Source organism: Pseudoalteromonas luteoviolacea DSM 6061 (assembly GCF_001625655.1).
Taxonomy (GTDB): Bacteria; Pseudomonadota; Gammaproteobacteria; order Enterobacterales; family Alteromonadaceae; genus Pseudoalteromonas; species Pseudoalteromonas luteoviolacea.
In genome coordinates this window covers 1-55,734 of record NZ_AUYB01000068.1, presented here as the reverse complement: position 1 = coordinate 55,734, position 55,734 = coordinate 1, and the positions used below count along the sequence as shown (strand labels likewise).

General features: G+C 41.1%; 60 protein-coding genes. 42 read left to right on the top strand and 18 right to left on the bottom strand.

What is annotated here, in order from left to right; genetic code table 11:
* The 3 genes from N475_RS25925 to N475_RS03035 all read right to left on the bottom strand — a co-directional run.
* Positions 1-284: hypothetical protein (locus tag N475_RS25925; protein ID WP_211270597.1), on the bottom strand; the 284-nt coding region annotated here is incomplete at its 3' end.
* 384 nt (positions 285-668) lie between these two features.
* The gene (locus tag N475_RS03040) at positions 669-1,322 is read right to left on the bottom strand and encodes a hypothetical protein (protein WP_063364676.1); all 654 of its coding nucleotides are present in this window, start codon (positions 1,320-1,322) and stop codon (positions 669-671) included.
* A 47-nt stretch (positions 1,323-1,369) separates the two neighbouring features.
* Entirely contained in the window at positions 1,370-1,864 is a 495-nt protein-coding gene (locus tag N475_RS03035) for a hypothetical protein (protein WP_063359094.1), read from the bottom strand.
* 238 nt (positions 1,865-2,102) lie between these two features.
* Here N475_RS03035 and N475_RS03030 point away from each other — a divergent pair, with 238 nt between their 5' ends.
* Together N475_RS03030 and N475_RS03025 are read left to right on the top strand one after the other, a co-directional pair.
* Entirely contained in the window at positions 2,103-3,020 is a 918-nt protein-coding gene (locus tag N475_RS03030) for an ADP-ribosylglycohydrolase family protein (protein WP_063359093.1), read from the top strand.
* Positions 3,021-3,089: 69 nt separating this feature from the next.
* Entirely contained in the window at positions 3,090-3,470 is a 381-nt protein-coding gene (locus tag N475_RS03025; RefSeq protein WP_063359092.1) for a GFA family protein, read from the top strand.
* Between the two features lie 91 nt (positions 3,471-3,561).
* Here N475_RS03025 and N475_RS03020 read toward each other — a convergent pair whose 3' ends face one another.
* Positions 3,562-6,369: a TonB-dependent receptor plug domain-containing protein gene (locus N475_RS03020; RefSeq protein ID WP_063359091.1), complete on the bottom strand. Its 2,808-nt coding sequence runs from the start codon at positions 6,367-6,369 to the stop codon at positions 3,562-3,564.
* Positions 6,370-6,972: 603 nt separating this feature from the next.
* On the opposite strand from N475_RS03020, the gene N475_RS03015 reads away from it, so the two are divergent.
* On the top strand, positions 6,973-7,809 hold the full coding sequence (locus tag N475_RS03015; RefSeq protein WP_063359090.1) for a trypsin-like serine protease: 837 nt from the start codon (positions 6,973-6,975) through the stop codon (positions 7,807-7,809).
* 23 nt (positions 7,810-7,832) lie between these two features.
* Positions 7,833-8,207 carry a hypothetical protein gene (locus tag N475_RS03010; RefSeq protein WP_063364675.1) on the top strand — a complete coding sequence of 125 codons (375 nt, stop codon included), beginning with the start codon at positions 7,833-7,835 and terminating at the stop codon, positions 8,205-8,207.
* 56 nt (positions 8,208-8,263) lie between these two features.
* On the opposite strand, the gene N475_RS25330 is transcribed toward N475_RS03010, so the two are convergent.
* Positions 8,264-8,440, bottom strand: a complete 177-nt coding sequence (locus N475_RS25330; RefSeq protein WP_155730986.1) for a hypothetical protein — start codon at positions 8,438-8,440, stop codon at positions 8,264-8,266.
* 356 nt (positions 8,441-8,796) lie between these two features.
* On the opposite strand from N475_RS25330, the gene N475_RS03005 reads away from it, so the two are divergent.
* The 5 genes from N475_RS03005 (at position 8,797) to N475_RS02985 (ending at position 16,207) form a co-directional block, all read left to right on the top strand.
* Positions 8,797-9,867 carry an energy transducer TonB gene (locus tag N475_RS03005; protein WP_063364674.1) on the top strand — a complete coding sequence of 357 codons (1,071 nt, stop codon included), beginning with the start codon at positions 8,797-8,799 and terminating at the stop codon, positions 9,865-9,867.
* 172 nt (positions 9,868-10,039) lie between these two features.
* Entirely contained in the window at positions 10,040-10,927 is an 888-nt protein-coding gene (locus tag N475_RS03000; RefSeq protein ID WP_063364673.1) for an ABC transporter six-transmembrane domain-containing protein, read from the top strand.
* Positions 10,917-12,137: an efflux RND transporter periplasmic adaptor subunit gene (locus N475_RS02995; RefSeq protein ID WP_063359086.1), complete on the top strand. Its 1,221-nt coding sequence runs from the start codon at positions 10,917-10,919 to the stop codon at positions 12,135-12,137. Before N475_RS03000 ends, N475_RS02995 begins: the two co-directional genes overlap by 11 nt.
* Positions 12,134-15,226: an efflux RND transporter permease subunit gene (locus tag N475_RS02990; RefSeq protein WP_063364672.1), complete on the top strand. Its 3,093-nt coding sequence runs from the start codon at positions 12,134-12,136 to the stop codon at positions 15,224-15,226. The genes N475_RS02995 and N475_RS02990 overlap by 4 nt, the downstream gene beginning before the upstream one ends.
* A gap of 81 nt (positions 15,227-15,307) precedes the next feature.
* Positions 15,308-16,207, top strand: coding sequence for a helix-turn-helix transcriptional regulator (locus N475_RS02985; protein ID WP_063364677.1), 900 nt, complete (start codon positions 15,308-15,310; stop codon positions 16,205-16,207).
* Positions 16,208-16,211: 4 nt separating this feature from the next.
* Here the strand turns inward: N475_RS02985 and N475_RS02980 are convergent, their stop codons facing one another.
* Positions 16,212-17,093: a LysR family transcriptional regulator gene (locus N475_RS02980; protein WP_063364671.1), complete on the bottom strand. Its 882-nt coding sequence runs from the start codon at positions 17,091-17,093 to the stop codon at positions 16,212-16,214.
* A 152-nt stretch (positions 17,094-17,245) separates the two neighbouring features.
* Here N475_RS02980 and N475_RS02975 point away from each other — a divergent pair, with 152 nt between their 5' ends.
* The 6 genes from N475_RS02975 (at position 17,246) to N475_RS02950 (ending at position 21,792) form a co-directional block, all read left to right on the top strand.
* On the top strand, positions 17,246-17,860 hold the full coding sequence (locus tag N475_RS02975) for a glutathione S-transferase family protein (RefSeq protein ID WP_063359082.1): 615 nt from the start codon (positions 17,246-17,248) through the stop codon (positions 17,858-17,860).
* 15 nt (positions 17,861-17,875) lie between these two features.
* The gene (locus tag N475_RS02970; protein ID WP_063359081.1) at positions 17,876-18,241 is read left to right on the top strand and encodes a nuclear transport factor 2 family protein; all 366 of its coding nucleotides are present in this window, start codon (positions 17,876-17,878) and stop codon (positions 18,239-18,241) included.
* A gap of 12 nt (positions 18,242-18,253) precedes the next feature.
* Complete coding sequence (locus N475_RS02965; RefSeq protein ID WP_063359080.1) at positions 18,254-18,451, top strand: tautomerase family protein; 198 nt, start codon at positions 18,254-18,256, stop codon at positions 18,449-18,451.
* A 186-nt stretch (positions 18,452-18,637) separates the two neighbouring features.
* A complete protein-coding gene (locus tag N475_RS02960; protein ID WP_063359079.1) occupies positions 18,638-18,856 on the top strand; it encodes a DUF6500 family protein in 219 nt (72 codons plus the stop codon).
* A 48-nt stretch (positions 18,857-18,904) separates the two neighbouring features.
* Positions 18,905-19,423, top strand: coding sequence for a GNAT family N-acetyltransferase (locus N475_RS02955; protein WP_063359078.1), 519 nt, complete (start codon positions 18,905-18,907; stop codon positions 19,421-19,423).
* Positions 19,424-19,608: 185 nt separating this feature from the next.
* Positions 19,609-21,792, top strand: coding sequence for an OsmC domain/YcaO domain-containing protein (locus N475_RS02950; protein WP_063364670.1), 2,184 nt, complete (start codon positions 19,609-19,611; stop codon positions 21,790-21,792).
* Between the two features lie 109 nt (positions 21,793-21,901).
* Here N475_RS02950 and N475_RS02945 read toward each other — a convergent pair whose 3' ends face one another.
* Positions 21,902-22,207: a hypothetical protein gene (locus N475_RS02945; RefSeq protein WP_063364669.1), complete on the bottom strand. Its 306-nt coding sequence runs from the start codon at positions 22,205-22,207 to the stop codon at positions 21,902-21,904.
* Between the two features lie 351 nt (positions 22,208-22,558).
* On the opposite strand from N475_RS02945, the gene N475_RS02940 reads away from it, so the two are divergent.
* The 9 genes from N475_RS02940 to N475_RS02900 all read left to right on the top strand — a co-directional run bounded on the left by N475_RS02940 (position 22,559) and on the right by N475_RS02900 (position 31,405).
* Positions 22,559-23,611: a S66 family peptidase gene (locus tag N475_RS02940; protein WP_063359075.1), complete on the top strand. Its 1,053-nt coding sequence runs from the start codon at positions 22,559-22,561 to the stop codon at positions 23,609-23,611.
* A gap of 51 nt (positions 23,612-23,662) precedes the next feature.
* A complete protein-coding gene (locus tag N475_RS02935; protein ID WP_063359074.1) occupies positions 23,663-24,553 on the top strand; it encodes a helix-turn-helix domain-containing protein in 891 nt (296 codons plus the stop codon).
* Between the two features lie 87 nt (positions 24,554-24,640).
* Positions 24,641-24,931: a hypothetical protein gene (locus N475_RS02930; RefSeq protein ID WP_063359073.1), complete on the top strand. Its 291-nt coding sequence runs from the start codon at positions 24,641-24,643 to the stop codon at positions 24,929-24,931.
* 92 nt (positions 24,932-25,023) lie between these two features.
* Positions 25,024-25,560, top strand: coding sequence for an RNA 2'-phosphotransferase (locus N475_RS02925; protein ID WP_063364668.1), 537 nt, complete (start codon positions 25,024-25,026; stop codon positions 25,558-25,560).
* A gap of 15 nt (positions 25,561-25,575) precedes the next feature.
* Positions 25,576-26,214, top strand: a complete 639-nt coding sequence (locus N475_RS02920) for a Vat family streptogramin A O-acetyltransferase (RefSeq protein ID WP_063359071.1) — start codon at positions 25,576-25,578, stop codon at positions 26,212-26,214.
* Positions 26,207-26,644 (top strand): hypothetical protein, encoded by a 438-nt coding sequence (locus N475_RS02915; RefSeq protein ID WP_063364667.1) that lies wholly within the window; start codon positions 26,207-26,209, stop codon positions 26,642-26,644. Before N475_RS02920 ends, N475_RS02915 begins: the two co-directional genes overlap by 8 nt.
* 41 nt (positions 26,645-26,685) lie before the next feature.
* A complete protein-coding gene (locus tag N475_RS02910; RefSeq protein WP_063364666.1) occupies positions 26,686-27,135 on the top strand; it encodes a GNAT family N-acetyltransferase in 450 nt (149 codons plus the stop codon).
* Between the two features lie 286 nt (positions 27,136-27,421).
* Positions 27,422-30,691 carry a VPS10 domain-containing protein gene (locus N475_RS02905; protein WP_063364665.1) on the top strand — a complete coding sequence of 1,090 codons (3,270 nt, stop codon included), beginning with the start codon at positions 27,422-27,424 and terminating at the stop codon, positions 30,689-30,691.
* 192 nt (positions 30,692-30,883) lie between these two features.
* Positions 30,884-31,405 carry a PepSY-associated TM helix domain-containing protein gene (locus N475_RS02900; RefSeq protein WP_081232364.1) on the top strand — a complete coding sequence of 174 codons (522 nt, stop codon included), beginning with the start codon at positions 30,884-30,886 and terminating at the stop codon, positions 31,403-31,405.
* 4 nt (positions 31,406-31,409) lie between these two features.
* Here N475_RS02900 and N475_RS02895 read toward each other — a convergent pair whose 3' ends face one another.
* From N475_RS02895 to N475_RS02885, 3 genes are all read right to left on the bottom strand, one after another.
* Positions 31,410-32,048: a DUF6058 family natural product biosynthesis protein gene (locus N475_RS02895; RefSeq protein ID WP_063364663.1), complete on the bottom strand. Its 639-nt coding sequence runs from the start codon at positions 32,046-32,048 to the stop codon at positions 31,410-31,412.
* A 62-nt stretch (positions 32,049-32,110) separates the two neighbouring features.
* A complete protein-coding gene (locus N475_RS02890; RefSeq protein ID WP_063359065.1) occupies positions 32,111-32,410 on the bottom strand; it encodes an antibiotic biosynthesis monooxygenase family protein in 300 nt (99 codons plus the stop codon).
* Positions 32,407-32,745: an NIPSNAP family protein gene (locus N475_RS02885; RefSeq protein ID WP_063359064.1), complete on the bottom strand. Its 339-nt coding sequence runs from the start codon at positions 32,743-32,745 to the stop codon at positions 32,407-32,409. Before N475_RS02885 ends, N475_RS02890 begins: the two co-directional genes overlap by 4 nt.
* Here N475_RS02885 and N475_RS02880 point away from each other — a divergent pair.
* Entirely contained in the window at positions 32,738-33,508 is a 771-nt protein-coding gene (locus tag N475_RS02880) for an ArsR/SmtB family transcription factor (protein ID WP_231102541.1), read from the top strand. The two genes, N475_RS02885 and N475_RS02880, sit on opposite strands and share 8 nt — an antisense overlap.
* Here N475_RS02880 and N475_RS02875 read toward each other — a convergent pair.
* Positions 33,494-33,901 carry a type II secretion system protein GspG gene (locus tag N475_RS02875; RefSeq protein WP_063359062.1) on the bottom strand — a complete coding sequence of 136 codons (408 nt, stop codon included), beginning with the start codon at positions 33,899-33,901 and terminating at the stop codon, positions 33,494-33,496. The two genes, N475_RS02880 and N475_RS02875, sit on opposite strands and share 15 nt — an antisense overlap.
* 100 nt (positions 33,902-34,001) lie before the next feature.
* On the bottom strand, positions 34,002-34,727 hold the full coding sequence (locus N475_RS02870) for a helix-turn-helix domain-containing protein (RefSeq protein WP_162269582.1): 726 nt from the start codon (positions 34,725-34,727) through the stop codon (positions 34,002-34,004).
* Between the two features lie 549 nt (positions 34,728-35,276).
* Here N475_RS02870 and N475_RS02865 point away from each other — a divergent pair.
* Both N475_RS02865 and N475_RS02860 read left to right on the top strand, forming a co-directional pair.
* Positions 35,277-35,921 (top strand): hypothetical protein, encoded by a 645-nt coding sequence (locus N475_RS02865; protein WP_063359060.1) that lies wholly within the window; start codon positions 35,277-35,279, stop codon positions 35,919-35,921.
* A 128-nt stretch (positions 35,922-36,049) separates the two neighbouring features.
* Entirely contained in the window at positions 36,050-36,556 is a 507-nt protein-coding gene (locus tag N475_RS02860; protein WP_063359059.1) for a cytochrome b/b6 domain-containing protein, read from the top strand.
* Positions 36,557-36,610: 54 nt separating this feature from the next.
* Here the strand turns inward: N475_RS02860 and N475_RS02855 are convergent, their stop codons facing one another.
* Together N475_RS02855 and N475_RS02850 are read right to left on the bottom strand one after the other, a co-directional pair.
* Positions 36,611-37,726: a pyridoxal-phosphate-dependent aminotransferase family protein gene (locus N475_RS02855; protein WP_063359058.1), complete on the bottom strand. Its 1,116-nt coding sequence runs from the start codon at positions 37,724-37,726 to the stop codon at positions 36,611-36,613.
* A gap of 183 nt (positions 37,727-37,909) precedes the next feature.
* Positions 37,910-38,761, bottom strand: coding sequence for a LysR family transcriptional regulator (locus N475_RS02850; protein WP_063359057.1), 852 nt, complete (start codon positions 38,759-38,761; stop codon positions 37,910-37,912).
* 136 nt (positions 38,762-38,897) lie between these two features.
* Here N475_RS02850 and N475_RS02845 point away from each other — a divergent pair, with 136 nt between their 5' ends.
* The 8 genes from N475_RS02845 to N475_RS02810 all read left to right on the top strand — a co-directional run bounded on the left by N475_RS02845 (position 38,898) and on the right by N475_RS02810 (position 43,420).
* On the top strand, positions 38,898-39,557 hold the full coding sequence (locus N475_RS02845) for an FMN-dependent NADH-azoreductase (protein WP_063359056.1): 660 nt from the start codon (positions 38,898-38,900) through the stop codon (positions 39,555-39,557).
* A gap of 103 nt (positions 39,558-39,660) precedes the next feature.
* Positions 39,661-40,140, top strand: coding sequence for an ASCH domain-containing protein (locus N475_RS02840; protein WP_063359098.1), 480 nt, complete (start codon positions 39,661-39,663; stop codon positions 40,138-40,140).
* A complete protein-coding gene (gene hxpB, locus N475_RS02835) occupies positions 40,137-40,784 on the top strand; it encodes a hexitol phosphatase HxpB (RefSeq protein WP_063359055.1) in 648 nt (215 codons plus the stop codon). The genes N475_RS02840 and hxpB overlap by 4 nt, the downstream gene beginning before the upstream one ends.
* A gap of 151 nt (positions 40,785-40,935) precedes the next feature.
* Entirely contained in the window at positions 40,936-41,295 is a 360-nt protein-coding gene (locus N475_RS02830) for a response regulator (protein ID WP_063359054.1), read from the top strand.
* 110 nt (positions 41,296-41,405) lie between these two features.
* On the top strand, positions 41,406-41,795 hold the full coding sequence (locus N475_RS02825; protein WP_063359053.1) for a Rid family detoxifying hydrolase: 390 nt from the start codon (positions 41,406-41,408) through the stop codon (positions 41,793-41,795).
* A gap of 89 nt (positions 41,796-41,884) precedes the next feature.
* Entirely contained in the window at positions 41,885-42,238 is a 354-nt protein-coding gene (locus tag N475_RS02820) for a RidA family protein (RefSeq protein ID WP_063359097.1), read from the top strand.
* 14 nt (positions 42,239-42,252) lie between these two features.
* Positions 42,253-42,699 carry a GNAT family N-acetyltransferase gene (locus N475_RS02815; RefSeq protein ID WP_063364662.1) on the top strand — a complete coding sequence of 149 codons (447 nt, stop codon included), beginning with the start codon at positions 42,253-42,255 and terminating at the stop codon, positions 42,697-42,699.
* Between the two features lie 199 nt (positions 42,700-42,898).
* A complete protein-coding gene (locus N475_RS02810) occupies positions 42,899-43,420 on the top strand; it encodes a P-loop NTPase family protein (RefSeq protein ID WP_063359051.1) in 522 nt (173 codons plus the stop codon).
* A gap of 47 nt (positions 43,421-43,467) precedes the next feature.
* On the opposite strand, the gene N475_RS02805 is transcribed toward N475_RS02810, so the two are convergent.
* On the bottom strand, positions 43,468-43,950 hold the full coding sequence (locus tag N475_RS02805; RefSeq protein WP_063364661.1) for an acyl-CoA thioesterase: 483 nt from the start codon (positions 43,948-43,950) through the stop codon (positions 43,468-43,470).
* A gap of 95 nt (positions 43,951-44,045) precedes the next feature.
* Positions 44,046-45,695 (bottom strand): electron transfer flavoprotein-ubiquinone oxidoreductase, encoded by a 1,650-nt coding sequence (locus tag N475_RS02800; protein ID WP_063364660.1) that lies wholly within the window; start codon positions 45,693-45,695, stop codon positions 44,046-44,048.
* Between the two features lie 175 nt (positions 45,696-45,870).
* Between N475_RS02800 and N475_RS02795 the strand changes: the two genes are divergently transcribed.
* The 3 genes from N475_RS02795 to N475_RS02785 all read left to right on the top strand — a co-directional run bounded on the left by N475_RS02795 (position 45,871) and on the right by N475_RS02785 (position 48,655).
* Positions 45,871-46,623, top strand: coding sequence for an electron transfer flavoprotein subunit beta/FixA family protein (locus N475_RS02795; RefSeq protein ID WP_063364659.1), 753 nt, complete (start codon positions 45,871-45,873; stop codon positions 46,621-46,623).
* On the top strand, positions 46,620-47,546 hold the full coding sequence (locus N475_RS02790) for an electron transfer flavoprotein subunit alpha/FixB family protein (RefSeq protein WP_063364658.1): 927 nt from the start codon (positions 46,620-46,622) through the stop codon (positions 47,544-47,546). Before N475_RS02795 ends, N475_RS02790 begins: the two co-directional genes overlap by 4 nt.
* A gap of 548 nt (positions 47,547-48,094) precedes the next feature.
* Positions 48,095-48,655 (top strand): DUF4879 domain-containing protein, encoded by a 561-nt coding sequence (locus tag N475_RS02785; RefSeq protein ID WP_063364657.1) that lies wholly within the window; start codon positions 48,095-48,097, stop codon positions 48,653-48,655.
* Positions 48,656-48,681: 26 nt separating this feature from the next.
* On the opposite strand, the gene N475_RS02780 is transcribed toward N475_RS02785, so the two are convergent.
* Complete coding sequence (locus N475_RS02780; RefSeq protein ID WP_063359045.1) at positions 48,682-49,137, bottom strand: hypothetical protein; 456 nt, start codon at positions 49,135-49,137, stop codon at positions 48,682-48,684.
* A 184-nt stretch (positions 49,138-49,321) separates the two neighbouring features.
* On the opposite strand from N475_RS02780, the gene N475_RS02775 reads away from it, so the two are divergent.
* From N475_RS02775 to N475_RS02765, 3 genes are all read left to right on the top strand, one after another.
* Complete coding sequence (locus tag N475_RS02775; protein ID WP_063364656.1) at positions 49,322-49,687, top strand: GFA family protein; 366 nt, start codon at positions 49,322-49,324, stop codon at positions 49,685-49,687.
* A gap of 297 nt (positions 49,688-49,984) precedes the next feature.
* Complete coding sequence (locus N475_RS02770) at positions 49,985-52,774, top strand: TonB-dependent receptor (RefSeq protein WP_063359043.1); 2,790 nt, start codon at positions 49,985-49,987, stop codon at positions 52,772-52,774.
* A gap of 55 nt (positions 52,775-52,829) precedes the next feature.
* A complete protein-coding gene (locus N475_RS02765) occupies positions 52,830-54,104 on the top strand; it encodes a metallophosphoesterase (RefSeq protein WP_063364655.1) in 1,275 nt (424 codons plus the stop codon).
* Between the two features lie 46 nt (positions 54,105-54,150).
* On the opposite strand, the gene N475_RS02760 is transcribed toward N475_RS02765, so the two are convergent.
* A complete protein-coding gene (locus N475_RS02760; RefSeq protein WP_063364654.1) occupies positions 54,151-54,489 on the bottom strand; it encodes a DUF3703 domain-containing protein in 339 nt (112 codons plus the stop codon).
* A 270-nt stretch (positions 54,490-54,759) separates the two neighbouring features.
* On the opposite strand from N475_RS02760, the gene N475_RS02755 reads away from it, so the two are divergent.
* Positions 54,760-55,713, top strand: coding sequence for a tyrosine-type recombinase/integrase (locus N475_RS02755; protein ID WP_063364653.1), 954 nt, complete (start codon positions 54,760-54,762; stop codon positions 55,711-55,713).
* The last annotated feature ends 21 nt before the right edge of the window (positions 55,714-55,734 follow it).

The window sequence follows — 55,734 nt, the reverse complement described above, 5'->3', positions numbered from 1 at the left end:
TATTTGATCAACAAGGCCATTATCCGTGAATTTGAAAATGATGATTTTTGACTGATTAATGAGCGTTTTTGAGTGTTTTCACTGGAAAAATTCGGTTTGGGAGAAAGCTTTCTTGTTGAATTATCTCCAAAGCACTGCTCGGGAGAACTGTTGATTTCTCTTAATTTATTTGAATCTGATCCGTTCTCTTTTAGAACATTCCTCGAAGGAGAACTTTCAGATTTATAACTTGGAGAATTTGAATTTTTATTATCTGATCCACTGATGTCAAAAATACTCGTCATATCGCTGCCGATGGTCAAAACGAAATCTGTGGTAAAAAATGTGGTAAAAACGAGAAGTAAAGGAAGTGAATGCGCTGCAGCCCAGTAAATACGGGCATGTTCTGGGTGCTAATCAGCCCCTGAAATCTTTCATTCAGTACATAATAACTCTACTACATAACTAAGCAAAGTTGTTATTTTCCGGCATTGTAGCCCTAATATATTGGCTTAGCAATAGTTTTTATGATCATTGCGCCATGAAGCTAGTCGTTTGCTGGTTTCCTGACCGCTTTGGCTTCAAAGTACGCGAATTATTTTAATCTTACTGTGCTAGCGATTAATTTAAGCTGCCTACTGGCTTATTCTGTCAGCGAGATGAGTTCCAGTGCTCAATTGTTAGCAAGCTTAAAGAGCATACTGTTTAAAGCGACTTACCCAGTCAACGTTATTCAGTTGCTTTAATTGCTCATCATTTAAAAACTGACTAAGACGAGTTGCCTTAATTTTATTAAGCTCTGATATTTTGTTAGTAAGGTCGTCAATAGTAGGGTAAGCATCTTGATCTGTAATCACATAAGCGACTTCAATAAAGTTGTCTCTGAGCACTGAGAATAACTCCTGCTTTTGCGCAATAGTAAGCGCGTTGAGCTCTGACAAGTGTTCTACCATCATTAGCGCTTTTTTGTCAGAATCCTCGTAAAGGGTAGCAAAATACTTTTCTTCCCAATCAATTCTACCTTGTTGAAATGCTCGTTGTTCTTGGCGTTGCTTTTGGTTATCTCTATCAGGAGTTATTTGAGTAACCTGAGCCTTAGGCACTGCAGCTTGTAAAGAATAAAGTTGTTGCTCAATACTGATAAGTCGGCTCTTTATATTGAGGACATCAATGTCAAGATTTGATTGTAAAGTGGACGAAGGGGTGAGGCCATTTTTCAACGTGCTTTCAAGCGTCTCAATTCGCGCTGTAAGAGTAGTAACCTGAATATGTGTCAAAACATTGGTGAGGATAAGCGCAAGGATCGAAAATATAAAAAGATAACGAATTTTATTGTTGAGCATAAATTGTCCTTAGCAGGGCACCGGTACACGTATCGGTGCCCTGTTTTTTATTTACCGTAGCCTTCTTCTTTTTGGTAGACGTAACCACCAGAAGCTGTTGCGTTGAGCATTTCTACAACATCCGTGGTGTAAAAATGGTTATCGAGTTCGCTATGATATCCTCTATAAATGGTTTTAGCGCGTGACTTGGTTGTGTAACCTTCAGACTTTTCATATACATAGCCTAGTGACTTTATGTTGAGCGCTTCAACGACATCTGTTGTATAAAAGTGGTTGCCAGCAGGACCTGCATCTTTGTTGTATAAACGGTAAAAGGCTTTATCCGCATCAGCGTCGCCATATTCGACTAATGTAACAGCAACTCCTTGGTACTCGTAACCACCAGACGCCTTAGCATTGAGCATTTCTACTACGTCGGTAGTGTAAAAATGATTACCGTGTTTATAGCCACGATATAGTGGTTTATCTGCTGCAATAGCTGTAAGGCTATTGGCGCCAATTAAAGCTGCTATTAATATCGTCATTCTTTTGGGGGTGTTCATGTTCGCTCCTTGTTTGCTTTAAATGTTTTGAATATGTTAACACATTGTTTTTGTGTGTTATCGTTAAACTTTCGTGTAATGGCAATGGAGCTATTTTTTTAGGTCACATTGCTTAACTGGGATCTTCGTTAAGCTACCACTTTGTGGTTTCTGAGCGTTCAAATCAGATTCAGCTAAAATTACTTCAATGCGGTAATTGCTCTTTGCGTACTTTGGTTTGCCATAAAGGAGTACAGGTGTGATTGAACAGGCTAAATTTGTTGGGTGTTTTAAGGCGCTGGCAATTGCTGATGCGTGTGGTGCATGTTTTGAAGGTGGAGCACTTGAGCGAGCGCTTTGGTACTTTGTTGGCAAAACCTCAGACGGTAAACTTCGATATACCGACGACACGCAAATGTCCATTGATGTAGCAAACTCATTTCTAGCAAACCACACCATTGATCAAAACCACTTGGCAAAGACATTTGGTAATAGTTACCACTGGTCAAGAGGGTACGGGCCTAGTGCAGCTAAGCTTCTTAAGGGCATACACTCTGGTAAAGACTTCAACACACTAAATAAAGCAAAGTTTAAGGATGGCTCAAAAGGCAATGGCGCAGCGATGAGAGCTCCCGTTGTAGCCATATGTAATTTTATCAGTCAAGCAGTGTTGAAAGAAGACATCACCAAAACTGCAGAGATCACGCATGCACACCCAGAGGCGATTGAGGGGGCATTTTTAATAGCTCGGGCAACTCAACTTGCATTAATTGGGGTAGATAAAGTCGGTGTTATGCAAACTCTATGTACAGAAAGTAAATTGTGGCCTTACAAACAAAAGTTGGTTGCCTGTTACAAAGCGCTGACAAGTAGCCAGCCCCTTGACTCATATGAAATTAAGCACCAATTTGGCAATGGGATGTTGAGCATAGACTCGGTGGTGACTGCGCTCTATTATGCCTTTAGTTATCGACATAAACCGCTCACGCAGATGATCGAAGATGCATGCAGTTTGGGTGGTGACACAGACACTATCTGCGCCATGGCAGGTGGTATTTGGGGAGCTTATAACGGTGATGCAACGCTTAATGGCTTTGATCAACAAATAGAAGGGCTTGAACAAATAAGTGAGATTGCCCGAAATCTACACGCACGTTACGTATCACTTTTTAGCTAAGTTTGCTTTTTAGTTATAGTGCTGTATAAATAAACAGTAACTAAACTTGTAAAAGAAAGGGGCAAAAATATGCAAGGTAGCTGTCACTGTGGCAACGTCACAATCGATTTATCAACAGAAATTGACTTAGCGACAAGTTGTAATTGCTCGTTGTGTCATCGTTATGGGGCTATTTGGGGTTATTTTGAAATTGCACAAGTCAAAGTTGCAGTTAGTCATTCTAGTGTACAAAGTTATAAACATGGAGATGAATACCTCGACTTCCATCACTGCAGAGACTGCGGCTGTGTAACACACTACACACCAACAGAAAAAGCAGGCTCAACGCGTATGGCTGTTAATTTACGTATGTTTGATAAAAGCATCTTACAAGATGCGTCAGTCAGGTATTTTGATGGCGCTGATTCGTGGGAGTTTAAAGAACAAAGTGTCGACCGATACTTTGTTTAAGCAATCATTCAAATGAGAGTGAATATAAATAGCCCCAATTCCTTGGGGCTATTGGACTAGCTATGCGTGCGTATGACACGCGCTCCTGGGGTTAAAAGTCGTAATCAATACCGATGTAACCTGAGCGTCCAAGGATCGACCAGCCGTTGTAAGCGCCACGGCTTGTGGTCCAATGATCACCACCGTTGTTGTCGGTCACATTGTTGATACCAATGTACACAGAGGCATTGTCAGTTAATTGGTAGTCTGCACGTAGATTATGGATGCGTGAGTGAGATGGTGTATCCGAGTCACGGTAACCAGGATCTGCGTCGTCATCAAAGCGACCTGACATCTTAAACTTAAATGTCCAACTTAGCGTGAGGTCATCTAATTGATATTTGGTTACTAGGCTTGAGGCCCATTTAGGTCTGCCAAGCTGACCTACTTCATTATTAGTTTCATCTAAACCTGTAGCAAAGTTGCGTGTGGTTTCTGAGTCTTCAAGCATACGAGAAGCTTTAAAGTCGAACGAAAGCGCATCCCAAGAGTAGTAAGCTTCAAGGTCAACACCTCTCACGCGGCCAGAGTCAAAGTTTAAGCTCAATGGTTTAACGTATTCTACATCGCCATTGTCTTTACGAAATGCCAAGTCGCAGAACATATTGTCGATTGAATTTTGAGACAAATCTACGCAGTTCTTTAGAATGTCGCTCCCGCCAAACTCAGAGATCTTGTCTTTCAATTTAATATCAAAGTAGTCGATTGAAATGGTTAAGTCTTCTACTAATTTTGACGGTGTTAAAACCAAGCCAACAGTTAGAGTATCGGCTTTTTCTTGTTTCAAATCAGGGTTACCTGAACTTCTAGATTGGCCTCGCTGGGTTTTAATATTCGATGTCCAACCCGGCTCTATACCCAATAGCGCACAGTTTGCCTTACGGCGACCATCAGATGGACCACCATCGATTTCATCTGCATCACATGGGTCGGTAATGGTCGAGTAACCAATCGACTCACTTCTAAATTGCTCGTATAGCTGAGGAGCTCTAACTGCTTGCGAGAAAATAGAGCGCAAGCGAACTTGGTCATTGATCATCCAGTTCACAGCGAGTTTACTACTTTCAAATAAGCTATCGTTAGTGGAGTAATCCGCGATACGGTAAGCCGCTTCAACATCTAATTGATCTACAAATGGTAAATCGCTTAATACCGGTATCAATACTTCAATATATGCTTCTTTGATATTGCGGCTTGCATCCAAAACTTGCATTGTAGATGACAGATTTCCAGAGGCCCAAAGTTCATGAGGGTCAAAATAAATGCTCTCATATCGTGCTTCGACGCCTGTACTCATTTGTAACGTACCCGCTGGAAGTTCATAGAGATCGCCTGACAGGTTAGCTGTAAATGAGTGATTTACGGTGTCAGTGGTTGAGGTAAACGAATCAATCACATAGTCCATAAATGCTTCAGATGAGCGTTCAAAAGGAGAAAATGTTGGGCAATTACCGGCCTCTACACACTCGCCAGCAACTTGCATTTTACTAGTGAAACGGTCCTGGCGCATTTCAGTATGCCTATCCAATGACGCCATTGATTTACCGGTAACAAAGTTCACATCCCAGAACCAGTCATCTGCATATACCCCAGAGAAGGTCAATGAAGATGAAAAGTAGTCTCTGGTATTTGTGTGCTTGCGCCCACCGCGCTCGTAGAATGTGTGATGGAATCCAATCCAATCTTCGTCGTCAAAATTATTGGTGATAGAAGCTGGTGTATCAAATAACTCCTTTACTTCTTTAACTTGCATCCAAGCGCGCTTAAATGGTGGATCGATCACGTTGTTCGATTTCGTGCGTGCGAGTGTTACATCAAAGCCCACATCAAAGCTGTCAAATTGATAGTTTAGTGACGTAAATAAATTAATGCGCTCGAATGGATCTTCGATGTGCCCCCAGGCTGTGCCTTCGTAGCCTTTATCAGCATCAACTAGCCAGCCGTCATACATGTCTTTATAACGTGCTCGAAGCGCAACCTCTTGGGTTGCTTCATCAAAGTCATACCAGTCGTAACCACCATCGTCACCATTGTATACTGAGAAAATAGTTTGCGGCACACCCCAAGGGATAGGCGAAACGTTGGTTTTCCAAATTTTGGCCGGTTGACCTTCACCTTTATTTGGGTTGGTTACTGAGCGCTGGTAGTTATATGACTTTTCACGGTTATTTTGTGTGAGAGCTGACTCTGACAAGTAGTCAAATGCAACGGTTACATTGCCGTCGTCGTTAAAAGAAAAGCCATGGGTAAAGTTAAAACTTCTGGTACTGTGTCCGCCTTCTTGAGTGCCAGAAAAGTGCGCGTTAGCTTGTGTGCCTTCGAAATCTTTTTTCAAGATGAAGTTCACAACACCGGCGATTGCATCAGAGCCATAAATTGCCGAGGCGCCGCCAGTCATTACTTCAACACGTTCAATTAAAGATGCTGGTATAGTACCTACATCGGCAAACATACCTTGATAGTCCGTTGCGACAAGGGCAGGGCGTTTACCATTAATAAGAACTAGAGTTCTTTCTTCACCCATGTTGCGCAAATCAAGAATGTTAAGTCCTGAATTACCAAAAGAGTAGTTGCCTGATGCTGAGTCGAACCCATCAGCAAATTGTGGCATACCTGTCAAAATGTCATTGACGTTGTTTGCACCTGTAATTTTGATATCTTCTGCTGAAATCACAACAGTGGGAGACGGTGCTTCAAAGCTTGCACGCATAATGCGAGAACCTGTCACCGTAATACGTTCTGGCGCTTCGGCCTGATCGTCATCATTTGCATATACAGCTGGTGCCATACTTGCTGACGCAATCGCCAGTGCCAATAGGCTCCTGTTTAGGTTGCGTTTCGGTCTTTTGTTGATGCTCATGGTATTCCCCTCTTTACCACTGGATTATTATTGTATTCCTGTATCACTCGGTGTGTATGCAAAATTGTAATTAGTAACTTTCTTAAGAATCAATTTGCATAAAGAGCTGATAAATATGCGCTCAAGTAACGATGTGATAATTGTATACAATATACATTAAAAATAATTAGGCAAGCGTTAATATTGCAAAGGTGATGTCTTTTTGTTGCGATAAAGCTAATAGTGTTTAAGGGGAAAAGGTGTATGTAAGGTTATTTAGCATGGTGACTGAGCGACTTAGGCGATGACCGAATTGTTTATTTTAAATATCTTATTTATTTTCCCTTCTTTAAGTGGTGGGAATTATTCCTTTATGGTGAGGCTGTTTTTAGGCATTAAAAATTAACACTGTCGTCAGGTTAATTGTTTATTGTTCAGTAAATAGTAATAATGTTTTTGTCTAAAAATTTGCAACAAACCGAATTTTGGATGAGTAACGCATAAATTTAAAAGTAGTTTGGTATGAGTGAAAGTAGATTAAATATGCGTTTTCATATTACGCTGAGTGTGGTACAAAATTTAAACTAGAATCAACCGCCTAGCTAAATCTAATGAGAAGTCTTTATGCTGAAATTGTACGTTATAGCAACATGTTTTTTGAGTACATCTGTACATGCGATTGTGACTCGTCATGATGTTGCTCCAGATCGCTATCTAGCAAATAGTAAGGACTTTGTGCCGCTGGCAACATTTTATGTTGATGGGGCTCATGGGACATTGATTGCACCAAACTGGATTGTGACCGCAGCACATGCCACATTTTGTACAACCCCGAATAGTTATGTAAGAGTGGCTGATAAACTACGAAAAGTGAAACATACCTATGTTCATAAAGACTATAAGCCAGGTAAAAGTCATGATATCGCCTTGCTAGAGTTGGCTGAGCCAGTTGAAGATGTGAGGCCAGCAATACGATATAAGCAGACTGACGAATTGAATAGAGTCCTATGGTTTATTGGTATTGGAGGCACTGGTAGCGGCCTAACGGGGGAAACGGTAAATAGCTATAACAACCAACAAGTACTTCGTAAAGCACACAATAAAGTCTCAGAGGTAGATGGCCCGCTTATAAAATTCAAATTTGATAAAGGAGAAAAAGCTTTGCCACTGGAAGGCGTGTCTGGAGGTGGTGACAGCGGTGGCCCTGCATATGTAACCGACGCAAATGGCGTGCATTTGTTGGGAATAAGCTCTAGGTTTGAAGGAGCCGGTGTCGGAAAATATGGCATTACCGAAGTATATACACGCATTTCTTACTTTAACCCATGGATTGAACAAATCATGGCCCGTGAACAAGTCACTAAGTACAGTTCAGTTAGTTTATCGCAAGCACAGTTGCCTGCTGGTTTAACTGAAAGTAATTTGCAAAGCATATGTGAGCAGATAAATTTGTCACTTTAGGATAAAACGCAAAAGGACTTTATATGAATACTTGGTTACTATGCTCAGGTTTATTGGCACTAGCTACAGCTGCTGTGCACATTGTTGCGGGTCAGCGAGACCCTGTTAAGCCTTTTTTAAAATCAAATTTGGAAGACGTACCCAAAGCCACATTATTAGCCTGCTGGCATATGGTGTCTGTGATGCTGTTATGTGGTGCATGTACGTTGATCTTTATTGGTTGGAAAGGGGACGCGCAATATTATACTTTGACTTATTTAATCGGTGTAATTTACGTGCTTTTTACCGTTGTTTTTATCGTCGTAGGTACTTACTTTTTTAAATTTACCGCTTTAGTAAAATTGCCACAGTGGGTTTTATTATTACCCATTGGGTTGTTGGCTTTGCTAGGTAGCTAAATAAAGGTCCCGTTTAGTTGGTTCTGCTATGGCAGTGAGTGCTGCCATAAATACGTTTAGCAGTAGCGAGAGCGGCAAGTGCCTTCAGAGCAACATGCGGCTGTCCCACCAAAACACTGACCTGGTGCTGAGTTGCATCCCCCTGCAACCTTGGGTGTCTGCCCATGCGCAAGCATGTGATTGTTGTTGGTTAGGTTTTTCATGCGTTTTTTGTCGAGGGATAATTTCATCATTTTTCCTTTCGTTGAGTTTATCTGATAAATCTCATTAAATTTTATTTAAATTAATGTAAATTGTTTGATTTTAAAATTAGAGGTTATAAGTGAGGTTGGTAAAAAGCCAATGAAATATTGTCAAGTTTACCTGTCATCTAACGCCTGATGGTCGGTTTTTGCTTAATTGGCTTAAACGAGGTTTATTTTGGCTAAGGTGTTGTGAGAAAATAACAAAAGAATCTGTTATTCTCCCTTTTGAATATAAATTGAATCAAATTTAATTGGTTTAAGTCTAAAGGGAATTCTAAATCGCGTATGGGCTAAGATTTAATGCTTAGCCTGATAAGTGGTTTTGAAAATAAAAAAGGAAGGTTATGAGTTTTATCTCCGCAATGCTGCTAAGTGCAGTTTCATCTCAAGTTACACCTGCAAATAATCCTCAGATAGGTGATATTCATAAAGAAACTATTGTTAATGCGGTAGCAGTCAAAAGAGTTGAGCCAGTTTACCCGGTACAAGCTGCCAGAAAAGGGCAAGAAGGTTGGGTAGAATTAAGCTACGTGGTCAATGAAAATGGTGAAGTTGAATCTGTTCTTGTAGAGAATTCATCCGGTATTCGCTCATTTGAAAAAGCCGCGCTCAATGCCGTGAAACAGTGGAAGTTTGATCCTGCGACGCAAAATAACAAACCCGTTAAGCAATGTCAGAATCAAATACAAATGAACTTTCTTCTCAATAATGCCGAGGTTGGCGTATCTCGTCGCTTTTTGGGGCGATACAAAAAGCTAATTACAAAGATAGAAAACAACGAGTTAGAAGGGGTGCCTGAAAAGCTAGAAGAGTTAAGGGCTATTAATCTAGGCAACTTTACGGAAAACAGTCATTTTTGGACTGCCGAAGCAAGGTATTACTATAAAACAGGTGAGAAAGAAAAAGAGCTAGAGGCGCTTAACAAAGTTGCTTACCGAGGCAAAGAGTACCTTAATAGAGATATGTATGTTGCTTCTGTGGCGCGCGCAACGATATTAAACTTAGAGAAAAACAAGTTAAAACATGCAATGCTAATGTTTGATAAGCTCTCACAAACCAAAGGTGGTGAATCGCACACAAAACAACTTTTTCCGTATATAGATAAAGTTGAAGCGTTTATTGCAGATGAAAGCAAACAGATCTGGGTACAAGGAGAAATCTCCGAGAGGTCGATTTGGCAACATGATTTAGCGAGAAGCGCTTTTACTATCGCTAATGTTCAAGGTAATTTAACCTCTCTAGAAGTCAGGTGCGCAAATCAATATTCTGTTTATGATGTTAAACAGGGCCTTCAGTGGAATATTCCACAAAGCTGGCAACGTTGCCGAGTCTATGTTCATGGTAGTAAAGGCGCCACATTTAATTTGGTAGAAACAAGTTCGACAGAGCAGACACCATCAACTGGAAAAGCCTGATTTCAATAGTTTGCCTGCCTAACGAGGGCAGGCACATGCATATTATGTCTTATCTTAAAATCAATGTTAGCCCACCATTTTTGCCTCACAAATTCTAAAACAGCAATCTAGGACACTTTTTGCATTTCATAATTGGAGATACTTCGGCTCTAGCAGTATTTAGGAGTCAAATATGTCCACTTTCAACGCGATTTCACAGTGGTCAATTGTGAAATTAAGCCCTTTCAAAATAGCCGTTACTTGGTCGATGGTGATGATTGAGAATATTCTTCTTATTCTTCTACCGCTTTTTATTGGATACGCGATTGATGGGGTACTAGCCAAAGACACAGCTCCGTTATTTTGGTTTGCTGTTAGTCTTTTCGGTTTGGTTGTTGTGAGTGTACTACGCAGATTTTACGACACGCGTGTATACGGTGATATTCGGGTCAGACTCGCTGAAAAGGTGGCGCATAATTTAAGAGCGGCTGATGTGTCAGCCAAAAGCGCGCGCTTGACTATGTCTAGGGAGTTAGTGGATTTTCTAGAAAACGATCTTCCGGCATTAATGACCGCGGCCATTCAACTCGTATCAATCATAATTATACTCGCCACGTTTCATTCGTATTTTGCACTGAGTGTACTGATCGCGAGCAGCGGTATGTTGGTCGTGTATGCTTGTTGCCACAACACTTTCAAACGCCTCAATAGCAAATTAAATGACCAAACGGAGCAACAAGTTAAAGTGCTCAGTGGTAAACCCTTTGCGGCTATCAGTGCGCACTTAGAAAAGCTGAAAAAGCATGAGATTGCGCTATCAGACACTGAAGCCTTGGTATACGGCTTTATTTTTTCACTGTTATTTTTATCTGTGTTGAGCAACTTATGGTTGGTAAATGTACTGCCAAATCCAAGCACTGGTGAAGTGTTTTCAATTTTAACTTACTCCCTAGAATTTGTGGACACCGCAATCATGTTGCCAGTTACTCTGCAAATTTTATCGCGATTGAGCGAAATCACGCAGCGCCTAAATCGTGATGAAGAAACACACCTAACTAAGGAAAGCAGCTATGAAGTATAAAAATATTTTGGCCATTGGATTAGGACTATTTGCGGTCTTTGTTGCTCTGGTTGTTGTTGATGAGCTTGCTGTTGCTGAGCCTGTGACACAATCTAAACTCGCTCCAAAACAGCCTGTATCTGTTGTTGTTGTGAGTCCACAGCCGCATACCCCTAGCTTGACTCTGCTGGGTAATACGCGTGCGAGGCACGTAACGCAGCTCAGAGTTTCGAGTAATGGACAACTTGCTTGGTTAGATACATCGTTAGAGCCAGGCACCTTGGTGTCAGAGGGGGCGCCTTTAGCCAAACTTGATATGACTCACCTTGCTTCTGAGTTAGCCCAAGCTCAAAGCCGTGTGCGTCATGCAGAATTAGCCCTTGAGCAGCAACTACATGAGCAAGCTGTGGCACTGCGAATGTTGTCTGAAAATAATCAAAGTAGCTATGCAAAGCGTGAGCCCCAAGTCGCGGCAGCAGAGTCTGATCTAACGCAAGCGAGATTAGCGTTGCAAAGTACCAATAAGCTTGTTCAAGAAGCGCACATTACAGCACCATTTAATGCCGTAGTTTTGTCTAGAACAGTTAGCCCTAGTGATTGGCTCAGTGCAGGAGAAGCATTATTTGAGGTTGCCAGCAGCGCCAGTATAGATGTGGAGATGCCTATATCGGACCCCATTTGGGGTAAGCTATTACCCCAGCTACAGGCGAACGCTGTGACAATAGATGTAATAGATAGATCGGGAAAACATTGGCCTGCGCAGGTGAGATTTATTGATCCAAAAGTCGATCTAACTACTCGTCAGCGACAAGTCGTTTTGAAGGTGGCCAACCCTTATCAAGAGCTTGTTTCGCTTATGCCAAACCAACCAGTTCAAGTGAGTATCCGAATGCTCTCAGAACCTTTGTCATTTCAAGTTCCTCATAGCGCTATGACACGAGACGGATTTATTTGGACTATCAATGAAGAAAACTCTTTGCAGAAAGAGGCTGTAGAAGTGCTATCCAAAAATGATGAGTTTACTTATGTGCGATTTGCTAATTTACCAGATAAGGCGAGAAAAGTGGTCGAATACCCGCTGCTGTCAATGTTGGTAGGCACTGAGGTCTCACCTGAGATTTCATCCGAGATTTCATCCGAGATTTCATCCGAGATTTCATCCGAGATTTCATCCGAGATTTCACCTAAATCAAATTCTGTAAGATTAGTAAGTAGGGAAGAAAGCCAATGAGCTGGTTAACTAAGTGGTTTATCGACAACACAGTTGCTGCCAATTTGCTGATGTTTGCCATTATTATCAGTGGAGTGTTGGCGTTAGGGCAATTGAGAGTCGAGTCATTTCCACAAATTGCGCCTTCAAGTATTTCAGTGACTGTGCCATACCCAGGTGGCACGGCAAAACAAATCGATGAAGGGATCACCCAGCGGGTTGAAGAATCTATCAGCGGAATTGCTGGGATCAAACAAGTCGTGAGTCAATCTTCCGCAGGACTATCAACCGTAACTATACGCAAAACCAGTGATGCTGACATTGATGCGTTACTTAATAGCGTTCGCAATCGGGTGAATAGTATTGTTGGATTTCCAGAGCTGGCGGAGCGTCCACTTGTTGCTAAAGATGAATTCACCAATTTAGCTGCATTTGTTGTTGTTTCTGCCCCGAGAGTCGACAGCAGCTTACAGCCAATTGCCAGACAAGTAGAGATTGCCTTGAAAAAACATGCTGATATTTCACGTGTTGATAATTGGGGTAGCCGCAGTCCGCAATTGGTGATAGAGCCCAACCCTGTAAAGCTGGCACAGCTTGGTATGACCTTGGAAGAGTTTGCATCTGCAATTGAGCAGTTCTCGCATGAAACTCGAAGCGGTGAACTTACCAGCGAAAGTGGCCGGTTTGTATTAAAAGGGGATGGTTATGCTGATAGTGTCGCTAAATTGCTGGAAATTCCTGTGGTAGTAAAAGCGGCAGGTAAAGTGCGTGTTGGCGATATTGCACAGGTATATCGTGACTATGAGCAAAGTGGTTCAATTGTGCGTAACAATGGGCAAAATGCAATTGCGCTGCTAGTTAGTACGAGTCGCAAGGATAACCTGCTGCATGTCAGTGAGGCTATCAATGATACATTAGCACAGTTGCGCGAACAGCTGCCCAGTGATGTGAAGATCAGCACTATGGCTGATATGGCGCCTTACATCGAAGAGCAGTTATTTAGATTGGGAGATAATGCTTGGCAGGGTCTATTAATCGTCATTGTATTACTTGGGCTATTTCTAGATGTTAGGTTAGCATTTTGGGTTTCTGCAGGTATCCCTGTCGCATTATTTGGCACCCTAGGCGCATTACAACTAACTGATCACAGTATTAATGACATTACTTTATTTGGCTTTATTTTGGTGTTGGGTATTTTAGTTGATGATGCGGTTGTCGTTGGAGAGGCAATTCATGAAAAGCGGGGGCAATCTAAAAATGGTCGTATAGCTGCTTTTCACGGCGTTCAATCAGTCTCGGTGGCTACAATTTTCGGCGCACTTACAACGATTGCCGCTTTTTCTCCTATGCTCTGGATCAATAACGAATTGGCAAAATTGTTAGCTGGGTTTTCAATGGTAGTGATAATCGCTTTGCTATTTTCGTTAGTTGAAAGCAAGTTCATTTTGCCGGCTCACTTAGCGCCACTGAAGCACAACAAAACAGCCAATCGAAACTTGGTAAATATGATCCAAGGCTATGCTCAATCTATGCTTGAAGCGTTTAAAGGCCGAGTTTATCAGCCTACCTTGATGCTTGCACTTAAGTACAAAGCGGCTAGCCTATTGTTATTTATTGCTTTTATAACACTTGCTTATGGAATGTGGTCAAATGGGGCGATCCGCAGTGCCGTCTTTCCTGAGATCCCTGGACGTTACATAACGGCAAAAGTCTCAATGCAAGACGGTGCACCTTTGCCGCTACAAGGTAAAGCACTCACTCAGCTAGAAAGTGCAGCAACTAAGGTAGGAGAAACGTTGCGTGTGGAATATAACCTTGAGGCCCCACCTATTGTTAATTTACTCGCGTGGTCAGATGGCTATGGAGATATAGAGGTAACAGCTGAACTTACCAGCGAATCGTTAAGTGCTTTACCAAGTTATTTACTAACAGATAGTTGGCGTAAACAAACTGGGGCAATTGAAGGAGCATATTCAGTGCAGTTTTCGGCCTCAGATGCGCCAGCAGGTGGCACATATGTATCTATCTCGGCATCGGAAAAGGCCATTGCTAAACGCATAAGTGAACAGTTTTCCGCTCTCTTATCCTCACAGGCTGGTGTATCGGATATTTATGATGACGCTGATGGAGGCCAAATACAAATTCGCATCGAGCTTAATGAATACGGTCAGCAGCTAGGCGTAACTCAATTTCAAATTGGTAAGTTGGCTGGTGAGGCTTTTGGACAAAGAGAATTACATCGTCTGCTTGATCAAGGGCAAGAAACCAAAGTATTGGTTCGCTACGCTAAAAAAGATAGACAAAACATTGAACAGCTAAAAGCAAGCTTAGTAACAATGCCTTCTGGTCAAAGTGTGCGATTGGAAGATATCGCGACATTCAGTTTTGAGCAAGTGCCAGAGGCTATTTACAGGCGAGATAGGACTGAAGTTGTAAATGTCTATTGGAAGCAAAATAGACACATTCAATCGCCAGAAGAGGTCATGGTGAAGTTGCAAGCTGATATCGCTAAGCTTGAACAGACCTACCCTGGTCTCAAAATTAAAGCGGGTGGTGAGTTTGAAGAAATAGCTGAAGTCTCCAAAGGGTTTAAATCGGCTATGTTGATGACGCTGGTACTGATCTACATTTTACTGGCAATTCCACTCAAATCATATTGGCAACCACTTATCATTATGGCCGTCATTCCATTTGGGTTTGCTGGTGCCATCTTTGGCCACTACATAATGGACTTACCAATCAGTTTATTGTCCATGTTTGGCATGATGGCGATGACCGGTATTGTGATAAACGACTCGCTTGTGTTGATCACACGCTTTAATCACTTTTACCGAAGTGGTATGGGATTAAATGACTCTTTGATTAAGGCAGGGACAAGCCGTTTTAGAGCGATATTCTTAACCACAGTTACGACGGTTTGCGGCTTACTTCCATTGTTATTTGAGCAAGCCGAACAAGCGCAATATCTAAAACCTGCAGCAGTTGCACTTGTTTTTGGGGAGCTATTTGCAACCTTAGTGACATTGGTATTGATTCCAATTTTGTTAGGTCTATTTTGCCGTAAACTGCCCAAGCAGGAAGCGTCGTTATTATTGTCGGAGCATGCTTAACTACAATTACTTACATACGGTTAGTTGATTTTAAAGGTATAGCGCGCGATAGTTGTGGCATTCGTCACAACTATCTTGCCTATGTCTGAAAAAAATCCCACGCCATTTGTACTGGTACCAGAGTATGCACTCTTAGCCCCTTTACCAGAGCACTTGCTAACACGTTTTGCAACTGCGCTTAAACTTATGCATCAAGATTTGGCGTCAGGGCTTTGCTGGGAGCAAATTGCGACGCAAAGTGCCATATCACCTTTTCATTTCCATCGTCAGTTTTCTGAGCTGTTCAATGAAACACCGGGGCAATACTTGAGTCGCGTGCGGCTGCAATATGCAGTGCATTATATTTTTGCTGAGCAAGACTATAAAATAATAGATATCGCGCATGAATGTGGATTTTCATCTTCACAAGCCCTTGGTAAAGCGCTGAAGAAAGCGCTGGGTTTGACCGCAAAAGAAATTCGCGCAATGGGAGTTTCAGGTACACCACGGCAAACTAGTGAGCTAATGACTAAGCTTGCGCACCCGAGTGAAACAGAGTCGCTAGAGAACAAACTTGCACAAAACCTCCCATGTGAACTTGTTTGGTATCCACAAAGAGGGATGAAGTTGCTACCTAATACAAGTCAAGACTGGGACATCGTTTTTGATACTTTTGGCGAAAAGTCGACCCGTATTATGGGGATGACTCCAGTTAATCAATTGGAAAATAGCTGGAAGGATATTCAAACTTACATGGGAGATTGGCAGGTTACGTCGTCCGAGTACACCAAGCTACTGGCCGAAGGACATTACTTTTGTTGTGACGTGTATTTGGTATCCGATACCGCCTATGCTGTGGCACTGGAACAGTTATTCAAGCTAATTGAGACAGAAGGCTATCAACTAGATGACAGCGGCTACTTGGTGGAAATTGTTCGAGACATCGAAATGACAGACACAGGTGGTGTTACTTTTTCATTTCAAGTCCCTGTGATTGTGTAAAATGCTATTTGGCTTGACGAGCAAAGTATTGCTCTAAAAACTGAATACACTGTATTACAGCCTCTGGCACGAAATGCCTAGCTGGATATAGCGCATATAGGGTCAGTTGCGGTTTCTTACATGTTTCTAATACCTCAACTACTTGCTCACTTTTAAGGGCTTTTTCACATACAAATTCAGGTAAAAAGCCAATGCCATGGCCAGCTTTGATAACTTCTAGCATAAATGGTGTGCTATTTACCTTTAGCGAACCACTGATGGTGATACCATCTTCTATCGGCCAACTATTTTTGTTTTTAAAATAAGTGTATTCAAAACAGTTATGTGCATGGAGGTCTTTGGCTTTGGTGATAGTTGGGTGGTTGTTAATGTAGTCTGGTGACGCACATATCCGGTAGCTAAATTGTGTAAGGGGCCGGCCAACATAATTTGAATCCAGCAACTTACTTGATGCTCGAAATCCAAGATCAAAACCGTGCTCCACTAAGTCGATATCTTCATCACTAAGGTGGATATCGAGTTGAATGTCGGGAAACATGGACATGAAATCATTGAAGACGTCGGTCAACATACAAAGTCCCAGGGCCATAGGTAAATTGATCTTAAGTTTGCCTTGTGGCTTTTGGCGCAATTGTTGAACTTGCATATCAGCTAACTCTAGCTGGGATAAGATGTTTTGTGCTTTGTGTAAATATACTTTGCCGGCTTCTGTCAATTGCAAAGCGCGTGTAGTGCGATGCAACAGCCTCACTCCTAAACTCTCTTCAAGCTTAGTTATCTCTTTACTAATCATTGATTTAGAGGTTTGCCTTAATTCTGCAACGCGTGTAAAGCTACCTTGCTCGGCTAAACTAATAAACACTTCGATTGCGCGTAACTTGTCCATGTATCTCTCCTAATGACTGTTTCCTTCAGGGAAACAACAGGTTCGTATTGTGACTATATATTACACATTCAGCTTTTTCTACACTGCTTCTGTAAATGAATGAGGCGCTTAAGTGCCTGAACTTTAATACTTGTAGATGTTAGGAGAGAGTGATGTATACCCTTTATTTGATTCCTGGGGCTTGTTCTTTGGCAGTGCAGATTATGCTAAGAGAGCTCGGCCAAGAGTTCACTTTAGTGAATCAGCAACAGGCCGAAAACTTCGCAATGATTAACCCTTCCAATATGGTTCCGACTTTGGTTAAAGATGAAATTGTTTTGACAGAAGGGGCCGCGATTATGTTGCACTTATTGCGTACCCATAGCAGTCAGCTTTGGCCCGTAGATACCAAACAACAGCAACAAATTATTGAAGATTTAATGTTTGCCAATGCCACTATTCACCCTGCATATGGAAGGTTGTTTTTCGCCAAGCAAATCATCATGGATGACAGTGAGCGTCAAATATTTATGAATGAGGCGGCTAAATGTATTAATAAACTATGGCAGGTAGTGAGCTTACGATTGCAACAGCGAGAGGGTCACGGACCATTTTTGGGCGGGTTGCAACCCAACGTTGCTGATATATTGTTGGCCGTATATGCCCGTTGGGGTGCTTATTTTTATGTTGATATTAGTATTCCTGACAATGTTCATGTCATGCTAGAAAGAGTGATGAGTAGAGAGTCCTTTAAAGCAGCACTAGATGCTGAACAAGCTTTGCTTTAATGATTGGAGGAGCTCATGCATAGCAAAAATCTAAGTGATATTGAAGCGATAAAATCACTTGTCCATAGTTATTGTGAAGGGCTGCACAACGCTGATGTAAATATCCTTCAGTCTATTTTTAGTGATGATGTTGTATTAAAAGCACCTGATATAAGACGAACTTTAAAAGAGTGGCTGTTACTTGTCGAGAAACGACCAGTGCCAAGTGAGCTGGGATTGCCTTTCTCTTATCAAATTCTTGCTGTCGATATTGTTGGTGAGCAGGCAATGGTTAAGCTTGTTTGTCCATTATTCGAACATGTTTACATTGATTATTTAGGGCTCTTAAAGGAGCGTGGTCAGTGGATAATCGTCAATAAAATGTATGCAGATATTATTTAGAAAGGAACATCTATGCCTTATATAAATATTAAAGTGACAGACGAAGGTGTAACGGCAGAGCAAAAAAAAGCTTTGATCCGAGGTACGACTGAACTGATGGTCAAAGTACTAAATAAAACACCGAATACAACCTTTGTTGTGATCGATGAAGTGAATACCGACAATTGGGGAATAGGCTACGAACAAGTTACTGAGATTAGAGGGAAATAACACTTTAAGTTTTCATGAAAAGTACTTGTAATTAAGTAGAGTAATTAATAGTTAACGCGGTGAGAATATCAGTTCTTCACCGTTTTTTATTGTTATTATTTTTAGTGTAAGCAGCCATTTAAGTGTTCAAATGACAGTGTTTATCGTTTATATTTTTCAATATAGTGAATTATCTAAGTAGTTAAAATGAGACAAGAACTAAGAGAAAAAATAATCCAGGTATGCGAACGAAAAATCGATAAAAAAGATGATAACGTAGGCGTATCATTTTATGCGTTTTTTGCCAACAAAAATGACGATCCTGAATTATTAATGGAAGCGGCTACGTGGTGGATACAAACACATCAGCTTGACCATTTTGAAAAGGCAAAAAAAATAAAAGAAATGGTATTAAACGGTCTTTAAATAGTTCTGCCTGATAGCGCATGAAGTAATAACAAACGTGAGCTGTAAATGATACAACCAAACATTGAAACCCAGAGATTGCTCTTAAGGCCTTTTTGCCAAAATGATGCTGCGAGAGTAACGGAATTAGCCGGTGAGAAAATCATCGCAGACATGACTGCCAGTGTGCCTCACCCATACGAATCTTATATGGCGACAGACTGGATCAGTACACATAAAAGTCAGTATGAACAGCAAACCGCAGTGGTGTACGCAGTAACGCTTAAGGGAGATGATCGTATTATAGGCGCTGTGAGCTTTCCTCAGCTTGAAAATGGGGAAGGCACAATAGGCTATTGGTTAGGAGTACCTTTTTGGGGCAAGGGTATCGCATATGAAGCCGCAAAAGGGTTGATTGCACATTGCAAACTGCATTTGGGGTTAAAAACAGTTTGCGCTGTTCACTTGACAGAAAACGTGCGCTCCCAGTCGGTAATTGAAAAACTCGGCATCCCGTTTGTAGAGAATGAGATACATATGGTAAGGGGAGTTGGGTGCCCTGTACGGGTTTACAAAGGTAGTGTTTAAAATCCAGCCACTTTTGGCTCTATTCTCTTCTCCAATGGATTTAATTTGAGGTTATTTGCAATTAACCCAAGACTAATGGCGCGAAAAATAAGATAATCGCACAGTTAAGATAATTTTGCTGCTGGGTTGTATCAAACTAGGCTTTGAAGTGACCGAGCAGCTGCGCACAACTGTGGAAGAGTTCAATGGAAATTAAAGTTAATTTTCTCGACAATCTGAGACTTGAAGCCAAGTTTGATGATTTTAGTGTTATTGCTGACCAGCCAATCCGTTATAAAGGAGATGGTTCGGCGCCTAGCCCCTTTGATTATTTCTTAGCCTCATCTGCACTTTGTGCGGCATACTTTGTAAAGGTTTACTGTGTTTCTCGTGAGATCCCGACGGACGGGATCCGGATTTCTCAAAATAACATCGTTGATCCAGAAAACCGATACAATCAAATTTTTAAAATTCAAGTAGAACTACCTGAAAGTATTTCAGAGAAAGACCGCAAAGGGATTTTACGCTCTATTGATCGCTGTACAGTAAAAAAGGTTATTCAGACCGGTCCTGACTTCCAAATTGAAGACGTCGAAAGTTTGGATGATGATGCGCAAGCCATGCTGATGGTTAAACCAGAGCAAGATGCTAATACATTCATCTTGGGTAAAGACCTTCCTCTTGAGCAAACAATTGCAAACATGACTGGTATTCTTGCCGATCTTGGTATGAAAATCGAAGTCGCATCTTGGCGCAACATTGTTCCTAATGTTTGGTCACTGCATATCCGTGATGCTGCATCACAAATGTGTTTTACCAACGGTAAAGGTGCTACAAAAGAGAGCGCACTTTGCTCAGCATTGGGTGAGTTTATTGAGCGTTTGAACTGTAACTTCTTTTATAACGATCAGTTCTTTGGGGAAGAAGTCGCAAACAGCGATTTTGTTCATTATCCAAATGAAAAGTGGTTCCAGCCAGGTCCAAATGACGAGCTACCAAGCGAGATCTTAGACGAGCATACTTTAGCGGTGTATGACGCAGAAGGTGAACTGAAAGGGTCTAACCTTATCGACACTAACTCAGGTAATGTCGAGCGTGGTATTTGCTCAATTCCTTATACACGTCACTCTGACGGTGAAACAGTATACTTCCCGTCAAACCTAATTGAAAACTTGTTCCTAAGTAATGGGATGAGTGCGGGTAATAACCTTGCTGAAGCTAAAGTTCAGTGTCTGTCTGAAATCTTTGAACGTGCAGTGAAAAAGCAAATCATCGAACAAGAAATTGTACTGCCAGATGTACCTGAAGAAGTTTTGGCGAAATATCCGAGTATTGTTGATGGTATCAAAGCACTTGAAGAGCAGGGCTTTCCTGTTGTTGTCAAAGATGCATCTCTTGGTGGGCAATTTCCAGTGATGTGTGTGACACTAATGAACCCCAAAACAGGTGGCGTATTTGCATCATTTGGTGCGCATCCGAGCTTGGAAGTGGCGCTAGAGCGCAGTCTGACTGAGCTGCTTCAAGGCAGAAGCTTTGAAGGTTTGAACGACGTCCCTCGTCCTACATTTAACAGCATGGCTGTTTCTGAACCTGAAAATTTTGTTGAGCATTTTATTGATTCAACAGGTGTGATTTCATGGCGCTTCTTTAGTGCAAAGAAAGATTATGACTTTGTTGAGTGGGATTTCTCTGGTACCAATGAAGAAGAATGCGACCAGCTGTTCGGGATCTTAAAAGACTTAGGTAAAGAAGCCTATATCGCCGAGTTTACTGACTTGGGCATTGCATGCCGCATCTTGGTACCGGGTTACTCGGAGGTTTATCCTGCTGAAGATCTAATTTGGGATAACACCAACAAAGCATTGCAATACCGCGAAGATATTTTGAACTTGCACCGTTTAAGTGATGATGCGCTTGCTGATTTAGTAAATCGTCTTGAGGAAAGCCAGTTAGATAATTACACGGATATCATTACTTTAATTGGCATTGAATTTGACGAAAATACGGTTTGGGGCCAGTTGACGATCCTTGAGCTGAAACTTCTTATCTATCTTGCATTAGGCGATTTGGAAGAAACCATGGACCTTGTTGAGTCCTTCCTTCAGTACAATGATAACACTGTTGAGCGTGGTATCTTCTATCAAGCTATGCACACAGTGCTTGAGATTGCACTTGACGAAGAGTTAGAGATTGAAGATTACATTTATAACCTGACAAGAATGTTTGGTCAGGACGTAATGGACAATGTAATTGGCTCAATAAATGGTGATGTACGTTTCTACGGTTTGACAGAAACGAGCACTAAACTGGAAGGTTTAGATAAGCATCTGAAATTGATTGAAAGTTACAAAAAACTACACAAGGCACGTGCAGCGATTGCCGCAAAATAGTTTGAACCAGTAATTGGAAACAAAAAGCCCGAAATATGACATTCGGGCTTTTTTACGTTTACTATCTAGGACTGGCAACTTAGTCCCTTACGCGTTATATGGCCGTGCATTACATGCCGCCAGCGTCGCCACCACCTGAATCTCCACCAAAGCTTTGGCTAATATCACTGTCGCCGTCATGCTTGTGTTTATCTACGCTGGGGTTTACTAAATAAGCGCCGCCATCGTTAGACTGTGCCTTCGTGTTGGGCGCAGCAGTAGATGATTTTGCTGCTATATAAAGCTGTCTAAACATACTAAAAATAAAGACAGCAATCAGAATTGGACAGATGATCCCCTCAACCATCGATGGTGATTGGAGGTCCGTAAAGTACCAAGCTACAGCTAATCCCAAAATATTACTAATCCAAAACATAACAACTCCTTGTGTTGGTTAATTGTGGTATTTACGCTCAACTACCACGTACATTATTTAGCTAGATTGTTGTGTCTGGGTAAATTAACGCTAACAGGATTATTAGCTGAAGGCAAATTATGGTAAAAAGGGCATATTGCTTTATTTGGCTTTTTTATCATCGAAAGTGGTGTTGCTTTGAAGAGATTTAGTATTTAAAACACGCGTGTGCAGTTTAAAATTTGAGCGTCATTTTATGACAAACGAACTCCACTTATAAACTTACTTTTTTACACCAATGGCGACTAATACTATGAATATAATATTGATTAATGTATAAAAATATCAAGAAAAATAAAAAGGAGTTTTAACTTGATAAAGCCAAAGCGATTGAGAGCGGGAGACAATATAGCGGTATTGTCTCCTTCAACCGGTTTACCTTCCGTGTTTCCACATATCTTTGATAGTGGTATTCGCAACTTAACAGCGCTTGGTCTCAATGTTGTGGAGTATCCAACAGCACGCATGGACATAGCAGATGTATTCAACAATCCACAAATGAGAGCTGATGATATCAACCGTGCTTTTTCGGATAACAATATACACGGTATTATTGCATCAATTGGCGGAAACGACTCAGCCAGAATTCTAAAGTACTTAGACCCAGATATTATTAAAGCGAACCCCAAGTTTTTTATGGGGTTTTCGGATTTTACTGCGGTCTCTGTATTTGTAAATCAACTGGGCTTAGTCACCTTTAATGGCCCCTCTATTATGGCTGGATTTTCTCAATTCCATAGTTTTTCGAGTAAGTATCAAGATTATGTAAAGTCGTTTCTATTTAACGAATATTCAAGTCGAACCTTCCCGGTATTTAGTCATTATAGCGATGGCTACCCTGACTGGTTTGAGACAAGTAACGAAGGCAAGCTTCATCCTCAAAAAAGTAACGGTGGACCAAGGTTTATACAGTCACCTAGTTTAGGTCATGGTTGCGTATCAGGTCAGTTATTTGGTGGATGTATTGAGGTGCTGGAAATGCTTAAAGGCACACAATATTGGCCGAGGGCAAATTTTTGGCAAGGTAAAATACTGTTTTTTGAAACGTCAGAAGAAAAGCCTTCAATTGACTATGTAAAATACTGGTTGAGAAATTACGGCGTGATGGGCGTTTTTGAGCAAGTTTCAGGGATCCTATTTGGTCGAGCGAGAGATTATAGCGATGAAGAAAAAGCACAGCTCGATGAAGTAATTGTGTCGGTAGTAGCAGGGGAATTTGGTTGCAACGAACTTACATTGGTAAGTAATTTAGACTTTGGTCATACAGACCCTCAAATCATCCTGCCGCAAGGTATTATGACTGAAATCAATAGTGATACTAAGCAGGTTAGATTATTAGAATCTCCTTTTGAACTAGGTCAGTGATGCTATTAACTAGTAGCACATTCGAAACGCTAAATTGAGGGGCAAGATAAAATGGATGCAGCGGATTATTGTCTACAACATATTTTAGTGATCCCTCAGGCTTTAGGCGCACTGTCTGACGTCGACAAAGTTGTTGGCTCTGACGGTTCAGCGATTTACTACAAAGATTTGCAACAAGATTTGGTTGATGTTGAGTTTTACACTAATCAACTTTGCTTGGTCTTTGTGGAAGGTGGAGCAGAAACTCTGACCACGTGGCAAAATGACCAAATTGCATTAAACGAGGGGCAAGGCGTTTTACTGTGCCAAGGGCAAAACCTACATTCTGACTTTGTAAAGTGTACGCATAACCTAAAGGCTTGGTTGGTATTCATTAATAAACAGGTAATTGAACGGTTTTTGTTATCTGTAGATTGTTGTTTGTCTCTATCAAAGCAGGAAAATATGGGGGCTTTAACGATAGAGCACGAAACAGTAACAGCCTTTTTTAAACAATTAGGGCTATACATTGAACATGAAGTCTGTATTAAAGGCATGCTGGAATGCAAGCTTCTTGAACTTTTGCATATTTTAAACGCCATCTATGGAAAGGATTTGCGAGCTTTGCTCCAGAGCTCTGAGTTGGCATTACCTGCAAAGCGTAATATGCGCCGACTATTAGAAAATGAGCGAATATTAAAATTGTCAGTAACGGATCTAGCCAAACTATCTGGGCGTAGTATTTCTGGCTTTCAGCGCGAGTTTAAACAAGCATTCCAACAAACCCCAAAACAATGGTTGATTAATAAGCGCATGCAATATGCTAAAAAGCTCATTACTCGGGGAGATATGTGTATAACGACCGTGGCGTTGGAGGTTGGTTACAGTAATGTATCTCACTTTATTAAGGCCTATAAAAATACATTTGGAGAAACGCCAAAACAACAGGCTTTAAAAGGATGAACGAAAAACAGTACTTTTGCAGGTTGAGGGCAGTTTATGTCGCGTGTCTCAGTAAACTGGTATTGCACTGAATGATAAGGAGGCATTATGTCCGTTAAAGTACAAATAGTCTGTAGTTTGAAGCCCGAGAATAGCGAGGCGCTGACACGTTTTTTACATCATAATTTACCTAATGTACGAAAATTTTATGGGTGTAACAGAGTTGGGATCTTATTTGATGAAGCCCGTTCTCAAATGCTAATCGATGAGGACTGGCAAAGTAAGGTGGATCATAAAAACTATATGTTACATATTGAAAATAATGGTGTGTTAGGAGAACTTGTATCACATCTGACCAAGCCACCCACAGTAAGTTATTACTATAAAAGTGATTTATAGTTTAATTGCGCATATTATTGATATATGCGCAATTTCATAAAGCGACTTATACCACTTAACTAAATCAATAAAATCGGCTACATTACGGGGCCATGGAAAATAAAAAAATATCAAAATACTTAAGCTTGATCCTTAGGCATCAGCCTGAATTAATAAACCTTGAACTAGACCCGCAAGGCTGGGCAAACATCAGCGAACTTATCTCAAAGACTAATAAATTCACACTGACTTCAGAGTTAATCGCTGGGATTGTCCAAAGTAATGATAAACAACGCTTTGCTATTAGCGAAGATGGTAAAAAGATCAGAGCAAACCAAGGCCATTCAATTCAAGTCGACTTAGGCTTAGTACCATCGAATCCACCGAAAAGTTTGTACCACGGTACAGCTACTCGATTTTTAGATTCAATTAAATCAAAAGGTTTACTCAAAGGAGACCGCCACCATGTTCATTTAACTGAGTCAGCAGAAACTGCACGCACCGTTGGCAGTCGCTATGGCAGCGCCGTAATTCTGACCATAGATTCTGAACTGATGCATCAACAAGGCGCACAATTTTATAAAACTAAAAATGATGTCTGGCTGGTGGAGCATGTGCCCGCAGACAAAATTGTGAACGATAAAAATTGATATAAAGGTGCTATTTTGAAAGGACCCAATCCAAATAACAAGTCGCCCCTTGAAGGGTTTCCTCAAGTGGGTTATCTGAAAAATTTTATTACACGCGAGAACATCATCGTAGGTGACTATACCTATTATGATGATCCCCAAGGTCCAGAAAACTTTGAAAAAAATGTGCTGTATCACTTTGATTTTATTGGTGATAAATTAAAAATAGGAAAGTTTTGCGCCATTGCAACAGGCGTAAAGTTCATCATGAATGGCGCGAATCATCAAATGTCTGGGTTTTCTACTTATCCGTTTTACATATTTGGCAATGGGTGGGAGAAAGCGATGCCCCAGGAAGGGGAGCTGCCATACAAAGGAGACACCGAGATTGGACATGATGTGTGGGTTGGGTATGAATCCACAATTATGGCGGGTGTTAAGATTGGTACTGGGGCGATAATTGCAAGTAAATCTGTCGTCACTCAAGATGTACCGCCATACAGTATTGTTGGTGGGAACCCCGCAAAAGTAATCAGAATGCGCTTTGAGCAACCTGTGATCAATGCACTTTTAGAGATCGCTTGGTGGGATTGGCCAGTGGAAAAAATAACGACTCACCTAGACGTGATAGTTGGTGGCGATTTGGAGAAGTTACAAGAGGTAAACCATGACTGAAGTAAATACGACGCGTGAATCAATGACTAAAGAATCAAAGAGCTATAAAGCTAATGTCATTCTTTTACTTGTTTCTTTGGTTTTTTCAGCGGCTACTTTTATTTTATATGCAATTGATAAGAGCAATTTCGATCATGTACTGAGCTTTGTTAAATTGGGATACATGTTCTTTTTTGTTGCGCTTTATGCATACTTGGTTAGGCAATGGGTAAAGAGCCCAGAATCTTTGGTGAAGGGCTTGCTATGGCTAAGTTTATTTCAAATTGCGACGATGAAATTAGGCGAGTGGAATTTGGGTTTAAATCCATTTTCTGTGATTGGTGTGAGTCTCGATCTTGGTTCTGTTTCAATTACCATTAATGTAATTGCAATTGCGATACTGGGCTTTACATGGCGATATAAGCAACGGCTTAAGTTGATCAAGATATAGTTGAGCGTATTTAACCCATTGATTAGTAGAAGGAGTTAGTAATGGCAATCCATGGCAATGTGTCGTTGAGACCAGTTTCTCAGCTTAACTATGAAGCCATATGTGACCTAGATGTCAGCAAGGAACAGCAGGATTTTGTGGCGTGTAATATGTGGTCGCTGGTGGAATCACATTACAATTCACATTATCAAACTCGCGGGATTTATTTGGATGATGAGCCGGTTGGTTTTTTTATGTGGGTTCCAGAGAATAAAAATATGGTTTCTATTTGGCGCTTCATGGTGGATGAAAAGTTTCAAAAGAAAGGAATAGGGCGCCGAGCCATAATCCTAGCTATCGAGGAAATTAAGCGCAATGCAGACCTAGAATTTATTGAAATTTGTTATGATCCTAAAAATGCAGCCGCTAAGTCATTTTATGCCAGTCTTGGCTTTGTTGAGTATGGCTTTGATGAAGAAGAAGGAGAAATACTTGCAAAGTTAGCCTTTTAGCTGATTTTTTCTTTTAGGTAGGCTTTTGCTGGGAAAGCAACTTCTTTCAGTGTTAGTTGTTGTTTTCCCTAAATTAAATACATACTTGCTCAGGTGTGAGTCTAAGTTGATGAATAAATTATCATTTTTTAATTTTTCAGGCATAGGCTAAGTATTACATACTTTGTTACATCATAACATTTAACTCAATTTCTTGTAGCATGAGCGATTATTTACACACCTTTATCATATGTTAGGTTAATGTTTCCCGCTGGGATGAATGAAAATAATAACCTTTGGTGTGAAAATGAAAACTCTCCTAAAAACAGCGTTAGCTGTATCTATTGCTCTAGTGACTTCTAATGCATTAGCAAACGAGTCAGATGAGAAATCAATTTTTAACAGTCAAACTTTTGAAGCGATGAAGCTGCGCAACATTGGTCCTGCTTACATGTCAGGTCGTATTGCGGATATTGAAGTAGACCAAAACAACCCATCAACATGGTACACCGCAGTTGGTTCAGGTGGTGTGTGGAAAACGGTTAATGCTGGTACTACTTGGACACCCATCTTTGATAAACAAGCCGTGTACTCGACAGGCGATGTGACAATTGACCCAAGCAATTCAAACATCATTTGGGTAGGGACCGGAGAAAACAATGGTGGCCGCCACATCAGTTTTGGTGATGGTGTCTATAAATCCGTAGATGGTGGTAAGACATGGAAAAATATGGGGCTAAAAGAGTCAGAACGTATTTCTGATATTAAGGTCCATCCAACCGACTCGAATACCGTTTGGGTTTCAGCCCAAGGCCCTTTGTGGAGTAGTGGAGGAGAGCGTGGATTATATAAAACCACAGATGGTGGTGAGACTTGGAAGCAAGTGCTTAAACCTGAGGATGAGTGGACAGGTGTTACCTCGTTATTAATTGATCCTCGTAACCCGAAAAAGTTATATGCGGCGACCTGGTCTCGCCAAAGAACTGTAGCAACATACGTTGGCACAGGTCCGGGAGCAGGGATCCATACCTCTGATGATGGCGGAGAAACTTGGACGGAGCTAAAAACAGGATTGCCAAAAGGTAATATGGGTAAAATTGGTATGGCAATCTCACCAATTAATCCAGATATTGTTTATGCCACAATTGAAACTGATAACCGTAAAGGCGGGTTTTATCGCTCAGACAATCGCGGTGCCAGTTGGACAAGAATGTCTGATGAAGTAGGCGGTGGAACTGGCCCGCATTACTACCAAGAAATCTTTGCAGATCAACACCAGCTTGACCGTGTCTATATTGCGAGTAACTACAGCAAAGTGTCTGACGATGGCGGTAAAACGTGGACGCCAATCAACACCAAGCGCAAGCACGTAGATGATCATGCCTTTGCTTTCCACCCAACAGATCCTGATTTTGTGTTAATTGGCTCTGATGGTGGCATATATATGTCTCATGACCGCATGGCCAATTGGCGTTTTATGGCAAACTTACCATTAACGCAGTTCTACAAGGTTGCTCCAGATGATGCAGAACCGTTCTATACGGTGTATGCCGGCGCACAAGATAATTCAACACAAGGCGGTCCGTCGCGAACTCGACGTGCAGAAGGGATCAAAAATAAAGATTGGTTCCTGACATTAGGAGGAGACGGCCATCAACCTGCGGTTGAACCAGGTAACCCTAACATCATGTATTCACAGTGGCAGCAAGGTAACTTGACGCGTCATGACCTTAAAACCCGAGAAGGTGTATACATTAAGCCACAACCTCGTCCTGGAGAGCCTGCTGAGCGTTTTAACTGGGATGCGCCAATCAATGTATCTTCTCATGATCCGAAACGCTTGTACTTTGCCTCGCAACGTGTTTGGCGTTCGGATGACAGGGGCGATAGCTGGAAGCCAATCTCCAATGATTTAACCAAAAATGAAAATCGTATGCACATGCCGGTGATGGGAAGAACTTGGTCGGTTGAAGCTGGTTGGGATATCTATGCAATGTCTGAATATCATACCATTGCAAACTTCACTGAAAGCCCTGTGGACGACAAAATTTTGTGGGCGGGTACGGATGATGGATTGATCCAAGTGACCAAAGATGGTGGTAAGAACTGGAAAAAAATTGACTTAAATAGCATTGAAGGTGTTCCAGCAATGGCTTATGTCAATGATATCCGTGCTGACTTGTTTGACCCTAATACGGTTTATGTTGCACTGGATAACCACAAGTATGGTGATTTTAAGCCTTATCTAATCAAATCTTCTGATCTAGGTAAGACTTGGCAATCACTCGCTGATGATTTGCCAGAAAAACACTTGGTGTGGCGTATCGTTCAAGACCATGTAAATAAAAACCTCATGTTTATTGGTACAGAGTTCGGTATTTTCTTCACCGTTGATGGTGGTAAAAAGTGGACTGAACTCAATGGTGGTATCCCTACAATTTCTACGCGTGATGTTAAAATTCAGCGCAGAGAAAACGATTTAGTTGCAGGCACTTTTGGTCGTGGTATTTACATACTTGACGACTACGCTCCACTGCGAGCGCTAACTGAAAAGTCTATGGAGCAAGAGGCGATGTTGATTGCGCCTAGTCGTCCGGTTAAGTGGTTTAGCCTAGACGGTAACCACACGGATACAGATGGTGATGATCGTTATGCAGCGAAAAATCCTGAGCATGGTGCGACTTTGACTTACTTCTTAAAAGACAGCTTATTGACTGCAAAAGAGCAACGTCAAAAAGCTGAGAAAGACATGGTTAAAGATAAAGATTACCCACAATACCCAGCGTGGGAGGAAATCGAAAAAGAAAACCAAGAGCCAAAACCAGCTGTATACCTTGAGATCCGTGATAAGGACGGCGAGTTTGTAAATCGTGTGGCGGGTAAAACTACCAAAGGTCTTCACCGTGTAACATGGGATATGACCTATGCGACAGGTAAAGCGGTAACGGGGGTTGAATCTTCAGGTTGGAACCCATTTGGCACTGGCTTATTGGCTATCCCAGGTACTTATAGCGCAACGTTATACAAGCGTGTAGGCGGTACAGTATCACAACTTGCTGAACCGGTAGAGTTTGAGTTGAAGCCTATCACTGGTGGTTCATTGCAAGCCGCGTCCGCTAAAAAAGTGCTCGAGTTTGGTAAGAAAATAGCAAACGCACAAAGACGAGCTAGCGCAGTAAACGCAGTGATTGGTGAGTTAAATAAGTCAATGAAGACACTACGTACAGCTATAGACCGTACTCCGGGTGACATTGCGGCTCTGGAAGCGAACTACGCGAATATTCAAGCTGAGATCAATGCAATTAATATTGAACTTAATGGCCTTAAGTCGCGTGACCGTATGGGAACTAAGCCTGCAAACATCTCTAGTCGATTGTTCTATGCAATGACTGCTGCTTGGTCTACCTACGGCCCAACACAGCAGCATAAAGATCAGTTTGACTATGCTAGTAAACGTCTAGATAGTGTAAGCAAACGCGTCAAGTCTCTACAACAAAGCGACATCCCACAACTTCAGCAATCAGTTATTGATGCTGGTGGCCCGTGGACAGTTGGCGCACCGTTGATGACGAAGTAGTAGCTAACAACAGGCGGTACCAACACAATTGGTACCGCCTAATCGCTAATTTGGTCTAGTATTGACTTGTATGTATCACGATTAAAAAGGAAGTAGGTGAACCTAATTAAGCAGGTAATGTATTTGTTTTGACATGGGTAGTTTTGAAGCGCTCTTATGCAGCTATCGGTGACAAATTCAGTAGTAGGTAAAATGAGTTTTAAAAGAAAGAATAGAAGCATTCATAAGTGGGCTGGCATTATTGTCGCGCTACCATTGCTGGTAATTTTGGTTACCGGAATATTGCTGTTGGTGAAAAAAGAATTCGACTTTATTCAACCACCTTCAGCGAAAGGGAAGACCTCTCAGCCAACCATCACTTTCGAACACATTTTAGCTGCGGCACAGTCAGTCGAAATGGCACAAATATCGAGTTGGGATGATATCAATCGATTAGATGTGAGACCTGCCAAGGGGATCACTAAAGTTCGTAGCCACAATAGCATCGAAATTCAAATCGACAGTCATACAGGCCAAGTACTTCAGGTGGCTAAACGCAACTATGAATTTATAGAAAGCCTGCATGATGGCACCTTTTTCGAAAAAAACGCAAATCTTTGGTTGATGCTACCTGTCTCTTTGATTTTACTTTTTATGGTGTTTACGGGCTTTGTGATGTTTTATCAGCCGTTTAGAACGAAAAAGCGGAATAAGCAAAGAGGTGGCAACACATAGAGCTTTATTCAAGTGAGATATGCAGCTTACTTTCAACCTGAGCTGCTAAGCGCTGTTTTTGAGACTTGCTTCGCTCATGAGGTGCAAATTTAGGACTGCAACTCGCAAGTAAATTCATAGCTGTGATCAATTGCTTTTCCTCTTGGTCACTTAAATTTACTTGCGTCAGCCGTGTGTTCAATAACCCAATTGTAATTTCTTTTTTGGCAATATCTTCAGGAAGGCCAGTACGAGTGCAGAGCCCATAGGTACCTTCTAAAAAGTGTTGCCATTGTGTCGCAATAAACAGGTTTAGTTTTGATATATCATCTTCATAACCCATTGAAATATTGTTTCTTGCCAATTCATGGATAGTTTTCTGCAAGCGTTCACTAAAAATTGTAAAGGCAGCTTCTGAGGTTGTATTACATTTCACTTTATTTAACCACTCAGCATAACTCTTAGGATAAAAGGATATCTTTCCATGTTGTTCGTGCTCCCCAAAAAATGAATTGCAAAGTAGGTTGGCATCCAAAATATAACTGGGTCTGGGCATGACACCAATTGTTTGTAATTCAATAAACTTTTGCAGCTCAACGTCACAATGTTGAATAAGCCGTGCTTCTGAAAAAAAGTAAGTGTAAAGGTAATCTAATAATTCCATAATATGAGCCTATTTGGCTGCAACTAACCAAGAACGCCATTGCAGCCCTAAAAAATAAATGACTATAGGGAATAATCCCTGAATACGTTTGCGACGCGTAATCGATAGTAGGCAAACAGCTCTGTTTTACCGATATGTTGAGCATCTTGGTGCATTATTTGGTTTCGCCAGCGCATCACGGATTCGTTATCTTGCCAATAGGACAGGGAAAGGTATTGCTCGGGATGATTGACGTTTTGGTAGCGCTCTATGGAAATGAATCCGCTTTGCTGAACTAAAACTTTCTTAAGTTCACCTGCGATATCAAAATATCGGGGAGCTGCATTCGGCTTTAAGGTAACTTCAAATATAACGGCTATCATTTTAATGCACCTGAATAGAACTTTTGAGTTTCAGGTACGCCTTTTAAAAAGTAGCGTTTTTCATGCAATATAAACTGTGCCTCCTGGGCGTATTGGAAATTATCAACGGCGCCTTTGTCTTGTTTTAATCTCTCTCTGTAGCTTTCATATTCGGCTAGGTTGTTGAATGTGATGAGTCCGTAACCGCGTTTATTATCGCCTTCATGTGGTAAGAAATAACCAATTAGATTACCACCACATCGCGGGATGATTTCCCCCCAATTTTTTGCATATTGCTCAAACTCTGCGTGTTTAAATGGGTTAATTTCGTATTCAATGAAACATGTAATGGACATAGAGATTGCCTCCTTTATTGTTTTGAGGCAGTCTACCAAGCCAAAAATGGCATGCTTCGATGACCATCGAACTATTGGTAAATATATGGAACCAAATATCTCAATTGTGGCAGGGTTAATCGCAGATCCTACCCGAGCAAAAATTCTGACTGCTTTAATGGGAGGTAAAGCGCTGACTGCCACCGAGCTTGCGACCGAAGCCGATGTGACACCGCAAACAGCAAGTAGTCATTTGTCTAAACTTGTGGACGGATCGCTATTGCAAGTTAGAAAGCAGGGGAGGCATAAGTACTTTCAATTAAAAGGGCTAAGTGTTTCGGAATTATTGGAACAACTATTGGTGATCACAACAAGTGTACAACCCAAAGTGCAGACAGGCCCAAATGAAACAAGATTACAATATGCAAGAGTATGTTATGACCACTTAGCTGGAGAGCTGGGTGTAAAGCTTTATGATGCTTTGGTGGCGCATGGTATTTTGATCGATGCAGGGGAGCAAACACAGCTTACGGAAAAAGGTCAGGCTTACTTTGGTGAGTTAGGCGTCGATATTGTTAAGTTGCAAGCAAAGAGGCGTCCAGTTTGTAAATCTTGTTTAGATTGGAGTGAGCGTCGCAATCATTTAGCGGGGAGCCTTGGACAATGGGTGTTAGACTATATCTTTGAAAAAGGTTGGGCTCAAAGAGACTTAGATGCGCGTTCAGTGAGTTTTTCAAAAACGGGTCTAAAGGCGTTTGAGCGCACTTTTTTAATCGAGCTTTGAATTAAGTCGGGTAGATATGTATTTATCACTTTGTTTGGAAAATGAGTAAAGAATTAAGCCTTCCTGAGAGTTTAATGAACCTTCGCTCCAAACAATAAATGTTGCTGTTTTTCCACCTAGATACTTATATTGATAGCGCCCTCCCCAAGGGTCTTTAGGTAAGTTCTGTATAATACGAGGTTCGGTGGAGATTAACGAAGATAAGTCTTGCAGTTGACTAATGGGTTTATCTAATAAAGTGCCATAAAGAGCTATAGCTTTGCCCAATTGCTCTATGTCTGACTCTGCCGCCATTTTCGCAGGAACAGGACCACAGATAAAAGCGGTCTTAAGTGATGCAAATAGGAGTGCACTAGCTACTACAAAACTGACGCTTAATAGATGTTTTCTCATAATTTATTGTAATAGTTCGACAAAAAACACAACCTAATGCATTACGCATGACTATGATATGAATGAGTAAACTGAGAGCGTAACTCTTGCAACAAAAAAGTTAGTGTTCTTGTCGTGCTAAACGCCATTTATTCGGTGTAGTTCCTAATTGCTTTTTAAACTCATTATAAAACGAACTTTTGTTGTTAAACCCGCTATCTAAGGCAATTTGTGTAATGCTAGCTTTATTTTTTGAGTGCATTAATAGTTGGCAAGCGTGCTTAACACGGTGCTCGTTGAGTAAAGTATAAAAACTGGTGTGCATATGTTCATTGAGCAGCTCAGATGCTTGATGTTGAGTTATATCTAGTCTTATGGCCAGTTGTCCAAGTGTCAGTTGGTTGTCTAAAAAGAGTTGTTCTTTTTTTAGTAAGTGATGCATCTTTTCTATGCAGTCTTTTGCCACTGAATCACTGAGCTGAAAGGCGCGTTGTTTGACTATTACATCCTCTGAATAATAACTTTGAGTACCGAAGTCTTCAGTGATTATGTGCTTAGTTCTGGACTGGGGGTTTTGTTTTGAAACTTGATTAATGCGATAAGCGGCATAAAAAGAAAATGTCATTAAGTAACAGCAAATACTGATATTAAGTAGTGACCATAGTGGGTAAGTCCAGCTTGATTGGCTCAAATATGAGACTGCAACTAAACCGTTCAAGGCCACCAAATAGGTAATAGTAATCAGTAACAGCTTACTGCGCTTAAGTGGGTTTGAAGAGGATTTGGGGGCATGCTGCCATATGCTAGTAACATAGCTGAACATTAAACCAAAGTAGATAATGTACATTAACTCAGTTTGAGTATGAAAGCCTATGACTTTAACGCTCAGAAAGAATACAAACGGAGTGCAATGAAGGGCTAAATCTTTAACTCTAGGGGGTGTTTTGCTGCAATAAAATAAATACGTAAATGCGCAAAATAATAAGATGCAGCAATTTGCTATTTGCGATATGAGCGGGGCGTGAATATTAAACTTCAATTGTACATAGCTAATAAGCGGCGTAAGCATTAGAGCAAGGTTTGCTAAGCTTAGATAGTGCGCACTTTCTTCAAAGCTTTTTTCATACTTAAGCATCAGACCGGTACAGAAGAGGGTTAGCACACAGCAAACCAAATAAAACTCCCTTTGCAATTCAATCCACATAAATAAGGTACTCTTCGCTAGTTTCATTCGAAATTACTAATTATGATGTCAATTTAGTTAAATGGACACTTGCTAATTAGTTGATTGATATCGATATTAATTCAAAAAACTCCTCTTTTATCAAGGCGGAATATTTTTACCCAAGTCGTAAGCAGACTGGAAGTGCGATAAAAACAAGGACCAGGAGTCATTATGAAATCTATTCAAGCAGCAATTTTATTAACCAGTGTGGGTTTTGTCAGTTTAAATAGCGCAGCTCAACCGTTAACTGAAAGCGAAGTAAAAATACTAAAACAAAATGTCATTACGTACATGAGTGCTTGGAATGTTCAGAGCGAGAGTGAAAGGGTTAGCATGTTAGAACAGGCAACCAACCCTGGCTTTGTATATCAAGACCCGAGCTCTGCAGGTTATGCAATCAATAACGCTCAACTGGTAAGCAACTGGATAGGGGGTTTTCAAGGACAAATGCGTGATTATGGACTATGGCCTTACGATGCGGCTTTGGTGTCAAATATCGAAGTTCATGGTAGCGTTGATTCGGCAAATATCAGATTCAATTGGCATATTACAGCGCTTGGTGGCGCTGTATCGGTTGCTGAAGGCGTAGATTACGGTACGGCTTCCAATCTGAAGCTCAATAGCATTACTGGTTTTTTTGGGGCACTAACACCTAAGTGCCAATCGCCACAATGGCAAGGTGGTGAGACATATGTAGGCGATAGCTTAGTGACTTTCAAAGATGCTATCTACCAAGCTAAATGGTGGACCCAAGCATCACCAGAAGAAGATACGGAAGTTTGGGTTAAGCTTCGCGATTGTACAATCTCAATTTAAGTTAAATTCTAGTCAGCACCAAGGGCAGCTCAATCCGCTGCCTTTTTTTGTTTTTTCAGAAATGTTTGAATGTTTATTTTTGAGCACTACTATATAGCTTCAGCAATGAAAAAATAAAGGAGTATTTAATGGCGAATAAGCAGTATATTGTCGATCGTTCACTACACTGGATTGCCGCGTTTTTGATCTTATTTATTTTGATGAATATGGGCGCGCAAATTCACACCGTAAATTACCAAATCAAAGGTCAAATTCTTCATCGCCAAGAAGCTATTCAACTTCACGCACTAATGGCAATAGGTGTATTTGCTCTGGTTATACTGAGATTTATATGGGAGAGACGATTTGCAACTCATCTTAAAAGGCAGTCACCTCAAGGCAAGCTACACGCAAGGTTTGTACAAACAGTTCATGCCTGTTTCTACCTCATTCTATCAGGGTTAGGTATCACAGGGTTGGGCATGGCTTTTAATGCCGAGGTATCAATTCACTTATTTGGAGTGCAATTGTCGGATGTGGTCAATAGCGATGGCCGTTTCTATGGACAAATGTTGGACATTCATTTAGAACTAATAACCACACTATGGTGGTTAATCATGTTGCACTTTGCAGGGGTTATATACGCCCGTCGCTAGCATGTATTTAGTTAAATTAGGTGTGATAGGGCCTCACACCTAATCTCATTCGTGTTAACGCAGTACATCCTTTAATGCAGCAAGTAGTAGTGCAATGTTTTGCTCTTGCGCCGTTGTGCCCATTAAACCTATTCTCCATGTTTTACCTGCGAGCTGACCAAGGCCAGCACCTATTTCTAGATTATATTTGTTCAGGAGAGTGGCGCGTACTTCAGCATCGTTTACGTGATTCGGAATAATTACCGAATTTAATTGAGGCAAGCGATAAGCTTCATCTACTAAGAAATTTATACCAAGATGGGATAACCCCTCGTGCAGCGTTTTATGCAGCTGAGTATGTCTTTGCCATGCCTGCTCTAGGCCTTCTTGTTTTAGTATGACTAAAGACTCATGCAGGGCATAGAGTGAATTGACGGGTGCTGTGTGGTGATAGCTTCGTTTACCTTCACCAGACCAGTAGTCCATTACAAGAGACTGATCTAAAAACCAGCTAGGTACTTTGGTTTTACGTTGTTTGAGAGTTTCAACAGCTTTGTCGCTAAAGCTCACAGGAGAAATTCCTGGTACGCAGGATAGGCACTTTTGGGAGCCAGAGTAAATGGCATCAATCCCCCATTCGTCGACCCTCAACTCGCTGCCGCCAAGTGACGTTACTGCATCGACAATCGTTAAGACATCATATTGCTTAGCCAATTGACAAAGAGACTTCGCATCGCTTCTAGTGCCTGTAGAGGTTTCGGCATGGACAAAGGCCAGTGCTTTAGCATCTGGGTGAGCCGCTAGCGTGTCAGCAACTTTCTCCACTGATACTGGCGTGCCCCATTTGTCTTCAACAACAATTGCCTGGGCTCCAACACGTTCAACGCTCTCTTTTAATCGGTTACCAAACACACCATTAATACACACAATGACTTTGTCGTTTGGTTCTAATAAGTTAACAATACATGCTTCCATTCCCGCCGAGCCCGGTGCGGATAGCGCAATTGTAAATTCATTCTTAGTGCAAAATGCATACTGCAGCAGCTGTTTAATTTCATCCATCAGGCCGATAAATTGTGGGTCTAAATGCCCAACCGTTGGTCTTGCAAGCGCACCTAAAACACGAGGCGATACATTTGATGGGCCGGGGCCCATGAGGACACGAGGTGTTGGGTTAAATGATTCGAACATAAAATTCCTGTTTGTTGTAAGGCTCTTTGCTGGATTGAACGCATGAAGAGCAGCTAAGAACTAGAAGTCCATTGTGGTCATAGTGTTGTTTAATTTCCAGTGCTCAAATCAAAAAACTAAAGGGTAATGACACATATCTTAGGTTAACTCAGCTTCAATTTACGTGGTCTTTCATTTTACTAATTAATCAAAATGGGCTTGCAACCAAGCTAGGAACTGCTGTTGCTTTTGCGTGCTAGAAACGGAAGCTGAAACCAAATAATAACCGAGTTGAGAAGCTTGAGAGGAATAATCGCATTGACGGAGAATCTTGGTTGAGACTGCATACTGAATTAAAGTGTTGGAGCAAAAAGCCAACCCTGAACCTGCAATGGCTTCGTCAATACAGTAAGACTCTTGATCGAAGTAAACAACCTCTAGCTTATTGAGGTCTAACTTATTGTGATTTAACCATTGTTGCCAAGGAGGTGATGGTAAAAGCCGACTTTTCCATTTGGGTATAAACACTTTTACACAATCGTTATTGGTGAGTTTGCTCAAACATTCTTCTGTGCCGTAGATATTAAATGACTCTCTAGTAAGCTGCGCGCTTTTCGCAACGTTATTAATTTCTCCAAAGCGAATAGAAATGGCATGTGGGTCATGAATTAATTGCTCACCTGTGACGATTTCAACTTCCAAGTCAGGGTAACTTTTTGAAAGAGTGCGAAGCTGAGGTATTAAAAACTGTGCCGCGAATGAAGAGGTGGTCTGGACTTTTACTTTTTGAGATTGTGTTTGTAGTACATTGACTGCGTGCTCAATTGTACTAAAGCCTGAATCAGTCGCTTTTGCTAAAAACAGCCCTATGTCGGTTAGGCATACCTCTCGCGTTTTACGAATAAATAGCTTAACGCCTAGTCTAGATTCTAGATTGCTTACATGGTGAGAGACTGCTGTTGCGCTGATGTTTAACTCTTGTGCGGCCACTTTAAAGCTACTGTGTCGCGCTGCCACATCAAATACCTTTAGCGCTTGCATAGATACCTTTCCCATTTTTTCCTCCCAGTGCAAAAGTCAGTTGCTAATTATACATGAGTAAAACTTATTTATAAGGAGGGCCAATTCATTTGTCAGTGGAAACCTAAAAACGCACAATGGGCCCCTGAATTAACAACAAGAGAACACTTTTATGACTCAATTACTTCATATAGATGCGAGCATTCGAAAGCGTCGTAACGATAACCCAAATCACGATTCGATTTCTAAGAGATTAGCGCACTGCTTTGTCAGTACACTTAAAGAAAATACATCCATCCATAACTATATGTATAGAGATGTTGGTATTAATCCCCCCCCGTTTACGGATCAAGACTGGCTTGGGGCGGTGTTTACTAAAAAAGAAAACCGCACTGAAGAACAAAAAAACAAGTTGGCAGTGTCGGATAAACTAATTGATGAGTTAATACAGGCTGATATTGTCGTGATTTCCACCCCTATGTATAACTATGGTATGCCAGCACAATTAAAAGCTTGGTTTGATCAAATAGTAAGAATCAACGAAACCTTTAGTTTTGACCTCGCCCGTGGCGATTTTCCTTTAGAGCCAATCTTGTCGGGAAAAACCTTAGTGCTGTTAACATCATGTGGTGAGTTTGGATTTGAAGCTGGTGGTGTAAGAGAGAGCATGAACCATTTAGCACCGCACATTCGTACATTGTCTAAGTACCTTGGCTGTGAGCAAGTTTTTGAAATTGGGTCTGAATATCAGGAGTTTGCTGATTTTAGGCATCAAAGTTCATTGGAGTCTGCTTTTGTAAAGTCGCGGGAGCTTGCTTTAAAACTGGTTTAAAAAAGCAAAGTAAACGGCAAAAATCAATTTTGCTGTTTACTTATAAGCATTACAAATTCTATTATCTGCTTGCTTGTGAACAATGCACAAAGGAGCAGATATTTTGTCAGATAGTGCTTGCCATAAATCGGTACAAACAATATGTGAAGACTATTTTCATCATCTTAATCAACCTTTTCAGCGCTTAGATAGCTGGCATTTTTGTGATAACGAAAAAGATGCTAATACGTGTTTATCCTTAGTCATTGCTGGCATAAAAAAGGCCACATCTCCTTCTCTTTGGTGGTATCAAGCCAACGGGTTTGAGCTACCTAAAGTCGGTGATCTAAACGTTGTAACTGACTGGCAAGGGGTTGCACATTGTATTATCAAGACGGTGCGGGTTGCTGTTATACCATTTGAGGAGATTGATGCCGATTATGCCTTATTAGAAGGAGAGGGCGACAAAAGCTTGGAATATTGGCAGCGTGTTCACTGGGATTACTATCACAGAGAATTGAAGGAAACAGAATTTCAACCAGAAAAAAGCATGCCGATCATCTGTGAAGAGTTTGAAGTGGTATTTAGATTGGGTGGCAAATGATTGAAGCGGTAATATTCGATATGGACGGCACTTTGATTGATTCAGAGCCCATGTGGAAAGATGCAGAAAAAGAAGTGTTTAGCAGTTTGGGCGTTAACGTAAGCGATGAACTTGCGTTACAGAGTGCGACAATGACCACCATAGAAGCCGCTACATTTTGGTTTAATCAAAGTCCGTGGCATGGGCCGAGTATTGAGCAAGTTGCACAAGCCGTTGTTACACGAGTTGCTGAACTAATAACGCATCGAGGCAAGGCACTTGAGGGGGTACACAGCACGCTAAAGTTACTCAAAGATAATCAAATAAAGATTGGTTTGGCAACCAATGCGCCCGCTCAGCTAATCCCCATTGTTTTAGACACGTTGGATATTTCTCACTATTTCTCTGATTGTCGTTCATCAGATGATGAGCTTGCAGGAAAGCCCGATCCAGCGATCTATTTAACCGCTGCCCAAGGGTTGGATGTGTGTCCTTCAAGGTGTTTGGCAATAGAAGACTCTAGTACCGGAATTTTGGCTGCAAAAGCAGCAAAAATGCGTACATTAGCAGTACCTCACAAAGGTGAGTACGAGCATCAAAAATTTGACCTATCGGACTTTAAGCTAAGAAGCTTGACTGACTTTAACCTTTCGTACTTGGTTTAATATTTACAGAAATAAAACTTTTAAAAGTCGATTTTTCGTTGAAGTCCATTTTAAATCGGTTGAATTATCGCCGTTAACTTTGCTTTTGTTGCTGGCTATGACTAGCATAAATCATTGTTGGGTATACAACTTGCGGTATTTAAGGAAGGGCATGCGAATTTTAATTGTTGATGATACATACTTTATGCGCGAATTGATCAGTGAAAGTTTGCAAGAACGTGGGTTCAATGAGCTAACGCAAGCCAGTAATGGCGAAGAAGCGTTAAGTGCTTTGTCAGACGAGCATTATGATTTAATCGTAACCGACTGGAATATGCCAAAAATTAATGGTGTCGAACTAATTAAGCAAGTGAAACTAGAGCCAGCATATCGAGATATCAAAATAATTATGCTCACTGGCGACACATCACCTGATAAAGTTCAACAAATGAGTCAGCTTGGTGTTAACGCATACATATCTAAACCTTTTTCACCAGAATCCTTATCTGATTTAGTCGTCAAACTTGCTTAAATTTGCGACTAAAATTTAATTCACGCCAAATGTCCTAAATACTTGAAAAAGTGCGCAAAGGTAGAGACTATAAGCGCACTTATATCCATTAATCAGAAACGGAAATTATCATGACAAAAGTTTTACATACAGAATCAGCACCAGCTGCAATTGGTCCATACGTACAGGGCGTTGATCTAGGAAATATGGTGTTGACTTCAGGACAAATTCCAGTAAACCCTGCGACAGGTGAAGTACCTGAAGCAATTGCAGATCAAGCGAGACAATCACTTGAAAATGTAAAAGCTGTAGTAGAGTCATCTGGTCTAACTGTTGGTGATATTGTAAAACTAACCGTATTTGTTAAAGATCTAAATGACTTTGGTACGGTAAACGAGGTATATGGTCAATTTTTTGATGAGCACAAAGTTGCAAACTATCCGGCACGTTCATGTGTGGAAGTTGCGCGTTTACCTAAAGATGTAAATATCGAGATTGAAGCGATTGCAATTCGCAAATAGTTGCAATTCAAAATTTAAAGGAGCGTAGGCTCCTTTTTTATTAGGCGTGCTATTTCACGAGTATAATTTCAATGATCAGGGAGTGCACGGTGATTGAAAGAAAACGCGGTATATACGCTGGCCGCAATAAATCATCAGCATATAAAGATTTAGTTTGGACAGTTGCCACATCTTCTAACACACAAGTTGGCATTGAAGAGCAAACACAACTTACCTTAAACACCATACAAGAAAATCTGACCGAGCTAGGTTCAGACAAGAGCCAAATTGTTTCAGCGCAAGTTTACATTGCAAACATGGCAGATAAGCCATTGATGGATGAAGTCTGGAAAGCATGGTTAGGGCCAAATCCTGAACATTGGCCACAACGAGCTTGTTTGGGAGTTGCTCTTGAGGGGGATGTACTAATTGAAGTAACTGTTACAGCAATAAGAACACTATAATGTGGTGAGGAATCATGGTGTTGATAGAAATAAAACCAACTCAAATCGAACATATTGATGCTTTTGTCGCTATGGAAAAAGCAGGCACCACATCGTCCTATATCATCCCATACTCAAAAGAGCAGCATTTAGCTGAGATGCATAAAGAGGACAATGTTTATTTGTCAGTGTTTCACCAAGGTGTATTAGCTGGTTTTATCATTCTGGCTTGCGAAGCGGATCAAAGTGTAGAGTTTAGACGTATTGTCATTGCTTCTAAGGGACAAGGTGTTGGTCAAAAGGCTATTTCTCTAATGGAAACGCACTGCGTAAAACAGCTAAATTGCAAGCGAATATGGCTAGACGTATTTGAGTCCAACCTCAGAGGCATTCATATATATAACAAATTAGGCTATCGACCATTTGATGACTCTTTACACATGGGGAAAAAGCTGATTTTAATGGAAAAGAAATTCTACTAACTTGGTGTAAGTATAAGGCGTTGACATCAAACTGATATCTCGACATGATTGACTTATGAACATGAGTGCACGCAATAGAACAAGCCGAATTATCATCATTCCATAGGAATGGTGGGCTTTTGTATGTTCGAGCGAAAACCCGCCTAGAAGGCGGTTTTTTCATTTCTGCCTTTTGGGTACTTCGAATCAAGGAGACAGAATGAAGAAAATAGCAATATTTGGTAAACCCGGTAGTGGTAAATCGACCTTTAGTGCCCAATTAGCAAGTCTTTCAGGGATACCATTACATCAAATTGATACTATGGCTTTTAATGCCGATGGTTCGCAGGTATTGCGAAGCAAGTTTGATAAAGCGCACGACAAAATACTTAACTCAGAAAGCTGGATCTTGGATGGATTAGGACCTATTGGGTCTTTTCAGCAGAGAATAGCTTGTGCTGATACGCTCATTTATATCGATTTACCTTATCCCTTGAGTTATTGGCTTGTGACAAAGCGGTTTCTTAAAGGGATTTATCAGAAACCAAAAGGGTGGCCTGATGGAAGTTCCTTAGCCAAAGGTACATTGCAATCATATAAATTTCTAGGGCAGTCCCGTCGATTTTGGAACGAGTCGTTTTATCAGTCGCTAAGAAGAGGCGCTAAAGAAAAAGCACTGTATAGAGTAAAAACCTTAAATGAGCTAAATGGCCTACTTAAAGTATTGGTGCCTCAGCACTAATCTTGCGCATAAGGCGAATACTGCTGGGGCATTCGCCTTTTGGTCAATTAATCGTCTTGATCTAAGGTTGCTTGCAACAAAGATTCAGTTTGAATGGCGATGTCTTTCATCTTAATTGCATACTGCTCTAGCGCCTTTTGCTCAGAGCTTTCCGCTACAAACTTAGGAACCGGTATTGGGTAACCCGCTTGATCCATAGCAATAAAACTAATAATACAATGGTTAGTTTCTACCATATGTTGGTTTTGCGGGTCGCCACATCGCACTTGAATAAATATCTGCATACTGGTTTTTCCCGTGTGAGCAATTTTTGCAGAAACTTCAACAATTTGCCCAACAAGGATTGGGCGGTGAAAACGAACCCCAGCTACTGAAACCGTTACGCAGTAGGCTCCACTCCAACCAGCTGCGCAGGCATAACCAGCCTGATCTATCCACTTCATAACCACGCCACCGTGTACTTTTCCGCCAAAGTTAACATCGGTTGGTTCTGCTAAGAATCTAAAAATGACTTCTGATTGCTCGGCCATACGCGCCTCAAAAATTGTCGAGTATGGGGTAAGTATAGAAAAAAAGGGGCATTTCGCCCCTCGCAATTTAGGAAATAGTAATAATTGGTTGGTTATTACATGTTGGGGTAATTTGGACCGCCAGCACCCTCAGGAGTGACCCAGGTGATATTTTGGCTTGGATCTTTGATGTCACAAGTCTTGCAGTGGATACAGTTTTGCGCATTAATCACAAACTGCTTTTCACCTTCTTCGTTTTCATTTACTTCGTAAACACCAGCCGGGCAATAACGCTGTGCTGGTTCTGCATATTTCTCGAGGTTCACGGTAATTGGGATCGTGGCATCTTTAAGTTGTAAGTGACATGGTTGCACTTCCTCATGATTGGTATTAGATAAAAATACTGAAGACAACTTATCGAAACTTAACTTACCATCTGGTTTAGGGTAGCTTATCTCGACTGAGTCTTTTGCCAATCTTAGTGATTCATAGTCTTTGCTAGTATCTTTAATTGTAAATGGCAAAGAGCCAGAGAAGAAGTTTTGATCAATCATGTTATATGCGCCGCCTAAATAGCGACCTAACTTATGCATAGCTGGGCCAAAATTGCGAGACTGATAAAGCTCTTCATAAAGCCAGCTGGCCTTGAATTTATCATCAAAGCTTTGCAAATCATTCACTGGTTCGTCACTTGCTAAGGCTTCAATGATGGTATCGGCTCCGATAATGCCAGACTTCATCGCAGTGTGGTTGCCTTTGATTTTTGCAAAGTTAAGGGTTCCAGCATCACAACCAATAAGTAGACCACCTGGAAAATGCATTTTTGGTAAAGCGTGTAAGCCGCCTTTGGCGATGGCCCTAGCACCATAAGCAATGCGCTCACCACCTTCCAGAGTTGCTTTGAACACCGGGTGATGCTTCATTCTCTGAAATTCGTCAAAAGGACTTAAGTACGGGTTTTTATAATTCAAGTCGATAATCAGGCCCACAACAACTTGGTTATTCTCGGCATGATACATGAAGGAGCCACCATGTGTTTCGCCGTCTAATGGCCATCCAGTACCGTGAACAACGGTCCCTTCTTTGTGCTTTTCAGGGTCAATCTGCCAAATTTCTTTGAAGCCAATACCATAATGTTGAGGAGATGCGTCTTTGTCTAAATTGAACTCCTTAATAAGCTGCTTTCCAAGGTGGCCTCTGCAGCCTTCTGCAAAAACAGTATATTTTGCTCTGAGTTCCATACCGGGCATGTAAGTGTCTTTTGGTTGGCCTTCGCGGTCAAGACCCATATCGCCAGTGACTATACCTTTCACTTCGCTTTCTTCAATAATAAGCGAATGAGCACTAAACCCAGGGAAAATTTCAACCCCTAATTGTTCGGCTTGTTCTGCTAACCAACGGCATACGTTACCCATAGAAACAATGTAGTTACCGTCATTTTTAAAAGTTTTTGGTACAACCACATGAGGTAAGTTCGTTGCGCTTTTCTCATCTTTGAATAAATAGATATCGTCATGAGTGACTTTGGTTGTGACTGGTGCGCCTTTTTCCGCCCAATCAGGTATTAACTCGTCCAACGCTTTGGTTTCAAATACAGCACCCGATAAGATGTGTGCGCCTACTTCTGAGCCCTTTTCTACCACACAGATCATCAATTCTTGTTCTTTTTGCTGTGCTTGTTGGGCGAGTCGAATAGCGCATGATAGACCGGCAGGTCCCGCACCCACTATAACGACATCAAATTCCATGGTTTCACGTTCGACCATTTTTACCTCGTATACATTGACGGTAGATTAACTTAAACTCGAGTTAAGTTTTTTTTACGTTAAGCTAAGGTTATTTTAGGTTGACGTTTACGTCAACAGGAAGTAGGCTGGTTTCATTAAATTGTTTTATTGACGTACGCGTCAGCTACACAAATAACCAGATGATGGAGTAACCATGAAAGTACTTGTACCAATCAAACGCGTGATTGACTACAACGTCAAAGCGAGAGTCAAGGCCGATAACAGCGATGTTGATCTTACGAATGTAAAAATGGCTATGAACCCGTTTTGCGAAATTGCAGTAGAAGAAGCTATCAGATTAAAAGAAGCGGGCAGTGCAACTGAAGTAATTGCAGTGTCAATTGGCGACAAAGCTTGCCAAGAACAGCTTCGTACTGCACTTGCTCTTGGTGCCGATAAGGCAATCCATATCGAAACTGACGCTAAATTAGAGTCGCTTCATGTAGCAAAATTACTTGCGAAGTTGGTTGAACAAGAAAATCCAGAATTGGTTATCTTAGGTAAGCAGTCTATAGATGCAGATAACAATCAAACAGGCCAAATGCTTGGTGCTTTGACAAAGCGTGGTCAGGGAACATTTGCTTCAAAGCTTGTTATTGAGGGTGAGAACGCAGTCGTAACACGTGAAGTAGATGGTGGCCTGCAAACCGTTTCATTACCTCTTCCGGCAATTGTAACAACGGATCTTCGTCTTAACGAACCACGTTATGCAACGCTGCCTAATATCATGAAAGCCAAGCGCAAGCCTTTAGATGTAGTCGCAGCAGACACTTTAGGTGTTGATTTAGCGCCACGAGTTGAGCTGGTAAAAGTTGAAGAGCCAGCAAAGCGTGAAGCAGGTGTTATTGTAGAGAGTGTTGAAGAGCTCGTAACTAAACTTAAGACTGAAGCGAAGGTGATCTCATGAGCGTATTAGTAATTGCAGAACATGAAAATGGCGTATTAAAGCCAGAGACCGCTAAAGTGGTTAGCGCCGCGGTTAAGATTGGTTCGCAGGTCGATGTATTAGTTGCAGGTCATAACGTGGCTGGAGCAGCAGACGCTGTAGCAAGTATTGCAGGTGTTAGTGTTGTTAAGCTTGTTGATAACGCGAACTTTGAACATCAGTTAGCAGAGAGTACTGCTGACTTAATCGTAGAGCTTGCTGGTGGCTACAGCCATATTTTGGCAAGTGCATCGACTACGGGCAAAAATATTCTGCCGCGGGTTGCAGCGTTGTTAGATAAGTCACAAATATCAGAGATTGTTGATGTTATTGATGCCGATACCTTCAAACGTCCTATCTATGCTGGTAACGCAATTGCGACAGTTAAATCTCTTGAATCACAAAAAATTATAACAGTGCGCGCTAGTGCATTTGATGCTGCGGGCGAACAAGGACCTGTGGCTGTTGAGGCGCTGTCGAATGAAAATGCAAATACGCTAAGCAGTTTCGTAGGTGTTGAACAAACGGAATCAGAGCGTCCAGAGCTGACCGCTGCTCCAGTTATTATCTCAGGTGGTCGCGGTATGCAAAATGGTGATAATTTTGCTCTGTTGAATGGCGTTGCTGATAAACTGGGCGCAGCAATTGGTGCATCACGTGCTGCGGTAGATGCGGGCTTCGTACCAAACGATATGCAAGTTGGTCAAACTGGTAAGATTGTCGCACCTGACCTTTATATTGCGGTTGGCATCAGTGGAGCAATCCAACATCTCGCTGGGATGAAAGATTCTAAAGTTATCGTCGCTATCAACAAAGACCCTGAAGCGCCTATTTTTCAGGTTGCTGATTATGGACTAGTTGCTGACCTGTTCGACGTATTACCTGAGCTTGAGCAAGCCCTGTAACCAATTCTGGTTGTTAAAGCCGTGTGCAATTTGCCGCGGCTTTTTTTGTATCATCTTAGACTCGTAGTGCATTGCTATTATTGATTACTCCGCTTTCTGCAAAGTATGTTCAATACTGCAAATTAATGTTCTAAACGTCATTATACTTTAGTCTCACCTTGATTGTTGTGCTTTCATCTAAACATACCTCGAATTGCACACGATATAAAAATTGTGGTTTTTTCAATTTTAAAAATTGAATCTGTTAGAGGCAGTATCTGTATTTAGGCAACTTTTTCTCGAGAGGACTTTATAAAAAAATCACCAGTGTAATAAAAATGCAATAATGTTGGTGTTTTTACGCTGTAGTCGCCCCTCTGAGGCTTTTCAAAAAAACAAAAGAAAAAACAATTCCCCGTCCTTTTTTCTAACAAGGTATATACAAGTGTATGATTAGATTGCTTATTTTGTACTTTTTATAGGTAATGATTTATTTGTAATTGTCTGTTTGTTTTTCATACGATGAAGGTGCAGTATTTGACTTAACTAAAACAAAAGGATGTTAAAAAATGAAAAAATTACTAATGGGACTTACAGTTTTTAGCACGTTTTCTGTTGTAGCCAGTGAATTACCAGAACTAGATGCTTTATTACAAGATCCTGCACATCAAAAATATGAAGAAGCGCTAAAAGCAGAAGTTATCAGTACGCATGAGAATTATCAATTGTATCTAGAGACACTAAGGAACAATGGCGAAGTTGTGCCTCTAGCGCCAGCACCACCCATTTCCTATTTGGAAATCAGAGGTGTATTGTCAGCGCAGTATCAACAATGGGACTATGTTGATCCTTCTTCATTTTCAACCAACCAAAATCATGGTGGTGAGTTTTATGCGGTAACAGTGGAGTATGGTTATGCAACACCAGCTTCAAGACGTTTTGTAGTGAATGGTTCACCATTGAAACTTTACACAAGCAAGAACATCACTGATGCGGGCAATGTTGTAATTGGTTTTATCAACTACTGGCACAATACACAGACTAGTTTTACCGGTGGTACATCAACTTATCAGGGGACATCAATTAACTTCCCTTATAACAAAGAAGACGACAGGCTTTATATTCGCTAGTTTACTACTACTGCAAGTGCATCACGTTATGCACTTGCATTGAAACCATATTGATACACTTCTAATTTATTGATCAGGGTTTGATAATTTTTTATGACTTCAGGTGTAGCCGTTCCTTGTTGCTTTGCACCGGCTAAATCTTCTTTCATTTGTGTAATAACATTAAACTTTTCACTTTGGGCTTGCGCTAGCGTTTTTCCTCCTAGCTGGCCGTCATGTTTAATCAATCCATATTCGCCTGTCATGAAAGCCATTTCTCCCATACTTAGATAGCCTTGCTCATAAAGTGCATGTGCAGCGTCCGATTGCTCTTGCAGGGTCATACTCGTGAAATCAAATTGTCTTTCTGGCATTGGCTTTGCTGTATCGACATTGCCAGCTTCTGAGGTTGGTTTAGTTTGCAGGGCTTGGTTACTCAGGGTTGATTGATTATTTGCCCCAGAGACTTGGTGGTAACTGTTAATTCCTACAGAGTTGATCATCTTTAATCCTTAATATGATGCGTGGTGGTAATTTTAAACAGCAATTTACATTCCAATTTTTTACGTCAGGTAGCGAAATTAGTGCAGTTTAGGCTAGTGGGCCCAAGCTAAATGGGGTTTACTTGTTTATAATTAGTGACTTAAAATTTACAACTTAGCTACGTTTGATTTGGAGGTATTCGGCATGCTGAAGGGGAGTTGCCTGTGTACGGCAATTGAGTTCACACTTATGAGTAAACCAAAGGCAATAACGGCTTGTCATTGCCGCATGTGTCAAAAACACCACGGAGCACCATTTGCTGTATACGTTAGCGTGCTCAAAACACATTTGTCGATCAACAAAGGCGCACAATTGTTGGTTTCTTACAACTCTTCTGGCGAAATACAAAGACAGTTTTGTCAAAAGTGTGGTTCAAGTTTGTTTTGGCTGGGAAGTGACAGCCATACAGATTGGGTTTCTGTGGCACTAAGTACGCTTGATGAGCCTTGTAACGTAGACAAGGTTAAACATATTCACCAAGAATCCAAAGTGTGTTGGCTAGACTTATAAATTACGTTTCAATGAAATAGCACTGTAATTTTGCACGCTTGAGTTCAAAGGGGCAATTTAGCTCATAACTTTGGTGATATTTTTGCATTTGTTGACAATACATGAACATATGCTGCAGTGTGACGCTGATGCGCTCTACTTGAGGGGGTTAAATTGGCTCACTTTCTCTCGAACTAATAAAAAAACGAACTATTTCAAAGTACTTCAATAATCTATGAAATAAATACTTCATATTTTGCCGATAAGGTTCTGGCGGTTTTTAGGGTAATCAGCCATTACAATCTGTGCGAGATAAATATGAAACATACACTTCCGTTACCATTTTCAAAGTCCTACAAAGCAATAGCTTTGGTGCTAGGCGTCGTTGCAACAGGTGTTCAAGCCAATACTTTGCAAGGGCAAGTTGGCGATAAACAGAACAAAGCGTTATTCGAAGGAGCACAAGTTTCACTTGTAGAGCTCAACAAACAGATCAGTTCTAGTCGAGATGGAAGCTTTGTATTCACCAAAATACCCGCCGGCAGCTACACATTGAAAGTCAGTTATATTGGCGCTCAATCAAGTGAGCAGGTTGTGGTTATTAAAGACAATGAAACCACAGAAATAAAAGTGCAACTTGCACCAATGCAAAATGAGCTAGATAACATTATTGTCGTAGGCCAACGAGCAGGCCAAGCTGGGGCATTTAACAGACAAAAAAATGCTGACGGCATCATGTCTGTTGTCAGTGCTGACAGTATAGGGCAACTTCCAGATCAAAATGCAGCAGAAGCTTTGCAACGCTTACCTGGGATGTTTATCCAACGCGACCAAGGGGAAGGTCGTTTCGTGGGTATACGAGGTATTGATCCGGGGCTAAACAACGTTTCAATCAACGGGGCAAATGTGCCTTCTCCTGAAGCTGGGGTCCGTAGCGTCGCAATGGATGTCATTCCCAGTGAGTTAATCCAAAGTTTGGAAGTAAGCAAAACAGTGACGCCTGATATGGACGCCAGTGCAATCGGGGGCAGCATCAACGTAAAAAGTTTAAGTGCGTTTGACAGGCAGAGACAAAGTTACAGCTTTACCGTGCAGGGGTCTCATAACGAACAGGTGGATAAGACCAGTCCAAAATTGTCGGCAAGTCTTAGTGATATTTTTGAACTATCAAGTCATACACAATTAGGGATCGCCACCGCAGTTTCTTGGTTTGAACGAGAGTTTAGCTCGCACAATACGGAAACTGACGGTGGTTGGATGTCGCTTGAGCAAGAAAGCGCTGAAACTTCTGACGATGTTGAGTTTTTTGGTGCTGAAGAAATAGAACAACGTCACTATCAAGTAACTCGTGAGCGACTAGGTGCCGCTTTAAACTTAGATTTACATCAAGGTGGACTAAACAAGTACTATCTTCGCTCACTATACAGTGAGTTTTCGGATGATGAGTTTCGACTTAGAAATGAATACAAATATGATAAAGGCAAGTACTTGAGTGCTGAGTCTACTGAAACCTCGGCATATTTCACCGAAGCTGAAATGGACAGAGATACCAAAGATAGATATGAAGAGCAAAGTATTTTGTCTGTTGTTGCTGGCGGTGAACATATCTTGCAAAGCTGGTTTGTTGAATACAATGTAGGCTATTCAAAGTCGGATGAAACTGAGCCAAACCGCCTTGATGTTGACTTCACGGGAGAGGAGCTCAATTTGGGTTATGCTGCGCTCGGCAGTACACCAACGTTATCTCATTCTGAATCAGCACATGATCTTACTAATTTTGCGATGAATGAAATTGTTTGGGAAAACAATGTTAGTGAAGATGAAGCGACCAGTTTCAAACTAGATGTTAGCAAAGACTTTGTCATCAGCGGCCATAATGCGCAATTCAAAATGGGCCTCAAGTACAATGACCGTGAGAAAGTAAATCAAGTTAAAACAGTGGTTTATGATGGAGGTTTTGACGACCTGACAGCACAACAATTTGCCACAAGTGCACCTAATTATGACCTGGGATTATTTGGACCAGGCCTTTCGCGAGCAGGGATCAGAGAGTACTTCAACACAAACAATGCAAATTTGAGCATTAATGAGCTAGAAAGTGATATTGAAAGCAAAGGTAAAAGTTATAGCTCTCAAGAAACTGTCACGGCACTGTATGGTATGGTCAGCGTTGATATGGGTAAGTTAAATATTATTACTGGCTTACGTTTTGAGGACACTGAGTATGAGACCTCAGGCAGCCGCGTAGAGCTCATTAAAAATGATATTCAAGACAGTGAAACTGTAGCAATTACACCTTGGCAAGTAAGTAAGAGCTATGATCATTTACTACCTAACCTAACTTTACGTTATGCGCACTCGGATTCACTGATTACTCGTTTTGCATATACACAAACGATTGCTAGACCAAGTTTTGGAGATGCTGCGGCATTTCAGTTGTTAGAAAGTGAAACTGGAATGGACGATGGTGAAGTAATAGTTGAACGAAAAGGAGAGGTTGGTAACCCAGAACTCAACCCATATGAGGCAGAAAACCTAGATTTTTCAATAGAATATTATCCTGGAAAAATTGGTATTATCAGTGCTGGGTTGTTCCACAAAAATATTGATAACTATATTGCTAAACAGCAAGTACAAGACAATGGCAGTTGGGATGGCTTTGAAGAAGTTATTCAGTCGGTAAATGGAGGGGAGGCAGAATTAACGGGGATAGAGGTTGCTTACACTAAGAACTTTGATAACGGCTTTATGTTCTCGACAAATGGTACCTTCATTGACGCAGATGAAGCATTGCCAAACCAATCTGATACAGTGGCAAACCTCATGATTGGCTATGAAGACGATAAAGTCAGTGCGCGTTTGAGCACAAGTTACAAAAGCAAATCGTACATCATGACCGAAAATGATGCACGGGTGTATCAAGATACGCATAATCAGGTTGACCTTAGCGTTAAATACTACTTCAACGAACAAACTCAGTTCTACTTTAATGCAATCAACATTACTGATGAACCATTCTATGTGTACCATGGCGAAAAACAATATAACTATCAATATGAAAGTTATGGCCGCTCATTCGAGTTTGGTATCACTTTAAGCTCTTTCTAATTTAATACATCAGTAATACTATGGAGCTGCCAAGGTAACTTGGCAGCAAATAACTATGACACTAAAAACTGCTCAGCTACTTGTCTCTGCATTGTTTGTAGGAAGCATCAGTACCGTTAATGCAAGCCAAACTATTTCATTTTTAGCTTTTGGCGATGGTGGATATCACCCTGATTACCCTAAAGCCAAACATGTTGAAAACCCAAAGAACAAAGCGCAGTTCATCGCAGCTGAAAAGGCAGATTGGTTAGAAGACAATAGGCCAATCGAGGAGTTTGATCATGCTCCCATATACATTTACCCCAATACTGAGATTGCAACAGAAGATACGGGTGCGGCAGCTGTCGGCCATGCGATGGCGAAACTGTGTGAAATTAAACCGTGTCAATTTGGGATTCAGTTGGGTGACAATATCTATCCTGATGGCGCAGATGCCAATGATGGAAAAGATGATCAAAAACGCATGGATGATTTGATACTTGGTCCGCTAAAACCATTATTTAAAGACAATAAAGACCTAATTGTTTATTCTGCGCTTGGTAACCATGATTGGAAAACTTCTCGCAAAGGGGTAAAGCTACAAACTGAGTGGATGGCCAAGCAGCCTAACTTTCATATGGATGCGAGAGGGTATTATAGTTATACCGTTGGTGCGGCAGGCAGTGATGTAGAATTTTTCGTACTTGACACCAATATGTTGTTATCTGGACAGCATTACTACGAAATTCCGCTAAAAGAAGATGGCAGCGAGCAAGGTCTAGCATCCGCTTTAGCGAGTAGACAAGCTGAAGTCGAAGACATTGAAGTACACGAGTCTCCGGTTAGTGGAGAAGATCACAAACAACTAGCTTGGTTGGCTGATGGACTTAGAAATTCAAAAGCGAAATGGAAAATCGTGTATGGGCACCATATTTTATGGTCCATTGGTGGCACAAAATACGATGAGGGACACGTCTTAAGGCGACTAATTTTACCTGAATTATGTCAATATGCTGATGCTTATATAGCAGGGCATGAACATGATCTAGAGCTACTTAGCGACGATTGTTCAAGGGTGATGCCTAACAATAATAAGCCTAAGCTGCCTTTGATAATAAGCGGTGCAGCGTCAAAAATGCGCGGTACACATTCACCGTTTGCCGAGCAGCAGGAAAAGCGCTATGCAGAATATGACTTAATATGGGCGAAGAGCTTTATTTGGGGGTTTGCACATATTGAGCTAGACAATCGAAGTGACAGCTTAAATGTCAGTTTTTATACGACACCCAGAGATAAGTCTGGTGCTTTGATATCGGAAGCTAGCTTTTCATTCAAGCATCGTGGTGAATGATCATATTGAGCACGGCTATACGTGTCGTGCTCAATATACTAAATATTCAGTCTTTAAGAAGCGCTTTCAGATCGTCAGGAATTGGCATTTTTTTCATAGCGCTGACATTACTTCCGCCCGTATTTCCAATTGGCACCCACAGTTTCGAAAATAATATTGAGGCGACAATGCGTATACATTGACCAATAACCTCTCTTTTATTGGCAGTCTTAAGTCCCACTTTTAACATCCACCAATGGCTTAATGTATGTGGTATAACATATTTTTGTCCGAGAATATGTGCGCGCTCGAGACGCTTAAAGCAAAGAGCAAAATGTCTTGTTGCATAATATTCTTTAGCAACATTCATCTCGAAGTTAAATGCATCTTTGAATTTTTTATTCATCAGCTAGCCTTTCATCATTAGTGCTTTTGGTCACATGTTACAAAATGGCGAAATGAAAAAATTGAACAAACTGGCTACGATGTACATTGAATTGCATTTAGTGTTTTAAAAATTGTAAACACATAAACTGCAAAGTCTGATTAATGACCGACATACAAGTTAAAAAACCATCAAATGACTCGATTGTTGGTATTGTTTTTAAGGTTATTATTGTTATTAATGCATTTTTCGGGGGACAATATGTAAGCTTATAAATCTTATGGAGATTTCATGCTTATCCAAGAAGCTAGTCGACACTTTTTGCTACACTGTCAATATGCCCGAAAATTATCACCTCACACTCTCAGGGCTTACAAAAGGGACTTAGACACTTTTGTTGAGCTTGTAGAAGAAAAAAATGTGCTTGATCTAAATAAACATCACTTTAAGCGTTATCTATATGATTTACATCAAACAGGCCTGAGTATTCGCAGTATAAAGCGAAGGATTGCCTGCTTAAAATCAATGTTTAGATGGCTGGAGCAAGAGGAGGTTATAAATTCGAACCCAATGCTTAAAGTGGATACTTCACTAAAAGTGCCTAATTTGTTACCGCGAAATATATCTAAAAAGAACCTACGCAAGATGCTAAATACAGCAAGGAGTGAACTCGGGTTGGCAAAAGAAGCAAGTTATGACCTTTCTAATGTAGGTCCGTTGGTTCGTTCTTCAAAAGACTTAAATAAGCTCACTTGCATCCTATCACTTGAATTGCTCTTTGCGACGGGTGTTCGTGTAAGTGAATTGGTAAACATTGAATTAAACCAAGTTTTAATGAGAGAGCGAAAAGTAAAAGTGTTAGGGAAAGGTCAAAGAGAGCGCTTTGTATTTTTACCAAGCGTTGAGCTGCTCTCGTTACTAAATACATATGTTACGTTGAGAGGCCGGTTAAACGTTGAACATCTATATCTATTTGTAAATAGTAGAGGAAAGCAGGCGTCTCCTCATTTTATTCGCAAGCTAATCCGAAAAACAGCAGAAAAAGCAAAAATAGAGAAAGTTACTCCTCATATGTATAGACACTCGTCAGCGTGCCAATTGCTGGAGTCAGGTGTAGATATTCGATATGTTCAAAAATTACTCGGCCATCAAAGTATTTTAACAACCCAGCTCTATACTCACGTCAATGATAATGAGCTGCAAAAGAAGATAACTAAAGCAAATATAAGGAGTTTTATTGCATAAAAAGTAACGATAACTAGGAAT

Bases quoted from the DNA above. Each gene is read 5' to 3' on its own strand.
- N475_RS02990 (WP_063364672.1), top strand. From the start codon at position 12,134: ATGAGCTGGTTAACTAAGTGGTTTATCGACAACACAGTTGCTGCCAAT.
- N475_RS02985 (WP_063364677.1), top strand. From the start codon at position 15,308: ATGTCTGAAAAAAATCCCACGCCATTTGTACTGGTACCAGAGTATGCA.
- N475_RS02830 (WP_063359054.1), top strand. From the start codon at position 40,936: ATGCGAATTTTAATTGTTGATGATACATACTTTATGCGCGAATTGATC.
- N475_RS02865 (WP_063359060.1), top strand. From the start codon at position 35,277: ATGAAATCTATTCAAGCAGCAATTTTATTAACCAGTGTGGGTTTTGTC.
- N475_RS02900 (WP_081232364.1), top strand. From the start codon at position 30,884: ATGAGTTTTAAAAGAAAGAATAGAAGCATTCATAAGTGGGCTGGCATT.
- N475_RS25330 (WP_155730986.1), bottom strand. From the start codon at position 8,440: ATGATGAAATTATCCCTCGACAAAAAACGCATGAAAAACCTAACCAAC.
- N475_RS02770 (WP_063359043.1), top strand. From the start codon at position 49,985: ATGAAACATACACTTCCGTTACCATTTTCAAAGTCCTACAAAGCAATA.
- N475_RS03020 (WP_063359091.1), bottom strand. From the start codon at position 6,369: ATGAGCATCAACAAAAGACCGAAACGCAACCTAAACAGGAGCCTATTG.
- N475_RS02795 (WP_063364659.1), top strand. From the start codon at position 45,871: ATGAAAGTACTTGTACCAATCAAACGCGTGATTGACTACAACGTCAAA.
- N475_RS02870 (WP_162269582.1), bottom strand. From the start codon at position 34,727: ATGTACATTATCTACTTTGGTTTAATGTTCAGCTATGTTACTAGCATA.
- hxpB (WP_063359055.1), top strand. From the start codon at position 40,137: ATGATTGAAGCGGTAATATTCGATATGGACGGCACTTTGATTGATTCA.
- N475_RS02850 (WP_063359057.1), bottom strand. From the start codon at position 38,761: ATGGGAAAGGTATCTATGCAAGCGCTAAAGGTATTTGATGTGGCAGCG.
- N475_RS02825 (WP_063359053.1), top strand. From the start codon at position 41,406: ATGACAAAAGTTTTACATACAGAATCAGCACCAGCTGCAATTGGTCCA.
- N475_RS03000 (WP_063364673.1), top strand. From the start codon at position 10,040: ATGTCCACTTTCAACGCGATTTCACAGTGGTCAATTGTGAAATTAAGC.
- N475_RS02930 (WP_063359073.1), top strand. From the start codon at position 24,641: ATGTCCGTTAAAGTACAAATAGTCTGTAGTTTGAAGCCCGAGAATAGC.
- N475_RS02935 (WP_063359074.1), top strand. From the start codon at position 23,663: ATGGATGCAGCGGATTATTGTCTACAACATATTTTAGTGATCCCTCAG.
- N475_RS02970 (WP_063359081.1), top strand. From the start codon at position 17,876: ATGCATAGCAAAAATCTAAGTGATATTGAAGCGATAAAATCACTTGTC.
- N475_RS02815 (WP_063364662.1), top strand. From the start codon at position 42,253: ATGGTGTTGATAGAAATAAAACCAACTCAAATCGAACATATTGATGCT.
- N475_RS02875 (WP_063359062.1), bottom strand. From the start codon at position 33,901: ATGAGAAAACATCTATTAAGCGTCAGTTTTGTAGTAGCTAGTGCACTC.
- N475_RS03040 (WP_063364676.1), bottom strand. From the start codon at position 1,322: ATGCTCAACAATAAAATTCGTTATCTTTTTATATTTTCGATCCTTGCG.
- N475_RS02995 (WP_063359086.1), top strand. From the start codon at position 10,917: ATGAAGTATAAAAATATTTTGGCCATTGGATTAGGACTATTTGCGGTC.
- N475_RS02860 (WP_063359059.1), top strand. From the start codon at position 36,050: ATGGCGAATAAGCAGTATATTGTCGATCGTTCACTACACTGGATTGCC.
- N475_RS02915 (WP_063364667.1), top strand. From the start codon at position 26,207: ATGACTGAAGTAAATACGACGCGTGAATCAATGACTAAAGAATCAAAG.
- N475_RS02905 (WP_063364665.1), top strand. From the start codon at position 27,422: ATGAAAACTCTCCTAAAAACAGCGTTAGCTGTATCTATTGCTCTAGTG.
- N475_RS02755 (WP_063364653.1), top strand. From the start codon at position 54,760: ATGCTTATCCAAGAAGCTAGTCGACACTTTTTGCTACACTGTCAATAT.
- N475_RS02925 (WP_063364668.1), top strand. From the start codon at position 25,024: ATGGAAAATAAAAAAATATCAAAATACTTAAGCTTGATCCTTAGGCAT.
- N475_RS02775 (WP_063364656.1), top strand. From the start codon at position 49,322: ATGCTGAAGGGGAGTTGCCTGTGTACGGCAATTGAGTTCACACTTATG.
- N475_RS02950 (WP_063364670.1), top strand. From the start codon at position 19,609: ATGGAAATTAAAGTTAATTTTCTCGACAATCTGAGACTTGAAGCCAAG.
- N475_RS03035 (WP_063359094.1), bottom strand. From the start codon at position 1,864: ATGAACACCCCCAAAAGAATGACGATATTAATAGCAGCTTTAATTGGC.
- N475_RS03005 (WP_063364674.1), top strand. From the start codon at position 8,797: ATGAGTTTTATCTCCGCAATGCTGCTAAGTGCAGTTTCATCTCAAGTT.
- N475_RS02780 (WP_063359045.1), bottom strand. From the start codon at position 49,137: ATGATCAACTCTGTAGGAATTAACAGTTACCACCAAGTCTCTGGGGCA.
- N475_RS03015 (WP_063359090.1), top strand. From the start codon at position 6,973: ATGCTGAAATTGTACGTTATAGCAACATGTTTTTTGAGTACATCTGTA.
- N475_RS02845 (WP_063359056.1), top strand. From the start codon at position 38,898: ATGACTCAATTACTTCATATAGATGCGAGCATTCGAAAGCGTCGTAAC.
- N475_RS02945 (WP_063364669.1), bottom strand. From the start codon at position 22,207: ATGTTTTGGATTAGTAATATTTTGGGATTAGCTGTAGCTTGGTACTTT.
- N475_RS02910 (WP_063364666.1), top strand. From the start codon at position 26,686: ATGGCAATCCATGGCAATGTGTCGTTGAGACCAGTTTCTCAGCTTAAC.
- N475_RS02800 (WP_063364660.1), bottom strand. From the start codon at position 45,695: ATGGTCGAACGTGAAACCATGGAATTTGATGTCGTTATAGTGGGTGCG.
- N475_RS02790 (WP_063364658.1), top strand. From the start codon at position 46,620: ATGAGCGTATTAGTAATTGCAGAACATGAAAATGGCGTATTAAAGCCA.
- N475_RS02890 (WP_063359065.1), bottom strand. From the start codon at position 32,410: ATGATAGCCGTTATATTTGAAGTTACCTTAAAGCCGAATGCAGCTCCC.
- N475_RS02975 (WP_063359082.1), top strand. From the start codon at position 17,246: ATGTATACCCTTTATTTGATTCCTGGGGCTTGTTCTTTGGCAGTGCAG.
- N475_RS02765 (WP_063364655.1), top strand. From the start codon at position 52,830: ATGACACTAAAAACTGCTCAGCTACTTGTCTCTGCATTGTTTGTAGGA.
- N475_RS03010 (WP_063364675.1), top strand. From the start codon at position 7,833: ATGAATACTTGGTTACTATGCTCAGGTTTATTGGCACTAGCTACAGCT.
- N475_RS02785 (WP_063364657.1), top strand. From the start codon at position 48,095: ATGAAAAAATTACTAATGGGACTTACAGTTTTTAGCACGTTTTCTGTT.
- N475_RS02955 (WP_063359078.1), top strand. From the start codon at position 18,905: ATGATACAACCAAACATTGAAACCCAGAGATTGCTCTTAAGGCCTTTT.
- N475_RS02805 (WP_063364661.1), bottom strand. From the start codon at position 43,950: ATGGCCGAGCAATCAGAAGTCATTTTTAGATTCTTAGCAGAACCAACC.
- N475_RS02980 (WP_063364671.1), bottom strand. From the start codon at position 17,093: ATGGACAAGTTACGCGCAATCGAAGTGTTTATTAGTTTAGCCGAGCAA.
- N475_RS02880 (WP_231102541.1), top strand. From the start codon at position 32,738: ATGGACATAGAGATTGCCTCCTTTATTGTTTTGAGGCAGTCTACCAAG.
- N475_RS03025 (WP_063359092.1), top strand. From the start codon at position 3,090: ATGCAAGGTAGCTGTCACTGTGGCAACGTCACAATCGATTTATCAACA.
- N475_RS02960 (WP_063359079.1), top strand. From the start codon at position 18,638: ATGAGACAAGAACTAAGAGAAAAAATAATCCAGGTATGCGAACGAAAA.
- N475_RS02965 (WP_063359080.1), top strand. From the start codon at position 18,254: ATGCCTTATATAAATATTAAAGTGACAGACGAAGGTGTAACGGCAGAG.
- N475_RS02885 (WP_063359064.1), bottom strand. From the start codon at position 32,745: ATGTCCATTACATGTTTCATTGAATACGAAATTAACCCATTTAAACAC.
- N475_RS02760 (WP_063364654.1), bottom strand. From the start codon at position 54,489: ATGAATAAAAAATTCAAAGATGCATTTAACTTCGAGATGAATGTTGCT.
- N475_RS02895 (WP_063364663.1), bottom strand. From the start codon at position 32,048: ATGGAATTATTAGATTACCTTTACACTTACTTTTTTTCAGAAGCACGG.
- N475_RS02855 (WP_063359058.1), bottom strand. From the start codon at position 37,726: ATGTTCGAATCATTTAACCCAACACCTCGTGTCCTCATGGGCCCCGGC.
- N475_RS02810 (WP_063359051.1), top strand. From the start codon at position 42,899: ATGAAGAAAATAGCAATATTTGGTAAACCCGGTAGTGGTAAATCGACC.